Genomic DNA, 57671 nt, shown 5'->3' on the forward strand with positions numbered 1-57671 from the left:
TTGCGCGCCTAAAGCAATATTAACCTTACCCTTGTCTGGATTAATAGGCGACGTTTTGATTCTTATATTACCTTTATAGTCGCCAAAAGATGCGTCATTGGGAACTTTCACAATTACAATGATTGGAATTTGCTCTTTGCCGACTGGCAAAATAAAATTATTTCCCTTATCAACGGATATCCAGTCTTCGGCGCCCGGCACATTGATCGAAACTTCGGCATTTAAAGCTTCGGGCGCTTCACCTCTAATCAATAAGATGTCTGCTTTATAGGTGGAACCTCGAAGTAAGTTGTCATTATTAACATAAGGCGGGGCTATACCAAAACCAGCATGAACAACATTTACGTTAATCAATAAACACGAAATAACAAATGTTAGTAATAGTAATTTTTTAATCATGTTGCCGATAAATCCAGGATTAAACTAAACCAAAATTATTACCAGTCCACTGATTCGCCGGTTTTAGCAGTAATGGTATTACTACCGGTATATTCATCACTCGCCTGACCTGAAGGCACTCTTAATTTCCAATAAGTATTATCAGTAGCCGGAGTACCGGTAATCGTAGTTTTTGGGCAATTGTTTTCGGCTTCGGTCGGAGTATCAGATAAAGCTACGCCGCCACCGCTATCCCAGTCAAAATCTTGAGTAGTTAAATGATATTTTTGCTGACCAATGTCAATATCATCGCTGTCGGCACAGGTTGGATAATCGTTACAAAGCTTCGTGCCAGACAAATTTTCATCCAAACCAACGTTGCCAGTGGCTTCAATGGTAGTAGCTTGGCCGGCGCTAGTACCGCCAGGGGCCAAGGTTGAGTATCCAATCGTAGTGGTATGCAAATCCATGCTTAAAAACATGTCCATTTCATTACCATCATCGTCTTCAGTTAAGCTTGAGCTGGCTGAATTATCGTCGGTTGCCTGAACTGCTGCATACCATTCATCATTTGGATATTGGCTATCAGCCACGGTCGGGTCAACGTGATATTGCAACGGGAAAGTACAGCGCCATTCAATGGTTGAATCACCTGAGCCGCCGCAAGTGCCAACTTTAACACAACTTGGATTCCAAGAAGCATAAGCATCGGGATAACAATGGTTAGCATTATATTCACCGCTAATGTCGCAAGAAGTCGGACCCGGATTACTCGGAGCAGTTCCGCGGTAAATATTAACAATAGCTGAAGTAATTTCATCGCCAGAAGAAACGTTAAGGCAGCTGTTCATGTCGGTTACGACAAAGTTAACGTAAAAACCAGAAGTCTCAGCTTGCTCTGTTTTGGGAATTAAATTACCGCTACCATCACTGTCAGTTAATGCAATTGAAGAAGCGGTAATTGACGGCGAAACATTATTGACAACAAGGGTGGAATTAGTTCCTTGCGCGCCACCGGTTGAAGAAACAAATCCGTGATCGTCAACAATATAGCCATAAGAATCCCAATTTTTATCTTGAAAAATATTATCACTATCATCGTATTGACAACTCGGATTAGAAGCACCGGCTGAACTGTGGCACCACTCTCCCCCATTACAAGTTGCCGGCGCAGTAAAAGAATTTGTTTTACAAACATATAGCGTAACCGTGCTACTGGTGTCAGAATCGCTGGCCGTGGTAGAAAAAGTTACCACACCGTCGGGATTAATCGGCGAGTTATCGCTAAACAAACTAAACGACGGATCATGATTGGTGTCAAACGGCGAACCAGAATTGCCAGTTCCTTGATTACCAGTGGCCGTACAACCGGTCGCATCGCAACCATAAGCGTACCAAATATTAGAACTACCATCGCTATCTTGGGTAGTATAAGCGCAAGAATTCTGCGTGCCAGAATTGACAGCGCTAACCGAAACGCACCAACGGTCAGAAGCGCCGCCATCACAATCAGTGCCAGAGGTGCCGTCGGTTTTACAGACTAATAATTTCCATTGATCACTATTGCCATCAGTAGCCGTACCATAAAAAGTAACGGTTGAGCCTTCGTTGGTTGGCGAACTGGAATAGGAAGCCGGATTTTCGCACGGATACGAGCCGCCACAGGTGGCGTCAGAGGTAAAGGCCGGAAGAGCATTACCGATATATTTACCAATCACTACGTCGGTATAAGGAGGTAAATTTTTGTTTGTTCCATCCTGAATAGTAACAGTTACTGAATGGCTGTGAGAAGTAATACCGGATGCTCCAGAACCTGTTGCGGTGGTCTCGGTATTAGTGCCAGAAGTTGTAATAATTTGACTATGAGAATGGATAGTGCTTCCAGTGCTATTATTACCATAAGTGCCTGTTACTTTAATATATTTAGTAGCAAAATCATCACTCCCGTCAGATTTAATGTCCCATTCTAAGCCAGGATCGCCATCAAACATCACAATCATTCCTGTAACCAAAGGACCATTACTACTTGTTTTTTGTCCTAAATAAACATTTTGTGATAATGGCTCAATGTTTGGTGTGTCGGTTGTATACACGCTAAGAGTGTGGGTATGAGTATCGGTAGAAATTAATGATCCATTTTGATTAGCTTTTATAAAACCGCCGACGGCCTCGAGGGTGCCAGAGATAAGGTGACCTGTTGGGCTACCTGAGGCATGGGTGTTGCTGCCAGCAGACCCGCCGGGCGTAGTATTACCGCGAATAAAATAAGTGCCAAAAGTGGAGGAATAATCGCTCCAACCAGCTGGCGGGGCAGCGTCAAAAATAGTAATGGTATTTTGCGGAATAGCTGTCGAACCACTAGGAATACCGCCAGCCGAAAGTTTGATCACACAAAGATCCTTGTATAAGGGCAAACTATTAGAAACATTAACACTGTTTATTGTAACGCTGTGAGTATGATTATAATCAGGATAAGAACCTCCACCACCAGATTTAGTCGTAGAGTTGTTTGATTTATCTGAAGTGGCGGTGGCCGAATGAGTATGATCCGCCGAACCACCCTCATTGGACCCATAGGTTTCATCACCGCGCGGAAAAGTTGCCGTAAAAGATCCGTCACTCACCAAGGTCCAGCCAGATGGCGGCGCGCCAGCGCCAGAACAACTGCCGCCGCTACCAGCCCAGAAAAGAAGCATATTAGTCGCGTCAGCCGCGATTTGCCACTTTCTAGTTTCAGAAAAAACTAAATTATTACGATCATAAATTTTTAAAGGCCCTAATAAATAAAACTGCGGGCTAATTTTCGGCGCCTGATATTCATAAAAAAGATTGATGGTTTCGTTGGCCGCTATTTTTTTTGACCAAATAATATTTTTAAATCCGTTATTAAATTCAACGTCCATCCCCTCTTGCCCGGTAATCACAAAGTCTTCTGGAACCTGTTCAATAATATTTCCATTAAAATCACTTTTGGCGGTAAGATTAAGGTGCATGACATAAGTGGAATAAAAAGGATTGATTCTGATCGCTCCGACTCTTTCTACCTTAAAGGCCGAAGAATTTTTAACTTCAAAAGTATCGTTGATTTCATAGCCATTATCGAGGTTAACCAATTTCATCTTATATTCACCAGAGCTTTTGGTCGAATAATAGGTAAAATAATCAGGATAATCGGTTACGTTATTAGGACCGCACGTATCGCTATATTGAATTGAGTCGTCTTCGGTAGTAAAAGTTTGCGTGTTTAATTGTGGATCTTGAATTTCTAAGCGCAAATGACCATTGCAAATCGTCCGGCCAGAGTCGGTCAAAACAGCCATTTGCAAATAGGCCTTTTCGTTCGACATATAGATTGACTGATCACTATTGATTGCCAGTACGCCCCACCGAAAATCTATTTCTTTTTGGACAATCTGTCCTTGCTCATTAAGTTGGACAAACAATTTATATAAGCCGGGCTTAAAATTATTTTGTTCACTTTTTAAAACAATGATTTTATTATTATTAACTGTGACGCGATTTTTTTCTTCATGATGGTCCGGATCAATTAAAATTGTCTTTACTTTATCTTGGCCAAAGAGCCCTTTTATTTTATCGAGGATATTTTCTTCGCTAATGCCGGATAAAGTAAATTCCGGATTTTCATTGGCTAAAAAGTTTTTATTGCCCGTTATGCTGATATCAATTTTTGGCGCGATGTCATAATTTAGTTCTAACCAAGCTGAATCAATAAAAATTTTATCTTGAGGCTCTCCTGAATCAGTGGGGTATAAATAAATAAATCTTATTTTAAAATCTTGAAGAAACTGAAAATCGCTTGCCGCCGGCAAAGCATAAAGAAAATAGCCACCATTAGTGGCGTTGGAAATTTCTTGATTTGATTCTAAATTTAATTTACCTGCATTCTGCCATGAATTTTGGTAAAAATAATCAATTTGTATTTGTCCGATATTGGTTGTTTTACCAGCAAAAGAAAACCTTAATTGAAGATTGTTTAGGATTTTATTGGCAAATTGATTGCCTAAATCAAAATTTGATAGTTCTAGGGTTTTTTCTCCGTTTAAAATCGGAGATGTTTCTTCGAGCACCGGCGGTGCTTCCACTACTTCATCTATTATCGGCGAAGTAGAACTGACATTAGCCGGCGTAGATGTGCTGTTCTCGCCAACTATAATTAAATTTTCAGCAATTGGTAGTACTGAATCTGGGATATTAGATTCTTCGGCCACCACAGATGACGGTCTGAAGAAACTAAATAATTTTTTAAAAATCATAGTCAACGGCTGAACATCTGAAGAATCAACGGCATTCGGAGAATTAACCACAAACGGTGAAGCGGAGTTTTCGTTATTAAAATTTTCTAAAGTGGCGACCCCATCCAGATCCTGATTTACCGCCGCTTCTTTATTCTGCCAATCTCCATTAAATGACGAAGGAAAAATATTAATAACATTGCCGAGATTAGAAGTTTTAGAATAACAACTCGCCCATCCGCACAGGACTATGGCGCTAATAATAAATATTTTTAAATAATGCTTTTTAATTATCGACATAATTTATCGTATTCTGACTTTTACTTGGGAAAAATGATTTTGTTGTTCAAGTTATTATTAACTGATTTATTTAATTTTATAAATCTTTTGTTTAAGAATAAAATTATAACCACCAAGATAGCTATTAAACAAATTAAGAATAAAATAATTGACCAAACAGCCGCTTCGGGAAGAACCACCCAGCTGCCTATTTGTATGCCTGTACGAAAAACCCTAAAATCAACCTTGTTGGTAGGTGGACTTTTTTGCTCATTTAAAGACGCGATGGCCATGGCAGTATAATTGCCAACTGGCAACATTTCTTTATAAACCAAAGTCCAATCTCCCGAATCGCCAGTATGAGTTGTGGCGGTAAATTGTTTGCCAGTTTCGTGATTAAAAAATAATGTGACTTCTGTTTGCGGAATACTAGTGCCTTCAAAAACCAAAGTATCAGGATAAGAAGAAAAAAGTATTGCCTTGGTATAGCGAACTATTTTAGGCGCCGGTAAAGCGTTAATAATAAAGTTTTCTATTTTCTCGGCGCAGTTTAAGGCTTGATCGCATAATCTAATAGTAGCAATGTGGCTTCCTGAGTTTTGCGGTGGAACCTTATATTCCTGAACATTACTTGATTTAACAAAATCACCACTATCAATTTTTACTTCCAAGGAGCCGATTCCAGACAACTGATCCTGACCAGTAACCTTAATGGTTGGGTCTGGCTGATAATATTCTCGTTGGGGCAAAAACTCAACACTTAAAATAACCGGCAAACCAGTATCGACTTGAACTTTATAGTGAAAAACCTTAGACCATTGGCCGTTTAATTTTGATTTTATGTGAAAATACCAAACGTCATCTTTGATATCCTTATAGGAAACGGATGTGCTCAAGCCTTCGCCGGTATTATCTGGCGTGGTCTCGCTATTTTTATCTAAAACATAACTGAAATCTGTAATTCCCTGTTGCCATACCCAGCTGAGCGACAAATTTTTAAGATTATACCATTTTTGTTGATCTGGGTGCGTCGTAGAAGAAATTTTTAATTGCAAACCAGCCGGAGGAGTAATATTTTTTTCGGGAACCGGCTTGGGCAAACCAGAATCATATATGGTCAAATTAGCGCTCCCGCTACTAGACAAAATATTAGTTCCTTCCCCGTCGTTGGCTAAAACTTGAGCAGATGAAATTCTTAAATATGCAGAACCGGCCGTCTTGGCTCTGAAGTTAATGGTCAAAACTCTGCCGGTGCCTGTATAGCCAGGATTTGGTATGCCGCCAGAAAACGAGACTGTATCGGTAGAATTTGAAAACTTCGGTTCATCAAACCAAAAAGAAACGATACTGCCGTCCTTAGAAATTGATGTTACTTCTAAATTGTTGGAAAAATTCAAATCGCCCTGAACTAAATTAATCGCTTGTGTCTTACTCTCTACGGCCAATCTTATAGAAAATGTTTTTCCAATTTCATAAGACCCGCTGGCTGGAGTAAAATATAATTTTGCCTGTGGTCCTTGAGCGTTAGCAATGATAAACGCACCAAAAATAAATATAGATGCGCCAAAAAGAAACGCTATTTTATACGTTTTCCGGGAAAAACACTGTATAATATTCATCATTAATATTATAACACTATCTATGTTTAAGGGTCAAGCAATTCTCTTCTTCTCTGTGATATAAAAGCCCAAATATTTCCCAAGCATCAGTCTGGTTATGGCCTCGGTGGCTGGAATCGAGCCAAATATCAACATAGTAATAGGAAATAATAGCCACTGTAAAATCATAAATAAATATTTATATGATTTATGATGCGACGGCCGCGGCGGCAAAAGAATAGTGCTAAAAACAGCCGACGTAATCATGCCGACCAAGGCAACATTCATCAGCCACTCTAAAATAAACGGAGCATTTAAGACGATGCTGTCAGAAATATTATGCAACTTGGCCACCCAAATCGGTAGGGACCCCAACATTAAAATTAAAATCGAAACCGTGGCCCAAGAAATTGACCCTTCAAACTGACTAAAGAAAGGTAAAATCTTTTTTTGCCACGGCATTTTTTTGTTTTTACCAAAATTTTCTATCATCCATGGAACATTTTCTATCCCATATCCCCAACGTCTCATTTGTTTGTATTGGCTAACCATGGATTTCCAAAAACTTCCACTATAAACCGTATCCATCGAAACCGGCATGTACAAAGGAACAACTTTATAATTACCATTATAATAATTTAAACACATCAAAGAAGTTCTTGAATCTTCGCTGACCATATCCTTGGGCCAAAAGCCAACATCAACCAGCGCTTTAAACGGCATACTGTGAGATGCAAAAGTAAAATTGATATTTGGTTTTGCTAATTCAGTAAAAAGCCAAAAGGTCGTTCCGCGCGCTACCACCCTGGTTAATGCCGGTGAATCCCAGATATTGTTATTATAAATAGCGATAGGCTGATAACTGGTGTGCGTCGGATCTGGATCGGTCAAATACCGATAAGTTAAATAACTAAAATATTCTTTGTGCACTGATGTGTCAACGTCAAAACAGGAAACGATAATATTCTCATATGGAATTCCAATTTCATCAATTATTTTTTTAACCTGATGACCGGCCCAATTAGTATTCGAACCCTTGCCCGGTATTTCATCGGGCAAGTCTTTTGGATGTGTAGTAATCAATAATTTAAAAAACTTATCGCCATATTTTTCGCCAATAGCCTTGGCTACCGGTTCGAAAATATGTTTTTTCCTTTCTTCGCCGGTTAAAACGACTATGAATTTTTCCTTAGGATAATTAGTCTTTAAGAGTGATTCAAAGCCTTGTTTAACCACATCAAGACCTTCAACACTAGATGGCAGCATTATCAAATGATAAATCTTCTCCCAACCGGGCAATTCCAGGGTTAATTTATCAAACCAATTTATCTTAGTGGTTATTTTAAATCGATGCCAAGAAATTAATAAGAATATCAACAAATATATAATCCTTAAAACCCAATATAAATCATAAATAATAATCCAATATATTGCCCAGATGGGCTTTACAAATGAAAGAATAATGGCTCCCAAGAAAATAAACCAAATAACAAAGCCGGGGATCATTTCGTAAAATCTATATCGAGCTGTTTTCATTTTAGGGATTTTAATAAATTATTTAATGACATTGAATTAACGACGTCTTTTTTCTCTATCCAGCCGCGGCGCGCTATGGCTACGCCAAATTTTATGTTTTGTAATTCAGATATATAATGCGAATCAGTAGAGATGGCAAATTTAACGCCAAAGCTTTTGGCCGTGCGAGCGTTTACATCGTTTAAATCTAACCTATTCCACTGTGAATTAATTTCTAAAATAGTTTTATTTTTTTTCGCTTCACGATAAATTTCTTCCAAATCTACATTAATCGGTTCGCGCCGATTAATTAACCTCGTGGTAGGATGAGCAATAATATCGACGTTAACGTTTCTGACAGCATTAACAATTCTCTTCGTCATTTCCGCCCTTGGTTGTTTAAAATAACTGTGCACCGAAGCCACAACTACGTCTAGCATAGACAAAACCTTATCAGGCAAACTCAATGATCCATCTTTGTGAATGTCAATTTCAATTCCCGATAAAATTTTAAAATCTTTGAGAGACTTATTCGCTTTTTTTATTTCTTTCAATTGCTTTATCACTCTGTCTGCCGTTAAACCGTGCGTAATGCCTATGGTCGCATCATGATCGGTGATGGCAATATATTTATAACCAAATTTTTTGGCCGCTTGCGCCATCTCTAAAATAGTTTGCGCTCCCTCTGACCAAATTGAATGAACATGTAAATCTCCTTTAATATCTTTTTGAGTTATTAATTTTGGCAAAGCGCTTTTTCTGGCCGCTTCGATTTCACCGGTATTTTCCCTTATTTCCGGAGGAATCCAGGGTAAATCAATGGCCTTAAAAACATCCATTTCTTCGCGACCGCCAATTTTTCGCCCCCCGCGTTTATAAATTCCATATTCGTTAATTTTTAAGCCCTTACTAATACCAATTTTTCTAGTAGCAATATTATGAGCTTTTGAACCGGTAAAATAATATAATGCCGCGCCGAACGAATCTGGCTCGACCACCCTAAGGTCTGCTTCCAATCCTCTCTTTAAAAAAACATTGGCCTTGGTTGGTCCGGAAGAGAGAATGTTTTTGACTTCCGGCAATTGGCAAAAGAAGTTGATGGCCTGCTGTGGCCTTTTGCTGGTAGCCAAAAAATCTAAATCGCCCACCGTTTCTTTGCTGCGCCGAAAACTGCCGGCGATTTCTGCCCTATCGATAATGTAATTTTTTTTAAGTTCATGAAGTATTTTTTGAACTAAATCATCAACTTGGCCTAAGGGTAATCGCTGGGAAAATTTTTCATACAGACCCAAGCCCTCTTTTATATTATTGACTGTTTTCTCGCCCCAGCCCCTTTGGCTTTCCAATTTATGACTATTTAATAACTTTTTAAGGTCAGATATAGATTTAACTTTGAATTTTTTATAAATGAATTTTACTTTTTTGGGGCCAAGTCCGTTTATTCGCAACAGCTCAACTAAACCGCGCGGCAGGCTGTTTATAATTCTATCCAGTTCCACTGAATGGCCTTTTGTAATTAAATCTTTAATATGTTGAGCGATTTTTTCGCCGATCCCGGGAATTTCTTTTAATTTATCGTCTTGATAAATATCTTTGATGTCTTGTGGTAAAGATTCGATAGATAAAGCAGCTTGCCGATAAGCATTAGCTCTAAAAGGATTAGCGTTTTTTAATTCTAAAACGTCGGCAATTTCATTAAAAATTTTTGCTATTTCAATATTGTCCATAGTAATACGTTCTATTATACATAGAAACTACTTATATAACAAGTTTGTTTTAATTATAATTCATCATTATTAAGCATTTCTTGAAGATGCGAGAGGTTGACAAAAATTAATAAAATGATAATATATATTTATCTGGAGGTTGAAGAATGAACAGAAAGATGAGTCCCTTGGAGTTTCTCGCGGAGATTCTTGACACCATCAGAAACGTGATCGTTTTGGCTATAACAGCAGCTGGACTACTCTTCAATGTGGGCTGTTAGTCCAGGCCAAAGGGCGGGTGTTCTCAACCCGCCCTGTTGTTTTATCTAAATATAAAAAGGCCTCTTCGTATGGCCTCTTTATATAGAAACAACTTACTTAGATGTATGCTCTATTTTTAATTTTCTTTTAACCACCGCCTGCGCCGCGGCAATTCTGGCAATCGGTACGCGATATGGAGAACAGCTGACATAATTCATACCTGCTTCATAACAAAACCCTATGCTAGCTGAATCGCCCCCATGCTCGCCACAAATTCCAATTTTTAAACCTTTCTTTACGCTTCGTCCCTTATTAATGCCAATTTTTACCAATTGCCCTATTCCCTCCTGATCTAAAGATTGAAACGGATCGGCTGCAATAATTTTTTTATTTAAATAAACCTTTATAAACTTACCTGAATCGTCGCGTGAAAAACCCATCCCCATTTGCGTTAAATCATTAGTACCAAAAGAGAAAAAATCCGCTTCTTGGGCAATTTGATCGGCTGTTACCGCGGCTCGCGGGACTTCAATCATGGTGCCAACCAAATATTCAATCTTAGTTTTATATTGCTTCATAACTTCGGCGGCGATTTTTTTAACCACGTCTTTTTGATTTTTAAGCTCGTTAACATTACCGACCAATGGAATCATTATTTCCGGAACAACCTTAATATTTTCTTTTTTTAATTCACAGGCTGCAGAAATAATAGCCCGAACTTGCATCTCGGTAATTTCCGGGTAGGTGATGCCGAGCCGGCAGCCGCGATGACCAAGCATCGGATTAAATTCGTGAAGCTCTTGCGCCTTTGCCCAAATCTTTTCTTCGGAAATTTTTATTTTTTCCGATAACTCTTTGGCTTCTTTTTGATCCTTTGGCAAAAATTCATGAAGCGGCGGATCAAGGGTGCGAACCGTCACCGGATAACCTCTCATCTCTTTGAATAATTCCTTGAAATCTTCTTTTTGAAATGGCAATAATTTATTTAAAGCCGCTCGTCTGGTTTCTTCGGTATCGGCAATAATCATCTCCTGTATGTACGGCAGTCTATCTTTGTCAAAAAACATATGTTCGGTTCGGCAGAGCCCAATGCCTTCAGCGCCAAATATTCGCGCCATTTTAGCATCGCGCGGCATATCGGCATTGGCTCGTACCTTTAATTGCTTAATTTCATCAACCCATTTCATTAATTGACCAAATTCTCCGCTTAAAGTTGGTTGCACAGTAGCCACTTTTCCCAAAATAATTTGACCGGTATTGCCATCAAGCGTCAGCCAATCACCTTCATTAACGATATTTTTACCTAAATGAAATTTTTTATTTTTTTCATCGACTTTCAGTTCTTCACAACCCACCACGCAACAACGGCCCATGCCCCTGGCCACTACGGCCGCATGACTGGTCATACCGCCTCTGGCGGTTAACACTCCTTGCGCCACTTCCATACCGTGAATATCATCGGGGCAAGTTTCGGTACGCACCAAAATTACCGGTTTATCTACGCCTAAGGCTGTTGCCTCTTCGGAACTAAACACAACATGACCGACTGCCGCCCCTGGTGAAGCCGGCAAACCTCGTCCAATAGCTTGCGATTTAATTTTTGGATCTAAGATTGGATGTAATAATTGATTAATTTGCTCCGGCTCAACGCGTAAAATAGCCACCTCTTTGGAAATCATTTTTTCTTTTACCATATCAACGGCATTTTTTATGGCCGCTCGCGCTGTTCTTTTACCAGTACGAGTTTGTAGAATATACAGTTTATTTTTTTCTACCGTAAATTCAAAGTCCTGCACGTCTTTATAATGTTTTTCTAAACGCTTAGTAATTGTTTTTAGTTGCCTATATACCAGCGGCATATCTTTGGCTAAACTGGCGATTGGCTGTGGCGTTCTAACTCCCGCCACCACATCTTCGCCCTGGGCATTAATTAAATATTCTCCATAAAATTGATTTTCGCCCGTAGCCGGATTTCTTGTAAAACCGACGCCGGTTGCGCAATCGTTGCCCATATTTCCAAAAACCATAACCTGAATATTAACGGCCGTTCCTAAATCATCGGATATTTTATTTAAACGGCGATAAGTCTGCGCCCGAGGATTGTTCCAACTTTTAAATACGGCATCGCGCGCCATTTTTAATTGCTGATACGCATCGACCGGTAAATCATGTTTAGTAATTTCTCTGATTAATTTTTTATACTGACTGATTATCTCTTTTAAATCATCTTCCCTTAAATCAAAGTCGTATTTAATATTCCTTTTTTCTTTTATTTCTGTAAGGATTTCTTCGAATTGTTCTTTGGCTATTCCCAAAACCACATTACCGAACATTTGAATAAACCGGCGATAAGTATCATAAACAAATCGAGGATTTTTCGTGGTTTTGATTAGATTTACCACATTCTCATCATTCAAACCCAAATTCAAAATCGTATCCATCATGCCGGGCATAGAAAATCTAGCGCCACTGCGGACTGAAACCAATAACGGGTTTTTACTATCGCCTAATTTTTTATTAACGCTTTTTTCTATTTTTTTAAGCGCAGATTTTATTTGTTTGTCCAGTTCAGATGGTAATTTATTATTATGATCATAAAAATAATTACAAACCTCGGTAGTAATCGTAAAACCAGGCGGCACCGGTACTCCAGCCTTGGCCATATCAGCTAACCCCGCGCCCTTGCCTCCCAACGTGTCTTTCATTGTTATATTACCTTCAGTTTCACGATCGCCAAAATAATAAACCAATTTCTGCGTTCTTTTTTTTGCCATTTTATAATATATTACTTAATTAATTTCTATAATTTTACTTTTAGTTTTATGACCGATTGCAATAGATATCCTTGATGCTGGAATTTTAAAATATTCGCTTAATAATTTTATAACCGCTTGATTGGCTTTGCCTTGTTTAGCCGGCGCATTGGTAAAAACCACATATTCGCATTCGCCTATTTTCATAACTTCATTTTTTTTCACGCCGGGCTTAACTTTTACCAGTATTTTCATAATCCTAATAAAATAAAAATATATTTTAGTATATATTCCATACTTGTCAATATAATTTTAGAAACGCGCCTCCATTCTTAGTGGCGTTTGCTTCGCGGCCGAAATTGTGGATGATGTTTGTGCCTCCTTTCATGATGACCATTACCATTGTCGCCAGCAATCGTGACCCACCAGATTTTACACTCAGCGCAGCTTCGTGTAATTACAACCTGGTGATTAACACGAACTACCGATTGACACTCGACTCCCGTGTTGAAGCAACGCGGGCAAAGCTTACTGTCTCTTCTGCCGGCATTGGCATATCCCTTATTCGGGAGTCCTGTATGCGTACACACCACTTCTGCAATATCTATGTAGAGTGTAGCCATAGTTATTTTATATTATATAAAATAAAAAATGTCAACAAATACTTGTTAACATTTAAGGTTAAAATAAATATATATTAATCAGTGATATTTATTTGAAATCTTATCAATCAATCGCGTCGTGGAATAGGTTGATTTTTTAATCTCCGAAAATTTTAAAAGCTTCCAAGGACCACGGCCATATTCTTTCGGGCTTTTAGCTTCATCGACGGTCATGGCCACATAATCCGGTTTTAAAAATCTTAATAGCGCCACTGATTCGGCTTTTGAATTTGATTTATCGGCAAAAGTATAATCAACGCCCTTTATACTATCAATCACTAATGTTCTGTCTTTTTGATTATTAATTGGCCTGCTTGATCCTTTTTTAAACTTGGTAAGCTTATCAGATTGCGTTAAAATAATTATTACCTCGGCTCTCTTTCTCAACATCTTAATTAAATATAGATAACCCGGATGCACGATATCAAAGACGCCCTTCTTTATCAAAACCTTTTGGCCGCGAGATTGGTAACGACTAATAATCTTTTTTAATTTTGATTTATTATTGATAATCATTTATTTAGTATAGCATTCTTTGACAAATTTGTAAAAAGCGCTAAAGTATAAATCTATGATCGCTACTCTTATAACTTTTTTAGCCAATATCATTATCCAGGTCATTAGCTCAATCGGTTATGCCGGCATATATTTATTAATGCTGCTCGAAAGCTGCGGATTTTTAATTCCTTCCGAAATAATTATGCCCTTCTCGGGGTTTTTAGTGGCGACGGGGAAATTAAATTTTTGGTTAGTTATTTTTTTGGGAACATTGGGCAATCTTTCCGGTTCGCTTCTCGCCTACTGGATTAGTATTAAGGGTGGACGGCCCTTAGTTGAAAAATTTGGTAAATATATATTAATTTCAAAACACGACCTAGATGTAGCTGACAATTGGTTTAAAAAACGCGGCAAATTAACCGTCTTTATAGGCCGCTGCCTGCCGATTGTTAGAACATACATCTCTTTTCCTGCCGGAGTGGCAAAAATGAATGTTTTTCAGTTTTCGTTCTATACCTTTATCGGCGCAGCTTTATGGTCAATTTTATTTACTTGGTTAGGCGTTAAATTGCAAAATAATTGGGAATTAATTAACGTAAAGCTACATGAGTTTAATCTGATTATTGCGATTTTGGTAGTGCTTTTTATCGCCCTTTATATTTGGCGGCACATCAAACATAATAAATCTTAATAATAAAAAAATATGGACTGAAATTAGTCCATATTTTTATTTTACCTTAAATTTTTTATAGATTCAAAATAAAGATCGCGAAGATTGTGGCGATTAAAATGCGATATATTCCGAAAGCTATAAAATTATTTTTTTGAATAAAACTTAATAAAAACTTTATACTGACAACGGCCACGACAAACGAAACAATAAAGCCTATTAATAAATACCAGATTTGATCGACCAAAAACGCATTCGCGCTTTTATACAGATCCAGGCCTGTCGCAGCCAGCATGGTCGGCACAGCCAATAAAAACGAAAATTCGACAATGGTTTTTCGTTTTAATCCCATGCCTAGGCCGCCGATAATTGTCGCGGCAGAACGGGAAACGCCGGGGATAATAGCGATTGATTGGCAAATACCCAAGGCTATCGCCTGCTTATTAGAAATTTTTTCAATATCTTCAGTCGCTCCTTGTTTTTCGCGATACAAAAATTCGAAAATGATAATAAATATACCACCAATAAAGAGCGCTAAAACAACTACCAAATTATTGCCTAATAAAAATTGCTTAACGATCTTATAAAAAATTAAGCCGATAATCGCCGTGGGAATAAAAGCGATAATGATTTTTTTGAGTACCTGCCAGTTTAATAAAAATTTCTTCCAATACAGCACGACTACGGCCAAAATTGCTCCCAATTGAATGATAATTTCAAAGCTTTTAATGAAATCTGGCTGGCTAATTTTTAAGATATATGAAGCTAAAATCAAATGACCGGTTGATGAAATCGGCAAAAATTCAGTTAGACCTTCAATAAGACCCAAAATGATTGAATGAAATAAATTCATATATAATTAGGTTATCGAGATTATTAAAATTGTCAACTAATATTGACATAAGCGCATAAAATAATATAATTAATATGCCGTATCATTCACCGCAAGCAAGAAAAGGAGCAATGATGTCTGTAACGGCCAAGGCGACCGTTTTTAAGCGCAGAGATACGTCGGTTATGACCGGCTGGCCAACTCGCGTCGTGAGACTTAAGGAGGACGAAACGCCACACGACCAGTCCCTGCACTTGGCGCATATCTGCGAATGCGACGCAGATGACCAGGCCAGAAAAGACGTTCTCTCCTTCTGGCTGCCCGAAAAATCCCTAAGAGAACACTACGAACCCGTGGAGGTGTAAATGCGACCCAGCAACAAGGGCCCTGACCGATAAGTCAGGGCCCCTTATTTTTATTCTCTTATAAATTAAGTCTACTTAGTAAATAATTTTACCAACCAGCCAAATAAGCTAAATTTATTTTCTTGAGTTTTAACAAAATTATTAAGTTGCGTTTGTTCTTGCTCTAAAGTATTAATCTGCTCCTGAATGGTTGTTTTAGTAGCGGTTGAATTAGTACTGTCTATTAGTCTATTTAGTTGATCTAACCTATTTCTAGTCTGAACAATATCACTCCTTAAGGCGCCAAGATTTTTATAATCACTACCGATTAAAAATGTTTTTATTTTATTCCTATCTTGAATTTTCTTAATAGTCGCAGCAGTAGAAGTGACTGAATCGCTTTGCTGCTGTGCGATAATCCTAACCTGCTGACCAATTCCCCCGTTTCTATCGGCGGTTTGTAAAAGATTTTGGACAAAATTTGCCACTGCGCTTCTGTGGGCTTCGGCCGTAATTTGCCCATTGTTTACCACAGGCACAGTCGGAGTGGCTGAGGTTGTCGGGATGGCGCTTCCTGAATTATTAAAAGTCTTTGGATTAATTTTACCCGCGTTATTATTCTGATTTTGCGATACGGCAAAACTTATATTAGATACCGAGAAGAAAACAAAAAACGCCGCTAAAATTAATAGAATCGGTAGTTTTCTTACTTTATTCATATGATTTTTATTACAAATTAACTATATATATTATATAATAAAAATAAATACAATGTAAGATATCAAAAGTGGATAAAATTTCATTGATTTTTAAATAATTTATCCCTCCCAGGCAGGGGGATGCTTTCTTACATTCCCGCCTTCATTTTTAATTGCTATGTTGACAAAAGGGTAAAAATATGCTATATTTATATCATAACCAAGGAGGCCTATAAATGTTCGGATTCGGAAGCATCGGCGAATTGCTCAATGACCCCGCTGGTCCGATCTACTGCGGATTCATCCTGCTGGGTATAACGGTGATACTGGCAATCCCGGGACTGTTCATAGCGGCAATGCTGGACACAAGACGGGCGAAGAAAGAAGAAGAGGCAAAGGGTAGAGCCTCTTAAACCAACCACGGAGGACTTGTTCTAGGTCCACCTCAACAGGTCGGTTCTGTAAAGGAGCCACTCGTAGGTGGGCCTTTGCTTTTATACAAAAAGACGAGATTGTTCTCGCCTTGTTTTTTATATAAAAAGACGAGTGTTCTTGCTCGTCTTTTTATATCTTTAAAATCTCTCTATTAATCTGCCTTATTCTCTGTTGTTATTAATGCTACTTTTGGGCTTGAACCATACTTATTATCGCCAGGTTGACTATTTTTTAAAGCAAAGATAGCTAAAATAATAGCTCCGATAAAAGGAATCAAGCCAAGAAGCAGCCACCAACCGCTAAAATTAATATCATGAAGCCTGCGCGCACCCACCGCTAAACTCGGCGTTAACACTGCTAAACCATACAAAAGATTAATTATTCTATCTTTATCGCCTATTATAGCTGCGATGATGCCGAGCAAAACACCGATAATAAAATTCCACAGAACAAAATTCCAATACTCCTTTCTGCTCGCGCGACCGCTAAAACCCAGATAATTCCTAATGACCATTAGGTAATATTTCATAAATTTTTATTTTTACAGATTAAGATATTTTATTATTTTCTAAAACCATGAATAATGTTTTGCCAAACGGGAGCTAGTCGAGTATTCACAAAACCCGTAACAGTAATATTGCCAATAATTGGTTGTGCTACTGAACCTATGCTGGCGACACCAAATTTACGTAAGAAAGAACTCCAAAGAGAACCAGAGCTGCCGGTCAAACCAGAAATGGGCAATGGCGTAATTTCTGTTGGCGGGGTTGATGGTAAAGGAACAATCTCCTCTGGTATGGTCGGGGTCGGAGTCGGAACTGGCGCTGGGGTTGGAATAACTGGCGGAATAATTACGGGTTGAATAATTTCTTCACCTAAAGTAGTAAAACAATATTCTGGGCTAACAGTTATGGGACTGCGAGAAACAACTCTATAACAATAAACAGTTGAAGGTAATAAATTATATAATGACACTGAATGGAAAAGAACAGCCGGACTAACATTATATTCAGGGGTGGCGTAGACATACCCAAGTTTTGGCGGATTATCTGAAACCTGACTTAAATCAAGAAGATGTGGCTCATTCTCTTGAGAATAAATAATATAGCTTGTTGCCAAAAGATTAGTATACCAAGTAAACGCAGCACTACTTTCTGAACGTGAAACTAGTTTTTCATTATAAATTACTAGTGGCACACCACCACCACCTCCTCCTCCACCTCCTCCGCAAGATTGTGTATTACAAACTAGACTTGAATCACCTTCGCAATTTTTTCCGCCATTAGCCGGCGCAGGATTAGTGCAAGTTCTTGTTTTGGTCCCACCACCGCAACTTACAGAACAAGCACTCCAATCCGACCAACCGCCATCTATTGGCGTGGGCGGCGGAGCTGCCTGGATATCGTTATTAGTAATGGTACAACTTTTGTTGTCACCGATAGCTAAAGTAATAACACCATCAGCATCACAATCTCCGCTAAAAGTTGCCGTATAACCACTCGGGCCTTGTTCAGAAACAAGGTAAGTCCCTACTGGAAAATTATTTGTTTCACCGCTAACAACCTGAGTTTCGCCAACATAAAGAGAAAAGTCGCTAACTTGAGAGGTACCGCCATCGTCATTAATAACCACCTTGGTAACCGTAAGCGCAGCGCAGTCTGGCGAATATGGAGTAATTTTTATTGGTTCATCAGTAAACTTAAATGTAAAAACAGATTTATCTACATGTCTCTCGGCAAAAAATATTTGAATAAGATGAGGGCCAGCGGTTAAATGTACAAATCCGTATTTATGTGTTTCACTATGAACCCCTCCGTTATCTATAGCCAAGACTCCGTCTATATAAACCCAAGAGTCATCATCAGAACCTAAATCATAATAATAGTCAGCTTCTGTTTCGATAGAGGCTACACCAGCCCAAGTCACTCCTAAATGAAAATCATGGCCGTAATAAATTTCTTCTGCTGCCATATCGAAAGGAAAAAAGTTTTTACCAAAATCTACCGAGCTGTCTATTCTTGAAAATCTAAAATAAGATTGATCATACCAATCAGCAGTCCACGGATCCACATAACTCAACGGATCGCCATGCGTCCGGTCGGGCCATTTAGAAGGAGGCAAATTCATGTCCTTGTGGTGAATAGAATAATTAAAATACTCGCCATACCAACCGCTACCAACTATATCTGGACAAGTTAATTGTTCTAATTCACACGTAGCAGAACATCCATCTCCGTTAATATTATTATGGTCATCGCATTCTTCGCCATCATCTTTTACTCCGTCACCACACGTAGACAAAACAGGAGCCAAAGATAATGGAGCTAAAAATAAATTTATTGGACTATCGTCATTAGTAATAGTACAAACCTTTGATTCGCCTGCTTTTAATAATATATTGCCATTTGAGTCGCAATCACCGCTAAAAGTTGCCGTATAACCGCTCGGGCCTTGTTCAGAAACAAGGTAAGTCCCTACTGGAAAATTATTTGTTTCACCGCTAACAACCTGGGTTTCGCCAACATAAAGAGAAAAGTCATCAACCTGAGAAACGCCGCCATCGTCATTAATAACCACTTTTACGATTTTGATTGAAGCTAATTCATTATCAGAATTATTAGGAGCCGATAAAATAACGTCCGTGGATGTAGTAGATGCATTGGAGCTAAAGATATCGGCTAATAATTCTTCGGCTGAAACATAATCAAAAGACATAACCGACGATATCATTATCATTAAACTAATCAGAAAAACTTTACCCTTGTGTTTGTGATTAATGAGTTTTAATAGAATGTTTTTCATAAAAACGTTTTTATTTTACTTGTTTAGATATTAAGATTAAATGCTTAAATTATTTTTTGTATAAATAAAAGATGACCCTAAATAATAAAAGGCTCATTTATTTCTCGGTTCCAAATTATAGTGCAACACCGTCCAGCCTCCGTTTCGATTATAAAAAACCAGGACAAGCGCTGCCTTTTTGTCTACATTTTGTCAGCATTCAAAGCGCTATCTACTGTCATATTTTAAATATTATTAAAATATGATTAACAGAGTATAAAACGCTTCTATTGCTTATAATACAAGAGGACGCTTTAGAGGTCCTCCTGTATATTAAATATATAATTATATCATTAATTGTCAAGGCAGGTTTATCCACAAACACAAATATATGCATTAAAATAAGAGCATTTGCGCATCTATTCAATAATTTACTCTTGACAAAATTATAAAATATGCTAATCTATATTCATTGATCGAGGGTCTAAAAAGGAGCTACATGAAGAAGCTGAAGCCCGATCTTACGTTGATGCACACCCTGTACTGCGCGAGCGGCGACTGATCGCGGACCCGGGCCGGCCCGAACCGGTCGATCCATGGAGGAATAATGAGCGGATTCGTCTAAGAACCAGCCAGGTGCGGGTAAAACCCGCACTAGTCCCACAATTAGGGGATGGTTCGAACCGGCGAATACATCCCTGAAGGAGCGTCCTGTGGCGCTCCTTTTCTTTTATATTATAGCGTGGCTTGACAAAAAACGAAAAAATAAATAATATAAATATGGAGAGTTTATTCTCTTTTTCGCAAAGCACGCAAAACACTGGAGGAACCATGGCAGAAGCAACGATGAGGGTCAACCGCCCATCGCGGTATCAAGACATCGCCGGGATAGCAATCACTATCCTGATTATGATCTTGGTGGCCTCTCCCGGTCTATACCCGATGATCAAGGGAGGACTGGTGATGAGCGCCAAGACCTCGGGATGGTTGACTACCACAATTCTTGTCGCGTCCGTGATCGTAGGTGTGATAGCGATGTTTGTCCTGGCCGAATGGGATGCCCGTTCCAACAGATTCCCTTTCGCCGCCTGGAAGGTCATCCTCTGTACCTACCTCCTCAACTTCATCGTCTCGCTCACTCTCACCTTTGCCGCCGCAAGATCACCGGCTCACATCGTCTGCGCAATCGTCGGTGGTCTCTACGTCGGCGTCGTCGCCTTCGTAATGCTGTGTCTGTGGGCTATAGGCAGCACCGAGGCGGAGCTCTAGTACGCCCTCGGAGAACAAAATAAGTAGGGCTCGCAGAAAGCAAAACCAAATGGGTTTCGCCTACTCGCGAGCCCATTTGATTATTATAAAAAGACGAGATTACTCTCGCTTTCTTTTTTTTTGTTTTTTTGGGGGGCCCGCCTGTTGACGGACGCAACTAAACTATTACCAAAATAAACATTAATAATTATTTAAAGTTATGATTTTATTCCTTTTTGCCTTCTTAGTTCTTCTGTTTCGTCTAAAATTATTTTTCTGATACGTATGTTCTTTGGCGTTACTTCTACTAATTCATCATCACCAATATACTCCAGGGCATCTTCAAGGTCCATTATTTGCGGAGCGTTAAAATGTTCAGCCGTGCCTTCGCCTCGGGAACGCATATTACTAAGCCTCTTCTCTTTACAAACATTAACTCTCATATCTTGAGTGCGACTATTTTGGCCAACCACTTCTCCTTTATAAACCTTTTCACCTGGGCCATAAAATAAAATACCGCGACCCTGAGCAATTAATAAACCATACAAACAAGTAATTCCCGATTCATGAGCAACTAATGAACCATGATTTCGTTCAATCTTCTTGTCAGTCTTTGGCCGATAACCATCAAAAAGAGTGTTCATAATGCCCAGGCCTCGAGTATCTGTTAAAAACCCGCTTCTGAATCCAAAGAGTCCGGCGGTAGGAACGGTAAACTCAAGATTGGTAATACCGTCTTCTGTTTTCATTTTTAAAAGTTGGCCCTGAACATTGCCAAGTTTTTGAATAATAATACCGGCATATTGTTCCGGCACATCGATAAAAATCAATTCCCATGGTTCCATCTTCTGACCATTAATTTCTTTTTCAATCACCTGGGGACGCGAAACCTGAAATTCATATCCTTCACGTCTCATTCTTTCAATTAAAATAGCCAAATGTAATTCTCCTCGTCCAGACACAATCCATTCGCCGGTTTGACTATCTTCAACTCTCAAGGCCATATCTGTTTCAAGCTCTTTGTAAAGACGTTCTCTGATTTGACGAGAGGTGCTAAATTGCCCTTCTTTGCCGGCAAAAGGAGAAGAATTAATAGAAAAAATCATTTTAACCGTAGGTTCGTCAATTTTTAAAACCGGTAAGGCGGTCGGATTATTAACGTCACTAATTGTTTCACCAATATTGATATCTGAAATCCCGGCTATAGCAACAAGATCTCCGGCCTCGACTTTATCAACCTCTACTCTCTCTAGTCCCGAGAAATTCATTAAGCTGGTAAGACGGCAATTTTTAATTTCACCCGTGCGATTAATGTGGGACACTTCTTGGCCGGCCCTTAAAGTGCCGTTTTGCAACCGACCAATGGCAATACGGCCCTTAAAATTATCATAAGTAGTGGTTGTTACTAACATTTGCAGGGTCGCTTGCGAATCAGATTTTGGCGCCGGAATATATTTTTCAATAGCTTCAAAAATGGGAATAATATCTGTCATTTTATCCAAATTTGCTTGCGTTCCTGCTTTACCTAATTTTGAAGAAGCATAAACTACCGGGAATTCAGCGGTTTCATCGTCAGCCCCAAGTTCTAAAAATAAATCAAAGGTTTTATCTAAAACAAAATTTGGCCGAGCATCTGGTTTGTCGATTTTATTAATGACCACAATTATTTTATGTTTTGTCTCCAGTGCCTTTTTTAAAACAAATCTTGTCTGTGGCATCGGACCTTCCTTAGCGTCAACTAGCAAAAGGCATCCATCGGCCATTTTTAAAACACGCTCAACTTCTCCCCCGAAGTCAGCATGACCGGGAGTGTCGATAATCTTTATCTTCAGATCATGCCACTCTACTGAAGCATTTTTGGAAAAAATAGTAATCCCTCTTTCTCTTTCTAATTCATTACTATCCATAATACAAATATTTTGCGCGACTTCTTTTTTTAAGTGAGTTTGCGATTGTCTAAGTAAAGCATCCACGAGCGTTGTTTTGCCGTGGTCTACGTGAGCAATGATAGCGACGTTTCTAATTTGTTTCATATTTTATTTCGCAGCTATAAAATAAAAATCTTCCTGTCCATCAAGAAGATTATTATTCTTCCAGAAATAGCCTTAATTATTTTAGCTTTTATTATTCTAACAAAAATAGTAAAAATTGTCAACCGTCATCTTGACAAAAGCGCAAAATGTGATAAAATGTAAATATTGAACTCAGGAGGCTTTATGACAAAGATCAGGACTGCAAACTGGATGCTCTGGATAGGATGTACGGCCCTTGTTGTAGGGGTCATCCTCTGCTTCTACACACACCTAAGCTGGTGGAAGGTGACGATGACTGGGATTGGGGCTGCGTCTTTACTGACGTCCATCTCCCTCGACCCCAGGGTAGCCTTCCCTTTCTTGGGATAGGCTCACCAAGAGTCTCCAGCAAATGGGACTCGACGTGAGCCTTTTGCTTTTACAAAAAAAGACGAGATTACTCTCGCCTCTTTTTATCTTGAGGAGGCGGCTCCACTAGTTGACGGATGCAGGGACGCCCGTTTATCGCCGCAGACAGATTATAACCGGGATTATAATATTATTTCTCTAACATTTCTTTTAATTTGTCTATAACGGCATGTTTCCAAAAACGCATTGCATACCAACCAATTAATGGTTTAGCGAAAATGCGGAGAATAAAACTTTTTAACTCAATATTATAGGTATAATTAATTTTCGTCCCCCCTGTAATTTCTTCCATTAAAAATTCTTCATGACCAGAAGTGCCAATGCCACTTTTATTGTCCGAAACATATCCAAGGGGCGGATGCAGTTGGGTGTCCATCTGTGCTGAAATAGTTCGGCCAAATGTTTTAGCTTTAATCTCCATAATGAGATGATTACCCTCTCGCTTAATAACGCGAATGGATTCGGCTACCGCTGGAAAATATTTGGGCATATTTTCAAAGTCGCTCATTATTCTATAAATTTCTTCTCGAGAAGCTTTTATAATCCAAGAGGCTTTTAAAATAATTGTTTTCATATAATTATTATATTATAAAAAGAGTCCTTTATCAAGGCTCTTTTTATGTTGAAGTCACCCATCAGATAATTTATAATCCTTGCTTAGTTCCCTTGGCCCTCTTAATCAGCTGTTCCCTTAATTCTTCAGCAACTTGAATCTTAAGACCAAAAAATCTACCTTCGCTCATGTTTCTGTTATTACCATAAGTAGAATAGCCGGCTGTTTGAACCTGTAAATCGCTTAGCCCTAACATTCTGCCAAGCAAACCCCGATAAATATCAATATTTTGTATTCTTTCATAGGGAATCGAAGTATATTTTTTCCAAATAACCCCTTTTTCAACTTTAATAGCGTCATCAGTAAGTTCATAGCGCCAAGAACGATAAAACAATTTCGACCATACAAAACACCAAATAAGACCAACAACAATAACAGCCACTGCCCAAAAAACAAAAGAAGCCAATGAAGTCCATTCCGTTATAATTAGTTTAAGTAAGGCAATGCACAATATTACTAACAGAATAAGAAACCGAGAAATGCCCCTGAAGAAAAATAACCAAACCGCCTTAGGGTCTAATTGTTGCATAATGATAAATAAAATTTATTATTAATAAAACCTTAATTCCCAATATACAATAAAATAGTAATAAGTCAAGGTGCGGATGCAAGGACGCCTGCCCACTAGCAGGCAGATTAGAACCTAAGAATTGACAAGCTGGAATATAGACTTACTTTTTTAATGATATTTTTATCTGAAATGAGCCACAGACGTTTGTCTATGGCTCATCTTCTGTTTCCTCTGTGTGGTCCACTATTGGGAAAACGCTCAGGATCATCACGCTTAGGACTTTTCTCGGCAACATTAGCGTCACCATCTCGCCCATTGTTTTGCCTAACAGTTGTTGAGCCAACGGAGAATCAACCGAGGCAAAACAAATCTCTCTTCCTTTAGATTCCCGATAGCGTGGGTTAAAAACCAGATCGGCGGCTCCTACGATCCCGTAAACATCCATCTCTTGAGTGTCGATGTCCAGCGTTTTGGCGCACATTCCTGGCCTGACTGTTGGAAGAACTCCGCTTTCGGGCGGCAGGTCTTCGATGAACTTAGGATCGTGCAGAAATTGCCGAACCGTTGCCAGGTTCTGCATCCGGCTCTTTTGCTGCCGCAGCAGGTTCAACCAATCAGGATTGTCGTGCCAACCACCACCAGTCTCGTACGATCTCCCAACCTGTCCCGATACTCGCTCTAACTCCTTCATTAGACTTGCGTGTTCTTTTTGAAGGAGCATAAGCGTTTCTCGAAACATTATGTTTTCCATTAGACCTCCTTTCTAGACTATAGTAGCTCTCTCTAACACTATTAATATATCATTTTTTTACTTTTTGTCAAGTAAACAATTTTTAAAGGAATTAATCCTCTGTTTGGGCTTTTATTTTTTTTAAAAAAAATATCGTCGCGACATAAACGACAGTTAAACTTCACTCTATTATTTTAAATAATCAAATAACGATCAAATCTTCATTTTTAATTATTTTTTTTAATTCTAATAATTTATTAACAACATCAGGAATGGTGGAAATTTTTGGCTCGAATTGAGTCAATTTATTAATCGCTACCCATTGATATTCACTATATTCATCGCTTAATATAATTTCTCCTTCAATATGGCGGGCATAAAAATGTGGCAAAATCATAGAATCACCGCTTTTCTTTAAGTAAATATGATTAATCGTGAAAATGGGATAAATTTCTATTTTAAATCCTCCTCCGACCTCTTCGTTTTTTTCCCTTTGCAAACCGGCGATAAAAGATTTATCTGGAGTTTCCATTTTACCGCCTATAAAAGAGTATACCCCATCATAATCATTCTCTCCCTTTCTCTTGCATAGTAAAACACTTGTCATATCCTTGGAGAAGACTACTGTTTTCTGGCAATATTGAAAATTATATTTTTCCATGAACTAAGGCTTAATTATTGAATTTTTATTGGTTGCCCGTTTCGAGACTTATCTCTATAGATCGTAATACCTTTTAAATTTAAATCAATGGCCATTAATAAAATATTTTTTATTTCATCTACCGTGGTATCTTCGGAAACATTCACGGTTTTAGAAATTGATTCATCTACAAATTCCTGTATGGCTGATATTATTAACAACTGATCCTTCGGTGAGATCCTTAACATGTCACGAAAGAATGGTTCTATGGATTGAGAAGCCTTGATAATAAGGCACGACCGGCCGGTAGGAGGCAAAGAAACAGTGGCGCAATTTCTAATCCCGTGCTCCCTAATCTCTGCATCAAGAGCCAACCAACTGTCTCTAGAAACAGTTTCGGTTTCTTGACGAGAATATCTTCTAATAATACTATCATCTCCGACATACCTGGATTTTTCAAAATCACCAAAAGCCCCGCGCTCTAAAGCTAATTCTGATGATGTTTTTTTTGAAATATAATTTATAAAACTAAAAATATTTCTAGCCAACTCTATAGCCTCAGGACTAGCATAATCAATTTTTAACTTGGCTAATAAATCTGCAAAGCCGCAAACCCCGAGGCCAATTTTCCTTTTTTTCTTTGCTATGTCCCTACTTGCATCACTTTCATATCGTGAAATATTATATTCAACAGTATCGTCAAGGAATCTCACCACCAATTCAATCGCTTGTTTTAGTCCATCATAATCAATTGAACCATCATTAACAAATTGACCAAGATTAATATAGGAAAACTGGCATGTTTCTCCTTCGGCCAAGCCTACTTCTCCGCATGGTGCTAGTGATTTATATGCTCCGGCACTTGGCACCTGATTATCCCTATTCAATCGATCAACAAAAGACAATCCTGGCTCACCGCTAGTATATATAGATCTTGCCATCTGATCTATTATCTCCGTTGAAGAAACGGTGCGGCCATCCTTTGAAATAATTGGTTCGCCGTTTTTAATTTTATGAGCGCTGTCCTCGTCAACATTCACTGAAAAATTAAATATCCAAGGACGATTTTTATGAGCATTCTTAATCTGAATAAAATCGGTTATTCTTGGATGAGTAATAGCTAAGGACCCCATATTCCCAACTGGTCTAAGCTGCTTATCACTTGCCTGTCCTTCGATTGCTATATTATTTAAATATTCAATAATTGGAGTTGGATCCTCAATATCATCAAAATTAAAACCCGTACCCATTCCACTATTATGTAAATTGTCTACAACCCTTTTAACCCTAGATAAATCGCCCCCAAGGTCAACTGACGGAACAATGCAAGCCGATAACGGCTCGTTTTTCATTCTTCCAGCATTCATTAAAATAGGCGTGCTGGGAATAAATTTTTTGTCTTTTAAAAGCTGAAAGATTTGGGCCTTAAACCGATCGACGCGCTCCTGATCCGAATAAATCGTTTCGACTTCTGCCACGGCATCTACCACTCGCTGGAAAATTCTCAAAATATTTTCGCCTTTTTCGGCAATACCGAATTTATACAAAGCCTCTTCGCTAATAAATCCTTCTGTTTCTTCTGAATGTTTTGGATTACTTGCTTCAAAGTGTTCTAGTGTCATTTGGTTAATGAAATTATTATAAAATAAAGTATTTAATTTTTTATATTTTGGGGTGGCTCCGCCATTCGCCAATCGGCGAAGGCAGATGCAAGAATGTTAGAACCTATTTTGTTTTTTCCTTACCCAATTAATAATAAATAAAACTCCTATAAAGAATGCCGGACCAGCAACCATTAAAATCCAAGATACCATATACCACTGAAATGAATCTTTTAATATATTAACCAATATTAATATAACATATAATATACCGGCCATAATAAAGACAATTCCGCTAATGATCTCTCGTTTCCAAAATGTTATCAAAATAATTAATAGAATAAATACCGGGATATTATGTATAAATAATCCTATAATTATTTGCCAAAAACTTAATTCGGGAGAAATAATATCAAGCGAAAATAAGGTTAAAAAAAAGATAAATATTATTGATAAAATTCTTGGCGCCCAATATATAAATTTATTTATTTTTTGATTCATAAACTAATTATAATCAGAAAAATTTTTAAAGCAAGAGGCCAAAAACCCTTATACAGAAAGATTAGGGCCGGTCTTGCACCATAAGCCAAAAAAATTCCCGGAAAATAAATTATAAACCACCTTAGACCATAGTATTTATGTTTGCATACTATAAGATTGCCCCCGCATTCTCCTTTATCTATAACCTCAACAGAATATCCGTCTGATATTAAACTAATTTATATGTTTTTTTATGTTTAACAATAAAATAGTATTTTACTATTTCAATTAACAAAACATTTATTAGTCCCAGTCCCCCTATAATTATCCATGGGGATGCTGGCAAGGCAACTGTGCCCAATAATCGATTTAAAAATGGTAAATATACTGCTAATAACAAACCCAGAATACTCAAAAACCACGCACCAACTAAAAACTTATTATTCAGCAGATTAATATTCCACAAATTTTTTCTTAAACTCTTACAGCAAAAAACATACAACATAGAATCCACGGCAAGGGAGGCAAATATAATTGTTCTTACATATTCTATATTATGATTATTATTCCAGAGCCAAAAAAACAATCCTAAAAGTATAAAATCAGTTAATAAACCTATAACAAAAATAATTATCTTCATTTCTTTTGTTAATAGGGGGGTATTTTTACTTTGTGGTTTTTGTTTCATTAAATCTTTTTCTTTCGGCTCAAATGCTAGGGCAATATTGGGAAGCCCATCTTCTAGTAAATTGATCCATAAAATCTGAACAGCTGTCACTGGCAGAGGAAGACCCAACATTATACTAACCCCTATTAAAACTATCTCGGTAGAACTATCTGATAAGAGATATGTAATTACCTTTCTTATATTATCTAAGATTGATCTACCCTCTTCTACCGCTGATACAATAACAGAAAAATCATCTGTTAGAAGAACCATATCTGAAACCTCTTTTGCGACTTCTGTTCCAGACCCCAAAGCAACTCCTATATTAGCTTGTTTTAGCGCCGGAGTATCATTAATTCCATCGCCTGTCATGGCAACCACCTCTCCTACGGCCTGCCAGGCTTTTATAATTCTTAGCTTATGTTTAGGTTCAACTCGTGCATAAATATCTATATCTTTAAATCTAGAATTAAATTTCTCCTCTGACATTTTGTCTAAATCTCTACCCTCTAAAATATTTTTGTCTTTTATATTTAATCCCAATTTATTTGCAACCGACTTTGCGGTTAATTTATGATCTCCGGTAACAATAATAGCCCGCATTCCTGCCTGATAACATTTTTGTATAGCCTGTTTTGCTGATTTGCGAACTGGATCTTCTAAAAAAATAAATCCTGCAAAAATTAAATCATGTAGAGATTCGTCAGGATTTAAGTGCTGACTTTGTATGTTTTTATAGGCTGTGCCTAAAACTCTATACCCATCGGTAGTTAATTTTTCGTACTTTTTGTTTAAAAAATCCCTTAGCTCCCTATTTATTTCAATTTTCTTGTTTTTTGAATATAAATATTTTGATTTCTCTAAAATTACCTCCGGAGCACCTTTCATATAAATAATATTTTCATTATTATTGGTAGATGATTTTCTTAGTGTGGTAGAATATTTATATTCAGAACTAAATGAAATCTGATCAATTTGCGGTTCTAATTCTTCTAATTTATTTTTAATGAAATCATATTTAGCCCCCTCTAAAATTATTGATTTTTCCGTAGACATTCCTGTAATTTTCCAATTTTCTGGTTTATCTTCTGGATTTTCGATAAAAGACTCACTACATAAAATAGCTATTTTAATAACTAAACTTTCATCTTCTGGACTACTTTCAGCGTATGTGTAAACTCCCGCTACACTCATTTTTCCTTCTGTTAATGTGCCTGTTTTATCGGTTGCAATTATTGATGTACTACCAAGCGTCTCAGCTGCAGACAATTTTCTTACTAAACCATTTTTTTTAAAAATTTTCTGCATACCAATAGCTAAAATAACTGTCATTGCTACTGGTAGGCCCTCAGGAATAGATGCCACGGCCACAGCAACAGCTGTAACAAAAATTTCAAAAAAATTTCTACCGACTAAAATACCCTCAATAAAAACAGCAAAACAAATTAATAATATTATGAGTCCAATAATTTTAGAAAAATTAGCTAATTTTTTTTGATAAGGTGTTGCATCTTCTTTTGCGCCCCTAACCAAGCTAGTAATCTTGCCAATTTCTGTTTTTATTCCACTGCTTGTGACAATAAACTTAGCACGACCATCTTCAACAACGGTGCCCATATAAACCATATTATCTCTATCCGCAAGTGAAATGCCCTCCTCTAAAATTTTATTATCTTTTGATGCTGATAACCATTCTCCGGTTAAAGTCGATTCATTAACTTTTAAATTATTTACATCTATCAATCTGCCATCCGCTGGTACCTTGTCCCCGGGCCTTAATAAAACGATATCCCCAGGAACAAGTTCTTCTGCTAAAACCTCTTTCTCTCTTCCATCTCTTAAAACAATGGTCTTTATACTTAAAACATTTTTTAGTTTTCTAAGAGCTTTTGACGACTTGCTTTCCTGTATATAACCCACAAATGTATTTATAAATACAGCGAAAAAAATCACCCCGGAATCAGTATATTCTTTCAATAATAAAGTTATTATTCCGGCTAATAGTAGGATGTAAATTAAGGGGCTCTTCAATTGCTCTAAAAAAATTATCAACTGAGATAGTGGTTTTTCTTGAGGAAGTTTGTTCTTACCAAATTTTTTTTGGTTAATCTCTACTTGATCCATCGATAAACCATTTTTCAAATCAGAATAAAAGTGTTTTATTACTTCATTTATAGAAATGGCGTGCCAAATAATTTTACTATTTAATTCTTTTAATATACTGCTCATTTTAAAAAATTGAAATTATAAATTAAATGACTTATATGTAAACACAAACTATTATATATTGTATCATGAAGAGTTAAATTTATTAAAATTATAATTATTTCGGATATTATTATTCTATCACCATACTTTTATTTCTGGCGGAATTACTTACGATATATGACAAAAAATTTAAGGTTATCATTTTCATCAACTATATCAAATAATTCTTCGTTCATAGATTATTTTTTAAAATTTAACTTCTTGACCGTCTCCGATAAACCCACAAATACCGTCTTCGCAAAACATGCCCTGTCCATCTCGTAATATATGCAATGGATGTTTGAGGTTTTTTAAGTTTCGCCTCACTGATTCTTCTTTATCATCATTATAATGAACCTTTAGAACAAAGGGCACATAATTTAAGGCAGTATAATCAGTTATTCCAAATTTATCTTTACCGTCTTGATTCCAATTGGCTACCTCGATGGTTGGACACATAATATAAGACCCGCAACTTGTGCCAACATAAACTCTACCTTCATCAAGTAGCTCTTTAAGAATATCGGCAAAACCGGTTTCTCTTATCGCTTTTAATAAATAGAAAGTATTACCGGCTTCAATGTAAACGACATTTTTATCTTTAAAAAAATCTTTTATTTCCTGCTTGGTTTTCCCTTCTATATCAAAATCTTCGATATTATAGCCATTTTCTTTTATCGTCTCTGTTATTTTCTTGAAAAAATCTATATGAGTACGAGACACTTTATAGGCAGTTATAATATGACCGATTTTCATCTCACTCTTTGAAATGCCAGTTAAATTAAAACCGTACTTAAGAATAAATGTATAATCTGATCCAAGTATTAATTTCATATTTTAATTATAAATAAAAATTGCCCAAATGGCAATAGTTATATAAAAACGGTCTGGGGTCACTCCGCCAGTTGGCGGATGCAAGAATGTTAGAACCTGTTGCTACCCTACCCCTTAACTCGAGATGTGTTTTTCTGGAAGACTGAGACGATTTTCGAACTTTTAGGTTAGCTTAATTTAATTACCTTTAATTCTAAAAATCGCTCTTTTTAAAGAACGACTTTTAGAATAATTATTATTGGTAATAATTAATTAAACAATTTCAATAACCAACCAAATAGGCTAAATTTTCCTTCTTGTGCCTTTATAAAATTTTCAATTTTTGTCTGTTCCTGCTCTAATATTTTAATTTGACTCTGGATTTCTGTTTGATCGCCTTCGTTTTGATTATTTTCCATTAACCTGTTTAATTGCTCTAACCTGTTTCTAGTTCTAACGGTTTCACTTCTTAAAGCACCGAGGTTTTTGTAATCAGAACCAAAAAGAAATGTTTTAATTTGACTTCTGGTCTGAATTTTTTCCATTGATTGAAGGGATTTTTCCGTTGATTGATTTTGTTCTTGAGCGATTACTCTAACTTGCTCTCCGATTCCCTCCTCTCTGTCAGCAACCCCTAAAAGACTTTGAACAAAATTTGTTACGGTGCTTTTGTGGGCTTGAACCGAAAGCTGTTCCTGTTGTTGAGCTTGTAATTGTTCCTGATTCTGTTCCTGATTCTGTTCCTGATTCTGTTCCTGCCCTACATTCATCTCTTGATTCTGTTCACGACTTTGTACTTGATTCATGTTTTGTGCTCTCGCATTAACGCTAAAAGCTAAAGAAAAGACAAGAACCATTGTTAAAATAACTACGAATAATTTAATTTTTTTGATATTTTCCATAGTTTTTTTAGTTTTAATAAATCGACCTTTCGTTTATTCTATCAAAAAACCGCCTAAATGGCAATAGTTATAATAAAAACTTCTGGGGTGGTCTATTAGACACTATTAGAACCTGTTTTGATAAAGAGAGATTTGGGTTTGTGAGAGAGTGGATTTAGATAAAATCTGCTTGGCTAAAGCCATTTCGCTACGTAAAATTACAATATTCTTTATTAACTATAATTTGGACTAAAAATAGATAATCAAAATTACTTATTTCTTATTCCCTTTAAAATTACAGCACTTAAGATAAAGGCAATGGTAAAAAATATCGCTCCGTAAAAACAAGGCGTCAAAAAGGGATTAACCAGACCCTGAACGCAGCCAGTAGTGCAGACTCGTTTGTTGAGCCAATTAACCAATTCAATCGTAAAGATAACCCAAGCGAATATGGTGCCGCCCAGCAAGATTATAAATTGGGTTAAAATAGTTTTTTTCATAATAATCTTTATTAATGTTAATCGTATTAAATCAGAAGAAAATTAAAAAAATATTTATTGATTCTTTTTTATTTTAATCGCTTTGCCTTCAACCAAAGCCTCGGCAATTTTTTGTCTAGCTGATGTTAGAATTCTTTGTAATGTGCTTTGGGAAATCTTCATTTTCTTCGCCGCCTCTGTTTGCTCAAAATTTTTAGAATCACACAGTCTAATTGCTTCTAATTCATCAGCCTTCAATTCAACCTCTTCTAACATTGAAAGAGGAACGGCTCTTGGCTTAAAGTAAACTACGTTTGGATTGAATTTTATTAATCTTGATATTTGTGGTCTTGTCATATTCTATATTTTATGTTAATCTTTTTTTGGAAGAAGGCCCCCGGCCCCTTATTGCAAAGAGGCCGGTTCCCGGTGCCTTCTTTTATTTTTGCTGGTCTTTCAGGGCAGCTTTTTCTTCACGAATTGCCGCCAGCTTTTCTTCAAGATTTTTTTCTTCTTTTTCTAAAGCAGCTAGTTCATTTTTAGGAGAGATAAATCTTCTAAAACCGAAGCTATAGCCATAGCCGCATCCGCATCCGCAACCACGGCCCCGCCTCATTCCCATACCACCACCGCAAGGACCCATCCCTCGACCAGTACCAGCACCTTGTCCCATTGGACCAGTTCCATCTAATTTTGGCATAGTTTTAAAGTTAGTTGTTGATAATGGCAGAGTGACCTTTATTATCCCTGCCTATTATGAATATATATTCAAAACTATCTTTTGTCAAATTATACCTGTGGATAAGTTAAAATAAAAAAATCGCCTAATTAGCAACACTTTTTAGACTCAAGTCTTCTCTAGGTCCCTTATGCAAGGACGTTAGAACCCGGATATTGATAAATATGGCTAAAATGGGGGTCTTGACAAAAGGATAAAATGTGATATGATATAAGTACAGAATTCAATAGAGTCTTCTAATCCCTTGTCTCACGACAAGGATATTCTCAAGGAGGTAACTCATGAAAAAGCTGGCCCTGTTTGCAACGTATAGCGTTTTGACGTGGGGGTGCATTTTCGCCACGACCCACAAGCCCCTCCCTGGCCTCATCGGCATTCTGTTGTATGCAGTATTGGTTCTCTACTTCGATGTCGAGGACCGCAGATGGTGGGCTCGCAACCACAAACGGACACAGTCACCTGCACCCAACTTCGACGTCATCACGGGATATAGTTGGCTGATGGTAGGCGCAGTCTCTTTCTTGGTGAGCCTACCCTTCATGCCAAGCACCGCCACCATCTTCCATGTCTTCGCTCCTACGTTTGTAACGACCATCATCGCCGGAGCTATCAACACGCTGATGAGACTACACCAAAACAGCCACGACCAGAAAGTCGTCAGAGGCTAAGGCCTCGTTCCGACAAATAAGGGGACACGAACAGTAGCGTGACCCCTTTTCAGTTAACAAAAAAAGAGTAATCACTTACTCTCTTTTTATTTTAAGGAGGTCACCTATGCAAGGACGTTAGAACCTGTTGCGAAGTTGTTTAAGGTGAAAATTTAAAAACTTTCTTTGTTCCGAAATTATATTATTAGGCAACTTGTTAAAAATTGCTATTTTTGTAGCTTCTTTATTAAGTTTAAATTTTTCTGATTCGGGTTTACATAAAAGAGCTAAACCAATTGTTCGTCCATATCCCCGCTCTTTCCGTTCGCTAGGATATTCAATAAAGCCAATGCTTTTTATTATTTTAACCGAAACACCAATCTCTTCTTTAGAAATTCTAGTAGCCGCCCTTCTTATCGTTTCGTTATACAAAACCGTTCCCCCTGGAATATGCCATTGATTATACCAGTGCGGAAGGTCTCTTAGAGTTAAGACTATTCCTTTTTTTGTTTTAACAACAAGCTCAATGGTTAATCTTGGAACCTTGGAATATATTTGCTTAAATTCTTTTAAAGAAAATGGTTTTCCCATATCATTTATTCTATCAAAGAATTACCAAATGGCAATAGTTATAATAAACCGATCTGGGGTCCCTTATGCAACTATTTTACTTAGAACTAGCCCGTTTGATGACTGACATTATTTGAGCATTAATAACCCTAGGATTAAGAATTTTTCTTAAATTATTAATTTTTTTAGGTATTATTTGTTGACCACATAAAGACATTATTTTCTCAACCGTTTTTTTAGTATCATTAAAAGACACTATCAAATTTTCTAAACCCGCCATTTTAAAAACTTCAGCACAGCCCATGTTTTCACTAACAAGGGCAGGGACCCCCATACATGCAGCTTCTATTGGAACATTCCCAAAAGTTTCAAACGACGAAGGACAAACAATAAGTCCTTGTGATAAATAAAATTTTAAAAGTTTGTCGTGTGTCATAGGCATAAGTCTATTTATTTTATTTGGGAAATTTTTAATTTTTGCTCCTCCCGTAACAAATGAAGCTTTATGCCTCCACCCTTTTTTTAGCAATGTTTTATGAATATTAAAAAATTCCTTAAAATTTTTTATCTCATCCCATCTGCCAACGGCAGCAATACGCCGCTTCAAACCCTTAAAAGTTATTTTTCCTGCGGGAATATTAAATGGATTGGGTATTATAAAAGAATTTTTTATTTTTTTATTTATAATCTCTTTTTCAACCACATTCCTACATAAACGTGATGGAAAAATAAAATAATTAACTCTTTTCTGAAAAGATTTTTCTATTTGATTAAAAAATTTCTTTGCCTTTGGTTTTTCGTTCTTTGTTTCCTTTGAGTAGACCCCAGCATATCTTAAAACTATCGGGATTTTAAGCTCATAAGCAGCAATAGACATAAGCCAAGGTACATAATATGTTCCGTTTAAAAAAACTACTCTTGGCTTGTTCTTAATTAATATTGCCTTAATTATTTTAATAATAGGACGATATTTTTTTTCTAAATCCTTAAGAGATTTTGAAGAATAAATAGCTTTATATATTGAAATGTCATGAATGTTTATAATGTGATGATTAAACCAGGGCGAAGGAAGATGCTTAAAAATATCAGGGCCCAACACATATCTTCTATTATTTAACTCTAAACCAATAATTCCTTTACTTTTTCCATAAAGAAAATTTATAAAACTAATATTGGACCTCGTGATTCCGCCAAGGTATTCTCTTGTAACATTTGTTGCTATTGTCATATTTTTTAATTATACTAAAAAAGAACTTATTGTTAAGGCTCTTCTGGGGTCCCTTATGCAAGAACGTTAGAACCTGTTTGTCATAAAACTCAAAGGGCGGCAGATGCCGCCCCCGATAAAGTATTCTACTTAACCAAAAATTATAACATTTAAAATTATTCCAATAACCCCCATAATCATTTCACAAACACCCAGCCATCGATAAGTAATATAGGTAAGATTGGTAATTTCAGTTGCTATCCCGAATGATTGATTGCCTCGTTTAACCCATTTATTAACAAAAGATTCAAATTGAGATAAAATGCCAAAAACAAAAATAATTGTAAAAAACAAAAACAATAAATTTGAATAGAGAGTTTTCATAATAAAGTTTTTAATGTTTTAAAAGATTAACCTTAACCAATAAAGCTTATTATAACAAAAAATAATAGAATAACAATAGTCAAAAAGGGTTTATTCCTGGGGTGGCTAACGGGATTCGAACCCGTGCTAAAAGCTCCACAGGCTTCTGTGCTACCACTACACCATAGCCACCATATTATAAAATTATCCAACTATTTCTTTTACTTTTTGGACTAAATCTTTTTCTTTTACTTCAAATTGTTCGCGAGTTTTGATATTTTTTATTTGTATCACTCCCCTTTTCAATTCATCAGAACCAATAATGATAATCACCGGAAAATCCTGACAAACGCCATATGACAATTGCCCCTTAATGGTTTTCTCGTTGCCAAAATACATTTCCGAAGCAATGCTGTTTTTTCTTAAAAGAGTTAAAACCTTTTCCGCCTCTTGCCGCGCTGAAGGCTCAATGTCCAGAACCAAAACCTTAGAAACGGTTTTTGGCGATTCGATTAACTTCATTTCTTTTACAGCCACGAACAATCTATCAACACCAACCGAGGCGCCAGTCGCCGGAATGGAATTAGCCATAAAACGATTAACCAACCCGTCGTATCGGCCACCGGAAAAAACGCTGCCAAGCTGAATCATATCGGTCAAAATAGTCTCATATACCGGACCAGTATAATAACCAAGGCCGCGCGCGATAGACAAGTCAACCACCCATTTATCTTTTGGCACACCCAAAGCATCTAGATGACCGATTATTTCTTCTAATTCGGCTATGCCTTCCTGGGCAATGGCAGAATCTTTCATTAAAGATTTAATTTTAGCTAAAACATTACTTGAATCTTTATCATTAATGTCGATAATATTTTTAATCGCCTGGATTTGTTGGTCGTTTAAATTTAATTTTTTATCCTCATCTTCTTCTATTTCTTTACCGGATAATAATTTTTTAACATCGTCCCAACCGATTTTATCCACCTTGTCCAAGATACGGATAACTTCGGCATTTTTCTCTGCCTCATAGCCAGCGTATTCAGACAAACCGTTTAAAATTTTACGGTTATTTATTTGAATTAAAAAATTCTTAAAACCCAAATTACTCATTATTTCAGACATTAGGGCGATAATTTCCGCGTCAGCCATCATACTCTTGGTGCCGACAATATCAGCGTCAAACTGAACAAACTCTCTGAAGCGTCCTGCTTGCGGCCGTTCACCGCGCCAAACTTTGCCGATTTGATATCGCTTAAACGGCAAGCTGATTTGTTCTTGAGACGAGGCTACTACGCGCGCCAAAGGAACAGTCAAATCAAACCTTAAAGCTAATTTATCGTTGCTATCTTTTAATCCGGCACGATAAATTTGTTTTTTAAAATCTTCATCACCGCCAGTTAAAATTTCCTCTCGCTCTAAACAAGGAGTGTCCAACGGCAAAAAACCGAACTTCTGAAAGGTTTGTTCGATGATGTTAAGCATTTTTTGCCGAGCAATCATTTCTTGCGGCAAATAGTCGCGAAAACCGCTCGGCAATTCTGGATTGATATTGTTTTTGGCCATATATTTAGAGATTAAAATCTTAAATATTTATTCCAAATCTCATATAATTCTTTAGTGGCCACTAAATCTCCCGCGTTATATCGGGCTATATCTAAATATTTTTTATCTTGAAATAGTTTACCCACTTCGTGGCCGTTTATCTCGCCATCCTTCGGACTTTTTATACCAAAGGCTCTGGTCCATAAATGTAAGCTTCCTTTTTTCCTTACTGCGCCATAAAATGATAATTGATCATATAAATCGACATGCTTAATACCAAATTTTTGGCTTTCTAAATAACGATTGGGCATTAAATTAACCGTTGGCCTAATATTATTAATCGCCGAACGAATCATTAAAAACGGAGCATCAAAAGCGCGACCATTAAAACTCACGCATTCATCATAATTTTTAACCCCTGCCAAAACTTTTCCAACATTTCTTTTTCGGTCAATTGTTGAAATTTATACCCATTTTCTTCAAAATCTTTATTCTTCTGTCCTGGAGCTTGATAATACACAGCTCCTTGTTTTTTTTCATAGTCTAAAACACCTATAACTACAATCTGGCCAGTATACGGAGAAATACCAAGGCGATCTTTTACATTTTTAAGGGCATTCTGATATTCTTCTTCACCAGTATATTCTTGCTTGATCCATTCTGTTAATGCTTCTTGGGTTTTCTTATCCATCTCGTTGAAATCCTCGCCCACTGTCTCAATGTCAAAAATTAATTTAGCCATAAAGTTAAATTTGAATTAAAAATTTTTTTAATCGTTCAATATGGCTATTGGTACTTACTTCTAATGCGAGTAAAACCTGAATCAGTTCCGGTAAATCGCCCTGAAAAACTTCAAAAAATTTATTTTCAATCATTGATTCTTCCAAAGAGAGACTAAACTGGGCCTCTTCTTTTAAATTTAATCGCCTTGTTTCGGCAGAAGTTATTCTTGCTTTCACCGACTCGGCATAATTATCAATCGCCCATTTAGAAAAACGCCCTTCTTCAAATAATATTTTATCTTCATTAACTAAATTCAATAAATTTTTAATCCACTTGCCATGTTCTAATTCCTCTTGACTGATTTGCTGCCAAAAATCAGCAAATTGATTAAATTGATTAGAATAAAGATGATAAAGACGGCTCAAAGATTCTTCATTAGCGGCTAATGATTCAATTAAATTTTTTTGATAGGTAGTGACATTTGTCATAAAATTTATAAAACTGCTTATACTAAAATTATTATAAGATATTTTATTTTTAAAATCAAGTTTATTAAATACTATTCATATCGTAAGGCCTCGATCGGACTTTTTAGTGAAGCGCGACGGGCCGGGTAAAGTCCAAAAACTAAACCGATTAAACCGGCCACCCCAAGCCCCAAAATTATAGCCGAGAGCGATAAATTAAAAGCCCAATTAACTCCTAGAATTTTAGTCAAAATAACTGAAACCAATAATGAAAAGGTTGCGCCTAATAAGATTCCCGCCAAACCACCAACCGCGGTTAACATTACCGATTCTATCAAAAATTGAGATAAAATATTGCTGTCAGTAGCGCCCAGGGCCTTGCGTAGACCGATTTCTCGCGTTCGTTCTGTAACTGAAACCAACATGATGTTCATTATTCCAATTCCGCCGACTATAAGCGAAATGGCGGCGATTGAACCTAAAAATAAAGTTAAAACGTTAGTAATGGTGCTAACCATCGAAGTAATCTCGGCTTGGGTTTGAAGATAAAAATCATCTTTGGCAGGATCGGTAATTCCGTGCGAATTACGTAAAGTAATATTAATATCTTTGACGGCCTGGGGAATGTTTTGTTCAGAATCAACCTGAACTACAATATGGTGAAAATATTTCGCACCAAAAATATATTGTTGAGCGGTAGTATGTGGCATGGCCACAGTTTCATCAAAATTAATAAAAGAAAGCTGGCCTTTTTTCGGCAAAATGCCAATAACCCGAAAATTTCTGCCCTTAATGCGAATTTGCTGACCAAGGGCTGGGGTAGAGCCGAATAACTTCTCTTCAACCTTACTGCCAATCACCACGACACTATTTCTCCCGCGAACATCGTCATCAGTAAAAAAATTACCTAAAGATGGCTGAATGTCGTAAATTTTAGAAATTAATTGAGTCGCGCCAATAATGGTTAGGCGATAATTTTGGTTCTCACGCGAAGCCGTAGCCACGCCCACAACAATTGGCATCGTATCAACTGCATCCGGTACATTTGATTTTTTTGATAAAAGGATCAAATCTCTGTCGGTCAAAGATTGATTAGACAAACTATCCAAAATGCTTGGATCGGTTAAACCCTTGGGTTGTCTGCCCGGAGAAATAATAATAGATTTGGAGCCCAACCCTTGAATCTGACTCAAAATTAAACCTTCTGCGCCTTTGCCCAGCGACATAACCATAATGATTGACAAAATGCCGATGGTAATGCCCAGGATAGTCAAAAGCGAGCGCGATTTGTGCGCCCTCATGGCTCGTAGGGCTGACTGAAAACCGTATTTTACTTTCATAATTATTGACAACCAAGTGAACAAAGAAAAAATAATTATTTTTCTCTTCCAAAACGAGCACCGGCCCGCCCAGACTCGGCGAGGCTGGCAACACGGGGTTTAGGCCCTTTATTTATGGAATCCATCTACAGCGCGCAAGCGATGATCAACTAGCTTGTCACTATCAATCAGCCCGTCTTTCATGTGTATAATTCGTTGAGCGTGCTGCGCCGTATAGGTTTCGTGAGTAATTAAAATAATAGTATGTTCTTTTTCGTCATTAAGTTTTTGTAAAAAATTCATGATAATTTGTCCCGACTTAGAATCCAGGTTGCCAGTCGGTTCGTCGGCAAAAATAACTTGAGGGTTATTGACCAAAGCTCGAGCAATGGCCACGCGCTGTTTTTCGCCACCCGATAATTGTGAGGTCTCATAATTCAAACGATGGCTTAAATCAACGGCAGTAATAGCCTCTTTGGCTAGCTTGTCCCACTCTGATTCTTTTGCGTCTGAATATAATAGCGGCAGCTTAACGTTTTCTAAAACGGTCATTCGCGGTAATAAATTAAAAGATTGAAAAACAAATCCCATCTTGCGATTACGAACATGAGCAAGCTCGTCGCCCGAATAATCATCAATGGTTTTACCGTCAAAAAGATATTGACCGCCGCTCTGGCGATCAAGAAAACCTAACATATGCAACAGGGTCGATTTCCCCGAACCTGACGGCCCCATAATAGCCACGAATTCACCGGCTTTAACAGCAAACGAAACTCCGCATAAGGCAGGAGTTTCTGTTTGGCCATCAACGTATATTTTTTTTAAATTTTTAATCTCGATTAGCTCCATATCTTCATTGATTAATTATTTTATCGCCTTCTTTTAAACCGTTAATAACTTCTATATTGCCGTCTGAACCGCGCAATCCTAGCTCCACCTTTACTTCTTGTAATTGTTTGTCATCGGTCCCTGAAATTTGAACAAATTTTTGCCCATCTTTGGTGATAACAGCTCTTTGTGGAATGTATAAAATATTATCTCTCTTGTCGGTAGTAATATCGATGTTGGCGGTCATACCCGGCCTAATCCGCTCGTCGTCTCGGGTGAACTGTAAAGTAGTTTTATAAGTAGCCACGCCGTCAATAATAATTTCAGCTGGATCAATTTTTACCACTGCGGCGTCAAAGACATTTTCACTGCCATAAGCATCGAGCGTTATTTTGGCGGCATTGCCCACTTTAAGATTGGCAATATCAACTTCGGCAATATTGGTTTCGATTTCGAATTTCGCGTCAGAAATAACCGAAGCTACGTTAACGTTTGCCGACACTATCTCGCCTACTTTAGTATCTAATTGACTGACGACTCCTTTGATTGGTGAACGTAAAATCGTTTTGTCTAATTGCGCTTGCGCCGCATCAACGTTAGCTTGAGCCTGTTTAACCAACGCCCGCCCGGCGGCAATTTGCTCCTGGGTTGAACCGGCTAAAATTAAATTTAATTGATTCTGATAAGATTCAACGGTTAATTTTTGCGAAGCGATTAAATCCTGGCGAGTATTAATGCTGGTCATGGCCGTATTAATATTAGTTCTTGCCGTGGCTACGCTAGTTTTATAAGCATCAAGGTTTGTTTGTGATAAATTAACCGCGCCGTTTAGGGTCGTGTAGAGATTGTTTAAAAAAATCCTGACAACATCTAAATGACGTTCTGCATTCATCATTTCTTGATCTATGGCTGAATAATCGGCACCCAAAAAGCTAATTTCTGATTTAAAATTTCCCAATTCGGTTTCTATTGCCAAGCGTTGATTTTTCACGTCTGTTTCTGTCTGCGATTCAGTAGTAACAAACGTCAATTGCGGATTTGATGCCGGATTGCTAAATAGAGAATTTTGCTTATTAACCGCATCATCTGCTTTATTGTAAGCATCATTTAAAATATCGATAACGCCATTATAATCATTAGTTAAATCTTGCTGGCTCTTCTTGAGGTCTGTTTGTCTGATGGAAATGTCTTCTGGCCGGCTGCCCCGAAGTAAAGCGTCGAGCTGAGCCTGATAATTAGCCAAGCCGGCTTGCGCCTGTTCTAATTGAGCGACCAAATCAGCATTATTTAACACCATTAAAGTTTGCCCTTCAAATACCGTATCGCCCACTTTGACATTAACACGGATAACCTTGCCGCTTCTTTCAAAGGCTAAATCAATATCTTCGGCCGGATTAACACGACCCGTTGAGCTAACCTCTTGAACAACCGTGCCGCGCGCTACGGTCGAAACAACGACCGTGGTTTTATTTTTCTTCCCACCAGAAATAATCAAAATTAAAATTAATAATAAAATTCCAACAATAATAAAAAAAACTGGCTTTTTAAAAAATTTCTTCATATAAATTATTCTATTTTATTAATTCATCTTTATCTAGATATGGCTGTATTTCGTCCAAAAAACGAAGCGCTTTTTCTTTAACTTCGGGATCTGTTTTTTTAGTTGGTAACCCAAATTCCAAAATTTGCGTAGTAAGCTGACTAATAAAAATTCTCAAAAGGTTTATTTCGCTATGACCGGTCGAATCTCCGCTCGTATCAAATGTTTTAATATAAGCCTCTAAATCTTCGGGGCCAATTGCTAAATAAAAAACTGGAATCTTTCTTTCTTCGCCCTTTGCAACCGGCCTATTTTGCCCCGTGCTGTGATCAATGCCTAAGCTATATTTTAATTTTGCTGCGCCAAATTCATTAAGTTGTTCAGACCTTGTTTTTTTTGTATTAATGTCCTTTCCTATTCTACCATTGGGATTATCGCAAAAATCATCAATAGCACAGACCACTTCTCCGGTTTTCTTATTCAATATAACGTTATCAATGTTATTAAAAATATCATCATACTCCGAAGATCTAACGACAATAAACTTATTTCCCATATGTTTCTGAAAGACTGCTGTCTTTAGCAACTCTAGTCTTTCGCCCTGCAAAATTCTTTTATTTACATCTGATCCCCATTTTGCTTTTTGCTCGTCTACTCTTCTATTATCTACGGCTATTTCGTCGGCAGTATAAACCGAAGAATAACTCATCGGATTAAGACGGCCTGTTTCGGGGTCTATTAACACTCCGTCTTTTTCTATTTCAACGGCGCTACGTCTAATAAACTCCTCTATTTTTTTAATGGAAACCGTTAGTTCTCCCTCTCTTTTTACCTCGTTTAAAGATCTTTCTTGGGTTCTACGCATCCTTGGATCCATGTGTCTATCACTAAAAAATCCTTGCATCATGCGGTCCATATTTATATAAAATTAATTATTAATAACTATTATTATAACATATTTCTATATAAAAACAAGATTAAAGACAAAAAACGAAGGGCCTGACTGCATAGTCAGGCCCCTGGACATGGAAAGGGGTCAAACGCCGAGTTCTCGTTGCTTCCACCAGAAAGACGAATGGAGGCCTAAAGAAGCCTTTGCCCTATCGCTTTCGAGTTGCACTGACTCGTTTACGAGAACCTGTGTGCCCGGTCAACGAGTAAACCAAGCTTAAGCGCGCAACCCCAAATATAAGCCGATGGCTAAGGATCGCTCCGTGGACCGGTTGGGAACCAGCCGCGCAAAGAAAAGGAGCGAACTCAAATCAGATGCTGACACGCAAGGACTTTCGTTTGTCTACTATATGAAGTTAACGGAGGCACTTCACCCGCCCCGTTATAGCTCAGTTGGTTAGACCTTGCGGTAAACACCGGAGGAAGGTTTGGGTATGAGTTGAGTCTTACCTCTCACCATCGGCGAAAACCTCCAAATGGCGCCAGAATTGAAACAGTGACAAGGGCGGACGCGATAGTGGTGAAATATCGATAGCTACGAAGCAGTAAGCCGCCACGTACGCCGCTCATTTCTGGCTTATTTAATATAACATTTTATAAATTAAAGTCCAGTGGAAAATAAAAAACTTTCGAGGCCTAACGGCCTCGAAAGAAAATATATATTTTTTTATTACTTTCTATTAAATAGAAGCTTATTTGTTTACGGCCTGATTTTGCGGCATTCTAAATAATAACGCTTTTCATCTGCTTCGCCGAGAGAAAAAGTTTTGCGCGGCAAAGCGCCGTCTAAAATAACCGTCTTAAATAAATCATGTTTATCCATGACCGGCAAATAAAAACCTAAATTTCCGCTCTTTCGCCCAAGCTTGGCCACGGCTTTGTCGCCATGCACATAATCAATTTTTGTTTCTTTATGTTTGACTAAATATTCATCCAAGAATGATTGCAGCGTCCCGACTTCAAGATTTAATTTAGGATTTTTTATTTGCAAAACGCCAAATTTTTTACCACTAACGAATTTTATCAGGTGTTCGCTCCCCTTCTTCGCTTTCCTTGTCGCCTGTTCAGCCGCTTTATCGGTTTTAAATAATTTATAATCCAGGGTTGATTTTTGCTTTTTGTAATAGTAGTCCATTTCTTTTAATAATCGTTCAAGGTTTACATTAAAGAGAACACGATGAATTGGTTCGAAAATTAAACCAGTATCGTGAATATTCAATACTTCAACTAAAGCATATCTGGCAGGATGGTTAACCAATTTAGATTTTGGCAAACGTTTCTTAAATAATTCCCAAGTAGCCTTGGCCGTGGCCAGAGAATGATTACCATCTCCGGCGGCAAAAAGCACTATTGGTTCGTTTTTTACGCCATACTTTCGGCTAAAAGACCTTTTATCGGCTAATTTTTCCAGATTCTTAATAGTTTTTTCTATTATTTTTTCGTCATTTATCTTATAGCCCCTAAGGTGTCCTCCGCTAAACATTAAATTAAAATCATAAATCTTATTCCTATGCTTCAGGTTTTTAAATAGTGGTTCGACGACGGTTTTCTTGGGGTCATCGATTAAAATCAGGATATGCGGCAATTCTATCAGCGCTTCTTTACGAATGGCAATTCGCGGCGGCAAACGATTTAAAACCGTGCCTTCGGTGCAACGAATTAAACTCTTGGCGCCCTTATGATAATTATAATTCTCTAAATCAAGAGCCATAATCAAACCTTTGCGCGATTTTACCTCGTTAGTCTTGCGGTCAACTAAGACAAAACATTTTTCCGGTGTTAATACGGTCTGTAAATATTTTTTCATCTGCGCTTTTATGCGCTTAATTCTTTCTTGCTTACCTGGCGCCTCCAAGTATACTTCCGGAAAAATGATATTTAAAGTCGAAGGATTTGACCCGACTATTTTTTTAACCTTTTGCCAATATTCCGGTTCGGAAGTATATTGATCGCAGGCCACGACCGACCACTTGCGCAAATCAACATTTTTAGGCAACAGGATTTCTGGAACAAGAACGCCGATTTTGTTTTTCATTTTTTAAATCTAAATTAATTATTAACGAACTACTGTTAAATTATTAAAAAATATTATTATCTGAATGGTGATTGTCGGGGTGATCATTCGTCGTATCGCTTTCTCCCCAGGTAGAAGAAATTTTTTCGGCAATTAATTCATATGTCTTGATTTCTTCCTCTGATGCGGCTTGTACGATCATGTTGGTTAATTTGTGGCGGACAAAGGCTTGCGGACGCTGCATATCTGGATCGTAATCTTTAAAATCACATATTTCAGTTATGATGTCTATGAATGCTTGTTTTTTACTATTATCAATATTTGAATCTTGCACAAATTTAATCAACCCTCCCTTCAATTCTCTTACCCTGTCCATGAATTGTTCGTTCGGATTCTTTGGCGCCTCAGCTGACGGTATAACTTCGCCAATACCCGGTATTTTTTCAATCATTTTTTATAAGCGTTAACAAAGGTCAACTTGATATTGTAGTTTAAGCTTATTAATAATACATTAATACTATAACAAATCTAACCGATAATATAAGACTTAAGCTGTTGATTAACTTTATGAGAGATAAAAAACTGGCTCATTATAAGGGTCAGTTTTTGAGTATATATCGTAATCTATTTCTAAATCTGGGTCAAGTCGCCATTAAGCACTACGTCAACCATGGCCTTAATTTCATCAACGTAAGAAACGTTTTCCGGAATCGGGTTTAATAAAAACACTTTCTTATTATTGACGTAAGCAAAGCCGATTTCCATTAAAGTATTGCCGCCGATATAATTTTTAATACCGTTTTTATCAAAGTTACAAACTAAAAGTGCGTCACCCGATAAAATTATATCATACCAGGCCTTAATGTAATTATATTTTCTTTTTATCTCTGCATGCTCGCGACCGTCATCGCACAGAAGTTCCGGTGCATCGCCGCGAACAATACCAAAAACATCGCTATGCATTAATGGCTCATGGCCCATGGCTTTAAGCTTATTATAAACCTCAACCAACTTGTTAGCGCAAGCCATGCTGCCATTCACGGTTATTTTCATGGGGTATAATATTTAGTTTTTTAAAAAAATATTCCCAAACATTTTGTAAATTTAATTTTCCCATTTCTTCTAAAGTATACCAGCCAATCGATTTTGTTTCTATTTTATTTTGCATTACCTCTCCTTCTGTGTCGCATTCATATACGCGCCAATAATGAACTTCTATTCCTTTACTACAGGTATCCCAATCTAATTCTTCTTCCAATAATAATTTGTAATTTTTTACTTTTAATCCGCTTTCTTCCTCAACTTCACGAACCAAAGATTGTTCTGGCGTTTCGCCTTGATCAACATGGCCGGCCACGCAGGCAAAACCAAACGGAGTTTTCATGCGATCGATTAACAAAAACTTTCCGCCTCGTTTAATCAAAGCACCAACTGAATAATGCTTGGACTTACCGTTGGCCGCTGTGTCTAAAATTGGACTAGACATAAACTTATTTAATTTTAAGCGAAGAAACCATTAGTTCGATGGGTTGATTAATGGTTATGGTACGGTCGAGATTTCTACATTCGGTTTCAAATTGTGTTTCGCAATATGCCCCGCAACTACCATCGCCACAACCAAGATGAGACCAAACCACAAAATATAAAACATAAAATTTTTGGTGCTTCTGGGCCACGTAGCAATAAGTATTATATAACGAACCAGCGCCAGCATCCGAACCCTTCCAAAATTGATAACTGATTTTATTAATAGTCACGTCTTGTTCGACGCTGCCGGTCGGAAGCTCCGGACAACCGATCTTTAAGGCGTCTTGGCTGCTTTGGACGATTGTTAATTTTGGCGGCCAGGATTGCGCTCGCCAAACATTAGCGCCAAAAGTAGCTGGATAGCGAAAAGTAGTGCCGTTAATGTTGTCGAGATATGTCAGCCAATCACTGGGAATTTTATAGGCTGGATTATTTGGTTGGTAATTAACGATAAATTTAGTCGCCAATAAGAGCAAAATGGCGAAAACAATAACAATGATAATCCAAATGATTCTTTTTTTCATAAAATTAAATTTATATATTAAAATTATATCTTGATATAATTTTACTGTCAATATATTAAAATATCTTTAAAAAATAAAGGCGGCGCTTGCGCACCGCCTCGGTTACTGACACCTTCCTGCCTACTGCCTTGTCTTGGCCATGGCCTCCATCAGTCGAGGCCACTCTGCCTTCGGTTTCAAGATCACGTTGCCGGCTGCGATGTCAGCCGCAACTGCCGGATCGTCCTGCTTCCACTGCTCGGTTGGCTTATTGACCAGAGCCACAACCGGCCTCTTTTCCCATTCCATTTTACCGGAACGGTTCAAGAAACAACCAACCCCAACCAGTCTTGCGCCGGTAGTCCCAATCGCAGCAGCGGCCTGACCGGTAGTAGAGTAGTTATTGCAGACATCTTCCACCAACAGGCATGGCGCATCGCGACCGATGTCATGACGCGACAGAACCAGTTCGGACTGCTCGCGGCTCGTACCGGTAGCCAAGGCCGTCACCCTCTTCTCCAGGAAGGCAAACCGCTTACGCAGCGCCATCGCTACCAAAGCGGCCAATACGATACCTCCCATAGGTGCACCAATGACGACGTCGAATTGCGAATCGAAATCGCCATGACGCAACTCAAAGCCCAGTCTCTCGGCTTCTTGTCGAAGAACGTTGGGGTCTTGCTCGAGTGTAGCAACGTTGAAGTAAACGTCGCCGACATACTGCAGTTTCTGCCCATCAGATCCCTCGTAACGGCCAGCATAACCGACTAGAGGTCCGAGACGCTTGCCGGTTATGGGGTCTCTTGGACAGGCATAGTAGCCACCCGCGGCATGAAGTATATCTAGCGGATCACTTGCCGGACCTATTTCTTCCATTTCATTCACCTCCTTTCATTGGTGAGTTTGGAGTTATACGTGCTCGTCGCCAGCGGGAAAAGGAATGTCGCCGCCAGCCGCCCTGATCTGATCGCGTAGCTTCTCGGCTTCTGCGGCCGGATCGCTGGCGAAGATGATGCCGGACGATGAGTTGATGGTGATGGAACCGGGTCCTGCGAAAGCAGCCTTGACCGTCTCTTCGACGAATCCCTTCTGCGTTCCGATGCCCGGAATGAGCATCCACATCTCGTTGCCCACGATCTCCCTACATCTTGAAAGGTGCCAGAAGTAGACCTTGGACTCGTCGCTCGGATCCTTGTGAGCCGCGCCCATGACTACGCCGGCATTCTCGATGACCCCCAGCTCTTTCGACCACTGAAGCAGATTCTGGACCATGAACTCCCAGAAACGCAGACCGCTCTCCATCTTCGCATCCTAGATAACCCAGGCTTCTTTGTTGCTGGTCCGACCGAGGCCGACTAGTGCTCGACCCGGACGCTTTTCGTCGATCAGCGACATGAGCGTATCCTTGCCCATGTATCCGACGAAGTTCATCCCATCGGCGTTTTCGAGGCCGAGGTGAGTATTGCCGTAGAGCCTCTGAGTACGATCGATGTCGCCCCTCTTGCAGTCAACCATCACCGGAATGTCCGGATGATTCGCGTGGATGTAGCCGATGAGCATCTTGAGAACCCCAAGCCCATCGGGAATTGCCTCCCAGTGAGCGTGCTGGAACTTGAACATCGACGCAGCGTGTTCGGTATCATCGATGACGCCCATCATCCACAGATAGAGAGCGACATGCACAGCACATCCCATCTCCAGGAACCTGGACGGCATCCTCTCGATCAGCGGATCGAGGCCGACACAGACGAGGGAGTTTGCCCTCTTCTGCCTTTCTGTTAGCTTCTTGCGGAACCGTCTGTCTTCTGCCATTACGAACTCCTTTGTGTTTGGTGTTTTTCCTAAAGAACAAGAGGCTAAGCCCTCCTAGCAGCTTTGCCCCCTCTATAATTACATTATCCTGCTTTTTCTAGTTTTGTCAATAATAAAAAATACCCCTATATTAAAAAGGTATTTTAAAGTTTAATTTATAATAGATCCTTGACTCTCTCGAAATCATTTCTGAATCCTTCACAAAACTTATCATGATTTTCTTTCGTCCCCTGTTCTATCTCGTTAAATGTCATTCTGCTATAAGAAACCAATTCATGATTAAGCTTCGGTTCCTGGTCTGTCTCGGCTAAAAATACGCCGCAAAAAATCTTAAACCTTTTTCCATTATATTCATTCTCTTGATAAAACTTATCGAGCATTTTTAGCTCGCAGTCGATGCCCAATTCTTCCATTAATTCTCTTTTTGCCGCGGTTTCATAATCTTCACCGGCATCAACGTTGCCAAAGGCAGATAAATCGTATTTATCGGCGTCTAGTTTTTTATGAGAAGCGCGCTTGCTGACTACAAATCTGTTGTTCGAATCGCGCACAAAAATAGCCACAACTCGGGAAATAAAATTAAGTTCTGGCTTTTTACTTTTTAATTCCTTGCCGATCACCTCGTCGTTTTCATCCACTACGTCTACATAATGATCTGCCATAATTGTTGAAAATTAAAATTCTTTACTCATATAATACCAATCGTGATTATAATAATAATCTAATAACACTGCATCTTTCTTATATCCGCTCTTTTCATAAAACCTAATCGTATCTACGAAGACTGACGGTACTTTAATTACTGATTTCTTACAATTATTGTCGTTCGCCCATTTTTCAATATATTTAAGCAAATTAGTGCCAATACCCTTACCGGTTAATTCGTTTTTGACCAGGATATCTCTTATTTCGACCACGCCCCCTCTAAGTTCAACTTTAGCATAAGCTGATAAATTTTTATCAACATAAACTCCAAAGAAAAATGTTTCCTTTGGAGGCAAAAGATTATATTTTTTATTTATGACTTCCCATTCTTTGTCGAAAAATTCTTTAATTTCCGTTGCATTAATTTGCTGTATTCGAATATCCATTTCAATTAAATAAATTTATATCATTGGCAAAACTGCGAGGCTTGGATTCCCGGCCCAAGGCCGATCGGAGTCTAATCTGGGAGACCTGGATTCGAACCAGGATAGACAGATCCAGAGTCTGCCGTCCTACCGTTAGACGATCTCCCAGATTAGACTCCGCTATACAATATTCTAACATTCTTAAGAATGTTAGAATATTATTTTATGAAAAAAATAAAGTTTATGAGCAAATTTTAATAACAGCCAGTTCTAGCGGCAGCTGAGGAATCTTGGCGTATGATAATTCTTGCTGCACGGAAATAAATTGTTCAATCATCAATATCAAAGCGTTCTGCTCAAATTTATTCGCAAAATCTCTTACTTTTTCTTGAACCTCATTGTCTAAATATTGTAAAATCCTTTCTTGATCAGCACCAACTTTAACTAATAAAACTTTTCGCAAAAATTCTATCAAATCCTTGGTAAATTGTTCTAAATCAACGCCCTCTTCAAGTAATTTATTTATCAATCCTATCGCCTCTTTCTTATCTTTAGAGGCCAGTAATTTAACAAAATTAACTATTAGATTCAACTTAGTCGAAGGAATGACGAGTGACGCTTCTTCCATAGTAATTTCTTGGTCGTCAAATGTAAAAATCTGCGATAGCAAACTTTCGGCATCGCGCACACTGCCTTCAGAACGTTGGGCAATAATTTTTAAAACTTCTGACTCTATTTTAACCTTTTCACTTTTAGCGATTTTAGCCAAACGTTCGACAATTTTATCTAAATCAACCTTGGTTAAATCAAATCTCTGGCAGCGCGAAATAATCGTATCTGGAACTTTATGGATTTCGGTCGTGGCTAAGATGAAAATAATATATGACGGCGGCTCTTCCAGCGTCTTCAAGAGCGCGTTAAAGGCCGCGGTCGAAAGCATGTGAACTTCGTCGATGATAAAAATTTTATATTTTCCTCTCGATGGCGGCACGCGCGTGCCGGCGATAATGTTCTCGCGAACATTGTCCACGCCTGTTTGCGAAGCGGCATCCATTTCAATTAAATCAAAAAATTTACCCTGCATTAATTCCAAACAATTGGAACATTTATTGCATGGCTCACTCTCGCCTTTCTTGCGATTCTCACAATTAACCGCTTTGGCCACTAAGCGCGCCAAGGTTGTTTTACCTAAACCTCGAGGACCGGTTAAAAGATAAGCATGAGCTAAGCGTTCTTGCTTAATCTCATTTTCCAAAGTTCTAATAACGTGTTCTTGGCCAATAACCTCGCTAAAGTTTTGTGGACGATATTTACGATAAATTACCATAGTATAGAAAATAGAAGTTAGAAAACAGAAAATAGAATAATGCCGTTAATCACCAGTCACCAATGCCCAATTTCCAAAATAATTTATAAAAATTCTTAAAAAAAATTATTCGCAATTCGTTTAAAACTAGTAATTATTAGGAAAGGCATCAGTCACCGCTGCAGTTGGTACAATTACTGCAAAATGCTTTTGATTGATATCGACGACAAAGAGCGCAAACTTCGCAAGATTGAAGAGCGCGTTTATAAACACGGACTTCATCTTCTAGACCGTTGGAGTAATAACCACCTGAGTACGTTCCTATATTAGTGCTACTGCCGGTTATTAATGATCCTGAAACATTTTGCTGTGTTGTTTGCGAAGCATCAATATAGGCAGTCAATTTTGAACCGTTATAAGTAAAGCTTAAAAAATGCCAATTACCATCTGTCAAACCAGATCCCGAATTAAATACTTGTCTACTCATCGTATTAGTAGTTACGCCGGTTCTAATCTGACCGCCAGAATCAGGAACGCTATTTTCGATTTGTGTACCTTGCATAAAAATAATATGATAACCACTTGCCGGGACTCCTAATCTTTTAAACCAACCAATCACAGATACATATTCAGGTGGGTTTACCGGATTAACCTTTACATAATTGCTTGTTCCATTAAAACTTAAACAATTGCCAGAGATACAATTTGATGTTTGCCAAGTCGGACCAGCTGCCGGGCAAGTACTAGCATCACACAATTGTCCGTTATTGGCATAGGCAGATGAATCATTAGCATCAGTTCCGCTGCCTTCATTAAAGTGCCAATCACCCACAATTGAGGTGTCTTGGTATTGCTGTTGGTTGGTCATAATCTGATTTAAGGTCGTATTGGTCAAAGAGATTTGACTGGTTTGAGCTCCGGCAGATTTGTAGATCTCATAGTAGCTTGAAGCAGTGCCGTTGTCGCTTGAGGCAGAAGCGGTATCTCGTTCCAGATAGACAGCTAACTTGTAATTGATGCCAGTTGAATCAGAAATATAGTAATAGCAGTATTTGGAAGAATTGGGGTCAGTGGGCAAAGAAGAAAGATAGGTGGAATTAATCAGAGCAGTAATTAAAGGATTGTAAGGGTCTGAAGTACAACCTCCTGAAGCCCAAATGGGATAAACCCCATTAGTATTAAGATAAAGATCAAGTGTTTTAGAGAATTGGTTTAAGTCCCCTATTCTTCGCACATCCCTGGCTTTGGCCGAAGCTGTAGAAACAGAGGTTAAGGCAATAGCTGAGAGAAGACCGATAATGGCGACTACGACCAGGAGTTCGATCAAGGTGAAGCTTCTGCGAGAACGGCTAGACATAAAATTAAATTATGAACAAAATATCATATAATAATATTTATATCACATATAGGTAGACTGGTTTGTCTTGCGGCGTGGGCCGAATAATTTTTATCGGCGTCAGAGCTTTAATTTGAAAACAAATAGAGACAACGCGTGTACCGGGCTTTAAATTAGATAATAATTTTGGTCCTAAACGATCCATCAAAGCCGGCATTAAAAAAAGCGCTACGGCGGTCGCGTCAGAATAATCGGCTTTTAAAATATCGCCACATCTAACTTGCGCTAATTTATCTAAACCTAAAAATTTAATTCGCCAATTAGCGTAGATACACAACCACCAAACCAATTCAATGCCTCTTGCTTTAACGTGATATTTTTTAGCCGCTTCAATGGTTATTCGTCCGTCTCCACAGCCTAAATCGTAAAAAATATCATTTGGCTGAAGTTCCAGCGCTTCAAGAGCTCGATCAATGTATTTTTTCATCAGCGGTATCCAAGGTGTGGCAAAACTAAGCCCAAGAAATAATAAAGAAAAAAATACAAAGGCTAGGAATAAAATTATTATCAGTAGAATCGTTAAAAAAATAAGCATAGATTAAAGCGTCGAAGTTGGAGTAGAAGCAGGACCGTAATTAGGCGTAGTTGGTTTTTTGTCTAATTCAATTGCTTTGGCTCTTTCTAAAATTTCGCTCTCAACAACCGCTTTGGGTCGGCCGTATTTTAAGTGCGACATTTCTTTTACTAACTTCGCCACTTCTTCGTTCCCTTTGCGCGGCGGCATGCCCAACATATTAAACGGCCTGACTGCTTCTTTATCAACCAGTAATTTCACGTAAGCGTTAAATCGCTCAACATTAATTAAATCATATTCATTTAAAACGGGCGCAAATTGTTTAACCAAAACTTGCGCATCTTCAATGCCGATATTAAAAGCTATCATCGTGCCTACCGTGCCCAGCACCGCGTCGCGAATTGAAGTGTCGTTATTTTTTGTCAGCTGCCCCATATATTGATGGGCAATGGTCAGATCAAGTTTATATTTTCTCGCTTCGGACAAAATCACGCCAATCGTATCAGTGATAAAATTCTGGAACTCATCAATGTATAAATAAAAATCTCGGCGATTTTCTTCGGTGGTATCAGCGCGTGAAAACGCGGCCATAGTAATTTTACCAACGATAACTAAGCCCAAAAGATATGCATTCAGATCTCCCACCAAGCCTTTTGGCAAGGTTACCAGCACGATTTTGCCTTCGTCCATGGCCTTGCGGAAATTAAAAGCACTGGCCTGCTGGCCGATAATCGGCCGCATAATATCGTTAGAAATAAATTGATTCAACTTTGAAGTGATATAAGGAGTCATGTTGGAAAGAGCTGCTTCACCGCCAGCCTTCTCGGCTTCTTTAATCCAGAAATCGCGCACTACCGGATTGGTACAATGTTTTAATTTAAAATGGCGGAATTCAGGGTCGGCCATTACTTTGGGAATTTCCATTAGCGTCGAACCGGATTCGGGATGTTCCATAATCAACAGCATGGCGTTACGCATATATTGTTCGAACATCGGGCCACCGGTTTGGCGCAAATCATAAAGCTTATCCATTATCTTAATCATTTCGTTAATCACAAAAGTTTTTTGTTCCGGATATTTTGAATCGTATTCAAGTAGATTCAAGCCCATCGGCCTATCAATATTGGCCGGATTAAAATAAATTACGTCCTCAGCTCGCTCTTTGGGAACGTTAGCTAAAATATTTTCCACTAAATCGCCATTCGGATCAATAACGCAAACGCCCTCGCCGTTTTCGATATCTTGAATGGCCATATTGGAGATCAGGACGGATTTACCCACGCCGGTTTTACCGATTAGATATACATGTCGGCGGCGATCGTCGCGTTTAATGCGGATAATTTTTTCTTCTCCGCGATAAATGTTTTTGCCTAAAATAATTCCTTCGGTCGGAATATTAACCGGCGCCGGAGCCTTCTTGGCTAAGAGCCACTGAATATTCGGCACTTCGGTAATTGATAAAGGAAAATGAAACAAACTGGTCAACTCTTCAGTATTTAAAACAAAACCGGTAGACGGAATAAAATCGCGATAAATAAAATTACGAACTACGTTAGCCGAGGCGCTGGTTGGCACGGCCTTAAAACCATTGCCATATTCATAACCGGTATACTGAGCAAAAGAATTTAAAATATTTTGCAAAGACATTTTAGCCGCATTTTTGTCCTGGCTGGCCACGACTATTCTAATATTAATATCAAGTCCTGCTTTCGAACTTTTTGCCTCTAAACCTTTGATTATCTCTTGCTCCATTGGTGAAAGCTGATGTGGCTTATTTATATCTTTTAACTGGTCTTTTTTGTTATCGGTGGCATAAAAACTTTTCACGAATTTCCAAACGCCGCCCTTTTTCTTGCTCATCACTTCGCTCAACTTTTTTCCTTGCTGCATTTCAGTCGCAATCTTGGCGCCGACGCGATGCCACTCGGCATTAGCCGAACGCGCGACTATCTGAATAGCTGCCGAGCTGCCCTGCGGAATCTTTGATAAAGAAGTTAAAATGCCATTTAATGGATCATTTTCTAGCTGTTGGTAAGTTTTAATGGGAAAGGCCCATTTATTACGAAGTTTGAGGTAGGCCGACTCGATTTGGGATTTAGAATCAAAAAGATTATAATCTTCAACTGTTTCGATTTGGGCGGCCGGATGTTGAGCATGAATTTGCTGTTCAACAAATTGCCTTAAAGATTTTGGCATCACGACGTAAAAACGGATCACGCCATCCTTGTTGATTACTATTTCAAAACTAATATGATCGTTACGGCCCAAAAAATTTACCTTCAAACCGTGTTGAGCTTTTAATCCGCCGATATTAGCAAAAAAACCTTCCATCGGCGATAGCAAATCCTTGATTTGCTTTTGTTGTTTATTGTCGTCGCCACTCGATTCTTTGGGCACGGTGATTAATAAAACCACTTTGTCAAAAGCAGTCGAAAAACGGGCTATATTTTTTAAATAATTTTTTAATACAGCGAAAATAATTAAAAATAAAATAATAATTCCGATAAAAATTAAAAAATAAATGAAAAATCCGCCACTAAGCAATCCTATTCCTGCTTGTTGGGCGGTATTGAGATCTAAACTTGGCACTTGAAGATCATTCATAAAATATAAAAAATAAAACCTAAAAGATAAAAAATATAAATGCCAATGCGCCGATTAAAAATTAAATCACAAGCACAAAATTACAAATCAAAATTTAAAAATTTAAATTCTAGATTATATTTTCCTGTCTACCGCCTGCCTAACGGTAGTCAGGGCGGGCAGGTAGATTCTACTTTCTTTTCTTTTCCGCTAAAGCTAAAATTTTGTCTGTTCTGATTTTTGATTCCTGCTCTAAAAAAAATCTATTAACTCCGGGAAGAATTTTCAACCAATTATAAATCAATTCTAAAATTTTCTTGACCGTAAATTTTGTTTGCGAAATAAGTTGTTCTATTTTCGTAGCTGTTTCCTCCCCCTTCTTTCTAAACTGCTCCTGTAAGGCGGCTGACAAATTTTTATAAACCGGCTCTAAATCCTCGGACAGAATGTTCTCAATCTCTTTTAACGTTTCACTTTTAGCTAAAACAACTGTCGGCACTTTTTTGCTTTTAACGGATGGTCTAACTGTTTTTGCCTGTGGTTGGATCTCGCCTGATTTTTCAACCGGTAAAGTTTCCGCCTGCTCTAATTTTTGCGCTTCGATTTCCGGAGTAATAGGCTGTTCAACCGTCGCTTTTTCGGTCGATGGCGCTATTTTTGGCTCTAACTCTTGGGGTGAATTTAACTCAGCCATAAAGGTAATAATAAATATTATGCGTTAATTATATACGAATAAAGAGAAATAGCAAGAAAATATATAGCGCGTAAGGGAATCGAACCCTTGTTATATGGTTGAGAACCATATGTCCTAGCCACTAGACGAACGCGCCCCATTATAGATTTTCGTCTTGCAACTTTTCAAATAAATCTTTCTGCTTTTTATTTAAATTCTTGGGGACTTTTATCTCCACTTCAACAATCTGATCACCACGGCCATGGCCCTTTAAAAACGGCACACCCTTACCTGATAATTTAAATTCCTGTCCCGAATAAGTGCCGGCCGGAATTTTAAGAACCACTTCACCGTCAATGG

Annotated in this window: 57 protein-coding genes and 3 tRNA genes (1 of these 60 only partly in view); 5 read left to right on the forward strand and 55 right to left on the reverse strand. The window is 38.1% G+C overall.

The genetic code is table 11. From position 1 onward, the window contains the following. From PHV78_03610 to PHV78_03645, 8 genes are all read right to left on the reverse strand, one after another. A partial coding sequence (locus PHV78_03610) for a hypothetical protein (GenBank protein MDD5396311.1) occupies positions 1–399 on the reverse strand: 399 nt, incomplete at its 3' end. Positions 400–437: 38 nt separating this feature from the next. Then, the gene (locus PHV78_03615; protein ID MDD5396312.1) at positions 438–4931 is read right to left on the reverse strand and encodes a hypothetical protein; all 4494 of its coding nucleotides are present in this window, start codon (positions 4929–4931) and stop codon (positions 438–440) included. Positions 4932–4951: 20 nt separating this feature from the next. After that, positions 4952–6529 carry a cohesin domain-containing protein gene (locus tag PHV78_03620; GenBank protein MDD5396313.1) on the reverse strand — a complete coding sequence of 526 codons (1578 nt, stop codon included), beginning with the start codon at positions 6527–6529 and terminating at the stop codon, positions 4952–4954. Positions 6530–6562: 33 nt separating this feature from the next. Then, complete coding sequence (locus PHV78_03625; protein MDD5396314.1) at positions 6563–8044, reverse strand: glycosyltransferase family 2 protein; 1482 nt, start codon at positions 8042–8044, stop codon at positions 6563–6565. Beyond that, entirely contained in the window at positions 8041–9750 is a 1710-nt protein-coding gene (gene polX / locus PHV78_03630; protein ID MDD5396315.1) for a DNA polymerase/3'-5' exonuclease PolX, read from the reverse strand. Before polX ends, PHV78_03625 begins: the two co-directional genes overlap by 4 nt. Positions 9751–10103: 353 nt before the next feature. After that, the gene (ppdK, locus tag PHV78_03635; GenBank protein ID MDD5396316.1) at positions 10104–12764 is read right to left on the reverse strand and encodes a pyruvate, phosphate dikinase; all 2661 of its coding nucleotides are present in this window, start codon (positions 12762–12764) and stop codon (positions 10104–10106) included. Between the two features lie 15 nt (positions 12765–12779). Continuing rightward, complete coding sequence (locus tag PHV78_03640; protein MDD5396317.1) at positions 12780–12998, reverse strand: DUF167 domain-containing protein; 219 nt, start codon at positions 12996–12998, stop codon at positions 12780–12782. A 446-nt stretch (positions 12999–13444) separates the two neighbouring features. Continuing rightward, entirely contained in the window at positions 13445–13921 is a 477-nt protein-coding gene (locus tag PHV78_03645) for a hypothetical protein (protein MDD5396318.1), read from the reverse strand. A 55-nt stretch (positions 13922–13976) separates the two neighbouring features. Here PHV78_03645 and PHV78_03650 point away from each other — a divergent pair, with 55 nt between their 5' ends. Continuing rightward, positions 13977–14594 (forward strand): DedA family protein, encoded by a 618-nt coding sequence (locus PHV78_03650; GenBank protein ID MDD5396319.1) that lies wholly within the window; start codon positions 13977–13979, stop codon positions 14592–14594. 55 nt (positions 14595–14649) lie between these two features. Here PHV78_03650 and PHV78_03655 read toward each other — a convergent pair whose 3' ends face one another. Continuing rightward, a complete protein-coding gene (locus PHV78_03655) occupies positions 14650–15426 on the reverse strand; it encodes an undecaprenyl-diphosphate phosphatase (protein ID MDD5396320.1) in 777 nt (258 codons plus the stop codon). 74 nt (positions 15427–15500) lie between these two features. Between PHV78_03655 and PHV78_03660 the strand changes: the two genes are divergently transcribed. Next, positions 15501–15770, forward strand: a complete 270-nt coding sequence (locus tag PHV78_03660) for a hypothetical protein (GenBank protein MDD5396321.1) — start codon at positions 15501–15503, stop codon at positions 15768–15770. Positions 15771–15841: 71 nt separating this feature from the next. Here PHV78_03660 and PHV78_03665 read toward each other — a convergent pair whose 3' ends face one another. After that, a complete protein-coding gene (locus PHV78_03665; protein MDD5396322.1) occupies positions 15842–16468 on the reverse strand; it encodes a hypothetical protein in 627 nt (208 codons plus the stop codon). Positions 16469–16683: 215 nt separating this feature from the next. On the opposite strand from PHV78_03665, the gene PHV78_03670 reads away from it, so the two are divergent. Beyond that, entirely contained in the window at positions 16684–16860 is a 177-nt protein-coding gene (locus PHV78_03670) for a hypothetical protein (protein ID MDD5396323.1), read from the forward strand. A gap of 173 nt (positions 16861–17033) precedes the next feature. Here PHV78_03670 and PHV78_03675 read toward each other — a convergent pair whose 3' ends face one another. Both PHV78_03675 and PHV78_03680 read right to left on the reverse strand, forming a co-directional pair. Then, on the reverse strand, positions 17034–17411 hold the full coding sequence (locus PHV78_03675; GenBank protein ID MDD5396324.1) for a DUF805 domain-containing protein: 378 nt from the start codon (positions 17409–17411) through the stop codon (positions 17034–17036). A gap of 32 nt (positions 17412–17443) precedes the next feature. Then, entirely contained in the window at positions 17444–19684 is a 2241-nt protein-coding gene (locus PHV78_03680) for a hypothetical protein (GenBank protein ID MDD5396325.1), read from the reverse strand. Positions 19685–20494: 810 nt separating this feature from the next. On the opposite strand from PHV78_03680, the gene PHV78_03685 reads away from it, so the two are divergent. Next, positions 20495–20932: a hypothetical protein gene (locus PHV78_03685; protein ID MDD5396326.1), complete on the forward strand. Its 438-nt coding sequence runs from the start codon at positions 20495–20497 to the stop codon at positions 20930–20932. 197 nt (positions 20933–21129) lie between these two features. Here the strand turns inward: PHV78_03685 and typA are convergent, their stop codons facing one another. The 13 genes from typA to PHV78_03750 form a co-directional block, all read right to left on the reverse strand. After that, positions 21130–22944 (reverse strand): translational GTPase TypA, encoded by a 1815-nt coding sequence (typA, locus tag PHV78_03690; GenBank protein MDD5396327.1) that lies wholly within the window; start codon positions 22942–22944, stop codon positions 21130–21132. Between the two features lie 538 nt (positions 22945–23482). Next, entirely contained in the window at positions 23483–23926 is a 444-nt protein-coding gene (locus PHV78_03695) for an SRPBCC family protein (protein MDD5396328.1), read from the reverse strand. A gap of 70 nt (positions 23927–23996) precedes the next feature. Beyond that, on the reverse strand, positions 23997–24494 hold the full coding sequence (locus tag PHV78_03700; GenBank protein MDD5396329.1) for a PH domain-containing protein: 498 nt from the start codon (positions 24492–24494) through the stop codon (positions 23997–23999). Positions 24495–24684: 190 nt separating this feature from the next. Next, a complete protein-coding gene (locus tag PHV78_03705; GenBank protein ID MDD5396330.1) occupies positions 24685–25227 on the reverse strand; it encodes a GreA/GreB family elongation factor in 543 nt (180 codons plus the stop codon). 181 nt (positions 25228–25408) lie between these two features. Next, on the reverse strand, positions 25409–25867 hold the full coding sequence (locus tag PHV78_03710; protein MDD5396331.1) for an NUDIX hydrolase: 459 nt from the start codon (positions 25865–25867) through the stop codon (positions 25409–25411). A gap of 14 nt (positions 25868–25881) precedes the next feature. Next, complete coding sequence (locus PHV78_03715; protein ID MDD5396332.1) at positions 25882–27540, reverse strand: ribonucleotide reductase N-terminal alpha domain-containing protein; 1659 nt, start codon at positions 27538–27540, stop codon at positions 25882–25884. 24 nt (positions 27541–27564) lie between these two features. After that, complete coding sequence (locus PHV78_03720; protein ID MDD5396333.1) at positions 27565–27948, reverse strand: hypothetical protein; 384 nt, start codon at positions 27946–27948, stop codon at positions 27565–27567. A gap of 208 nt (positions 27949–28156) precedes the next feature. Next, positions 28157–30823, reverse strand: a complete 2667-nt coding sequence (locus PHV78_03725) for an HAD-IC family P-type ATPase (protein MDD5396334.1) — start codon at positions 30821–30823, stop codon at positions 28157–28159. A 225-nt stretch (positions 30824–31048) separates the two neighbouring features. After that, the gene (locus tag PHV78_03730; protein ID MDD5396335.1) at positions 31049–31675 is read right to left on the reverse strand and encodes a Type 1 glutamine amidotransferase-like domain-containing protein; all 627 of its coding nucleotides are present in this window, start codon (positions 31673–31675) and stop codon (positions 31049–31051) included. 248 nt (positions 31676–31923) lie between these two features. Continuing rightward, the gene (locus tag PHV78_03735) at positions 31924–32556 is read right to left on the reverse strand and encodes a hypothetical protein (protein ID MDD5396336.1); all 633 of its coding nucleotides are present in this window, start codon (positions 32554–32556) and stop codon (positions 31924–31926) included. 248 nt (positions 32557–32804) lie between these two features. After that, positions 32805–33035 (reverse strand): hypothetical protein, encoded by a 231-nt coding sequence (locus tag PHV78_03740; protein MDD5396337.1) that lies wholly within the window; start codon positions 33033–33035, stop codon positions 32805–32807. Positions 33036–33089: 54 nt separating this feature from the next. After that, a complete protein-coding gene (locus PHV78_03745) occupies positions 33090–33371 on the reverse strand; it encodes a DUF134 domain-containing protein (protein MDD5396338.1) in 282 nt (93 codons plus the stop codon). 82 nt (positions 33372–33453) lie between these two features. Then, entirely contained in the window at positions 33454–33714 is a 261-nt protein-coding gene (locus PHV78_03750; protein MDD5396339.1) for a DUF5320 family protein, read from the reverse strand. A gap of 320 nt (positions 33715–34034) precedes the next feature. Here PHV78_03750 and PHV78_03755 point away from each other — a divergent pair, with 320 nt between their 5' ends. Beyond that, positions 34035–34421 (forward strand): hypothetical protein, encoded by a 387-nt coding sequence (locus PHV78_03755; GenBank protein MDD5396340.1) that lies wholly within the window; start codon positions 34035–34037, stop codon positions 34419–34421. Between the two features lie 117 nt (positions 34422–34538). Here PHV78_03755 and PHV78_03760 read toward each other — a convergent pair whose 3' ends face one another. The 30 genes from PHV78_03760 to dnaJ form a co-directional block, all read right to left on the reverse strand. Then, positions 34539–34991: an NUDIX domain-containing protein gene (locus PHV78_03760; GenBank protein ID MDD5396341.1), complete on the reverse strand. Its 453-nt coding sequence runs from the start codon at positions 34989–34991 to the stop codon at positions 34539–34541. Positions 34992–35067: 76 nt separating this feature from the next. Continuing rightward, positions 35068–36198, reverse strand: coding sequence for a glycosyltransferase (locus PHV78_03765; protein ID MDD5396342.1), 1131 nt, complete (start codon positions 36196–36198; stop codon positions 35068–35070). A 129-nt stretch (positions 36199–36327) separates the two neighbouring features. Beyond that, positions 36328–36561: a hypothetical protein gene (locus PHV78_03770; protein ID MDD5396343.1), complete on the reverse strand. Its 234-nt coding sequence runs from the start codon at positions 36559–36561 to the stop codon at positions 36328–36330. A gap of 97 nt (positions 36562–36658) precedes the next feature. Continuing rightward, positions 36659–36732, reverse strand: a tRNA-His gene (locus PHV78_03775). Positions 36733–36744: 12 nt separating this feature from the next. After that, positions 36745–38106 (reverse strand): histidine--tRNA ligase, encoded by a 1362-nt coding sequence (gene hisS, locus PHV78_03780; GenBank protein MDD5396344.1) that lies wholly within the window; start codon positions 38104–38106, stop codon positions 36745–36747. Between the two features lie 11 nt (positions 38107–38117). Beyond that, positions 38118–38510, reverse strand: coding sequence for a ribonuclease H-like domain-containing protein (locus PHV78_03785; GenBank protein ID MDD5396345.1), 393 nt, complete (start codon positions 38508–38510; stop codon positions 38118–38120). Continuing rightward, entirely contained in the window at positions 38477–38827 is a 351-nt protein-coding gene (locus tag PHV78_03790) for a hypothetical protein (GenBank protein MDD5396346.1), read from the reverse strand. Before PHV78_03790 ends, PHV78_03785 begins: the two co-directional genes overlap by 34 nt. 4 nt (positions 38828–38831) lie before the next feature. Continuing rightward, complete coding sequence (locus PHV78_03795) at positions 38832–39296, reverse strand: hypothetical protein (protein MDD5396347.1); 465 nt, start codon at positions 39294–39296, stop codon at positions 38832–38834. 71 nt (positions 39297–39367) lie between these two features. Next, positions 39368–40615, reverse strand: coding sequence for an ABC transporter permease (locus tag PHV78_03800; GenBank protein ID MDD5396348.1), 1248 nt, complete (start codon positions 40613–40615; stop codon positions 39368–39370). A gap of 108 nt (positions 40616–40723) precedes the next feature. After that, positions 40724–41443 carry an ABC transporter ATP-binding protein gene (locus tag PHV78_03805; protein ID MDD5396349.1) on the reverse strand — a complete coding sequence of 240 codons (720 nt, stop codon included), beginning with the start codon at positions 41441–41443 and terminating at the stop codon, positions 40724–40726. A 4-nt stretch (positions 41444–41447) separates the two neighbouring features. Next, positions 41448–42983 carry an efflux RND transporter periplasmic adaptor subunit gene (locus PHV78_03810; protein MDD5396350.1) on the reverse strand — a complete coding sequence of 512 codons (1536 nt, stop codon included), beginning with the start codon at positions 42981–42983 and terminating at the stop codon, positions 41448–41450. Between the two features lie 10 nt (positions 42984–42993). After that, on the reverse strand, positions 42994–43878 hold the full coding sequence (locus PHV78_03815) for a hypothetical protein (protein ID MDD5396351.1): 885 nt from the start codon (positions 43876–43878) through the stop codon (positions 42994–42996). A 735-nt stretch (positions 43879–44613) separates the two neighbouring features. Beyond that, positions 44614–45948, reverse strand: coding sequence for a DUF1015 domain-containing protein (locus PHV78_03820; protein MDD5396352.1), 1335 nt, complete (start codon positions 45946–45948; stop codon positions 44614–44616). 43 nt (positions 45949–45991) lie between these two features. Then, complete coding sequence (locus tag PHV78_03825) at positions 45992–46378, reverse strand: hypothetical protein (protein MDD5396353.1); 387 nt, start codon at positions 46376–46378, stop codon at positions 45992–45994. 179 nt (positions 46379–46557) lie between these two features. Further along, positions 46558–46956, reverse strand: a complete 399-nt coding sequence (locus PHV78_03830; GenBank protein MDD5396354.1) for a hypothetical protein — start codon at positions 46954–46956, stop codon at positions 46558–46560. Further along, positions 46943–47413: an NUDIX domain-containing protein gene (locus tag PHV78_03835; GenBank protein MDD5396355.1), complete on the reverse strand. Its 471-nt coding sequence runs from the start codon at positions 47411–47413 to the stop codon at positions 46943–46945. Before PHV78_03835 ends, PHV78_03830 begins: the two co-directional genes overlap by 14 nt. Before the next feature lie 4 nt (positions 47414–47417). Beyond that, positions 47418–47978: a hypothetical protein gene (locus PHV78_03840; GenBank protein ID MDD5396356.1), complete on the reverse strand. Its 561-nt coding sequence runs from the start codon at positions 47976–47978 to the stop codon at positions 47418–47420. Between the two features lie 120 nt (positions 47979–48098). Then, positions 48099–48833, reverse strand: a complete 735-nt coding sequence (locus tag PHV78_03845) for a phosphoribosyltransferase family protein (protein ID MDD5396357.1) — start codon at positions 48831–48833, stop codon at positions 48099–48101. A 33-nt stretch (positions 48834–48866) separates the two neighbouring features. Beyond that, complete coding sequence (locus tag PHV78_03850; GenBank protein ID MDD5396358.1) at positions 48867–49259, reverse strand: hypothetical protein; 393 nt, start codon at positions 49257–49259, stop codon at positions 48867–48869. A gap of 9 nt (positions 49260–49268) precedes the next feature. Then, a complete protein-coding gene (locus PHV78_03855; GenBank protein MDD5396359.1) occupies positions 49269–49769 on the reverse strand; it encodes an orotidine 5'-phosphate decarboxylase in 501 nt (166 codons plus the stop codon). 155 nt (positions 49770–49924) lie between these two features. Then, positions 49925–50431 carry an NUDIX domain-containing protein gene (locus PHV78_03860; GenBank protein ID MDD5396360.1) on the reverse strand — a complete coding sequence of 169 codons (507 nt, stop codon included), beginning with the start codon at positions 50429–50431 and terminating at the stop codon, positions 49925–49927. Between the two features lie 12 nt (positions 50432–50443). Beyond that, positions 50444–50860: a GNAT family N-acetyltransferase gene (locus tag PHV78_03865; protein ID MDD5396361.1), complete on the reverse strand. Its 417-nt coding sequence runs from the start codon at positions 50858–50860 to the stop codon at positions 50444–50446. Between the two features lie 76 nt (positions 50861–50936). After that, positions 50937–51007: transfer RNA gene (locus PHV78_03870), tRNA-Gln, on the reverse strand. Between the two features lie 73 nt (positions 51008–51080). Continuing rightward, positions 51081–52166, reverse strand: coding sequence for a DNA polymerase III subunit gamma/tau (gene dnaX / locus PHV78_03875; protein ID MDD5396362.1), 1086 nt, complete (start codon positions 52164–52166; stop codon positions 51081–51083). Positions 52167–52314: 148 nt separating this feature from the next. Then, complete coding sequence (locus PHV78_03880) at positions 52315–53502, reverse strand: prepilin-type N-terminal cleavage/methylation domain-containing protein (GenBank protein ID MDD5396363.1); 1188 nt, start codon at positions 53500–53502, stop codon at positions 52315–52317. A 37-nt stretch (positions 53503–53539) separates the two neighbouring features. After that, on the reverse strand, positions 53540–53968 hold the full coding sequence (locus PHV78_03885; GenBank protein ID MDD5396364.1) for a class I SAM-dependent methyltransferase: 429 nt from the start codon (positions 53966–53968) through the stop codon (positions 53540–53542). A gap of 111 nt (positions 53969–54079) precedes the next feature. Next, positions 54080–56659, reverse strand: a complete 2580-nt coding sequence (locus tag PHV78_03890; GenBank protein ID MDD5396365.1) for a type IV secretory system conjugative DNA transfer family protein — start codon at positions 56657–56659, stop codon at positions 54080–54082. Between the two features lie 169 nt (positions 56660–56828). Then, positions 56829–57332, reverse strand: coding sequence for a hypothetical protein (locus tag PHV78_03895; protein ID MDD5396366.1), 504 nt, complete (start codon positions 57330–57332; stop codon positions 56829–56831). A gap of 64 nt (positions 57333–57396) precedes the next feature. Next, positions 57397–57468 (reverse strand) — tRNA-Glu (locus PHV78_03900). Positions 57469–57471: 3 nt separating this feature from the next. Beyond that, positions 57472–57671, reverse strand: the end of a protein-coding gene (gene dnaJ, locus PHV78_03905) for a molecular chaperone DnaJ (GenBank protein ID MDD5396367.1). It continues 925 nt past the right edge of the window; only the last 200 of its 1125 coding nucleotides appear in the window; its start codon lies off the right edge, out of view; the stop codon is at positions 57472–57474.

It is taken from the genome of Patescibacteria group bacterium (assembly GCA_028715115.1).
Lineage (GTDB): Bacteria > Patescibacteriota > Patescibacteriia > UBA2591 > UBA4787 > JAQUSN01.

Bases quoted from the DNA above. Each gene is read 5' to 3' on its own strand.
- PHV78_03665 (MDD5396322.1), bottom strand. From the start codon at position 16,468: ATGAATAAAGTAAGAAAACTACCGATTCTATTAATTTTAGCGGCGTTT.
- PHV78_03770 (MDD5396343.1), bottom strand. From the start codon at position 36,561: ATGAAAACTCTCTATTCAAATTTATTGTTTTTGTTTTTTACAATTATT.
- PHV78_03855 (MDD5396359.1), bottom strand. From the start codon at position 49,769: ATGGCAGAAGACAGACGGTTCCGCAAGAAGCTAACAGAAAGGCAGAAG.
- PHV78_03615 (MDD5396312.1), bottom strand. From the start codon at position 4,931: ATGTCGATAATTAAAAAGCATTATTTAAAAATATTTATTATTAGCGCC.
- typA (MDD5396327.1), bottom strand. From the start codon at position 22,944: ATGAAACAAATTAGAAACGTCGCTATCATTGCTCACGTAGACCACGGC.
- PHV78_03795 (MDD5396347.1), bottom strand. From the start codon at position 39,296: ATGACAAATGTCACTACCTATCAAAAAAATTTAATTGAATCATTAGCC.
- PHV78_03750 (MDD5396339.1), bottom strand. From the start codon at position 33,714: ATGCCAAAATTAGATGGAACTGGTCCAATGGGACAAGGTGCTGGTACT.
- PHV78_03890 (MDD5396365.1), bottom strand. From the start codon at position 56,659: ATGAATGATCTTCAAGTGCCAAGTTTAGATCTCAATACCGCCCAACAA.
- PHV78_03815 (MDD5396351.1), bottom strand. From the start codon at position 43,878: ATGGACCGCATGATGCAAGGATTTTTTAGTGATAGACACATGGATCCA.
- PHV78_03790 (MDD5396346.1), bottom strand. From the start codon at position 38,827: ATGGCTAAATTAATTTTTGACATTGAGACAGTGGGCGAGGATTTCAAC.
- PHV78_03800 (MDD5396348.1), bottom strand. From the start codon at position 40,615: ATGAAAGTAAAATACGGTTTTCAGTCAGCCCTACGAGCCATGAGGGCG.
- polX (MDD5396315.1), bottom strand. From the start codon at position 9,750: ATGGACAATATTGAAATAGCAAAAATTTTTAATGAAATTGCCGACGTT.
- PHV78_03695 (MDD5396328.1), bottom strand. From the start codon at position 23,926: ATGAAAACAATTATTTTAAAAGCCTCTTGGATTATAAAAGCTTCTCGA.
- PHV78_03655 (MDD5396320.1), bottom strand. From the start codon at position 15,426: ATGAATTTATTTCATTCAATCATTTTGGGTCTTATTGAAGGTCTAACT.
- PHV78_03730 (MDD5396335.1), bottom strand. From the start codon at position 31,675: ATGAAATTAATACTTGGATCAGATTATACATTTATTCTTAAGTACGGT.
- PHV78_03830 (MDD5396354.1), bottom strand. From the start codon at position 46,956: ATGGCTTGCGCTAACAAGTTGGTTGAGGTTTATAATAAGCTTAAAGCC.
- PHV78_03745 (MDD5396338.1), bottom strand. From the start codon at position 33,371: ATGACAAGACCACAAATATCAAGATTAATAAAATTCAATCCAAACGTA.
- PHV78_03860 (MDD5396360.1), bottom strand. From the start codon at position 50,431: ATGGCAGATCATTATGTAGACGTAGTGGATGAAAACGACGAGGTGATC.
- PHV78_03805 (MDD5396349.1), bottom strand. From the start codon at position 41,443: ATGGAGCTAATCGAGATTAAAAATTTAAAAAAAATATACGTTGATGGC.
- PHV78_03755 (MDD5396340.1), top strand. From the start codon at position 34,035: ATGAAAAAGCTGGCCCTGTTTGCAACGTATAGCGTTTTGACGTGGGGG.
- PHV78_03835 (MDD5396355.1), bottom strand. From the start codon at position 47,413: ATGTCTAGTCCAATTTTAGACACAGCGGCCAACGGTAAGTCCAAGCAT.
- PHV78_03820 (MDD5396352.1), bottom strand. From the start codon at position 45,948: ATGAAAAACAAAATCGGCGTTCTTGTTCCAGAAATCCTGTTGCCTAAA.
- PHV78_03765 (MDD5396342.1), bottom strand. From the start codon at position 36,198: ATGACAATAGCAACAAATGTTACAAGAGAATACCTTGGCGGAATCACG.
- PHV78_03705 (MDD5396330.1), bottom strand. From the start codon at position 25,227: ATGGAAAACATAATGTTTCGAGAAACGCTTATGCTCCTTCAAAAAGAA.
- PHV78_03625 (MDD5396314.1), bottom strand. From the start codon at position 8,044: ATGAAAACAGCTCGATATAGATTTTACGAAATGATCCCCGGCTTTGTT.
- PHV78_03845 (MDD5396357.1), bottom strand. From the start codon at position 48,833: ATGGAAGAAATAGGTCCGGCAAGTGATCCGCTAGATATACTTCATGCC.
- PHV78_03645 (MDD5396318.1), bottom strand. From the start codon at position 13,921: ATGATTATCAATAATAAATCAAAATTAAAAAAGATTATTAGTCGTTAC.
- PHV78_03840 (MDD5396356.1), bottom strand. From the start codon at position 47,978: ATGAAAAAAAGAATCATTTGGATTATCATTGTTATTGTTTTCGCCATT.
- PHV78_03735 (MDD5396336.1), bottom strand. From the start codon at position 32,556: ATGGAAAATATCAAAAAAATTAAATTATTCGTAGTTATTTTAACAATG.
- PHV78_03650 (MDD5396319.1), top strand. From the start codon at position 13,977: ATGATCGCTACTCTTATAACTTTTTTAGCCAATATCATTATCCAGGTC.
- PHV78_03685 (MDD5396326.1), top strand. From the start codon at position 20,495: ATGGCAGAAGCAACGATGAGGGTCAACCGCCCATCGCGGTATCAAGAC.
- PHV78_03895 (MDD5396366.1), bottom strand. From the start codon at position 57,332: ATGGCTGAGTTAAATTCACCCCAAGAGTTAGAGCCAAAAATAGCGCCA.
- PHV78_03825 (MDD5396353.1), bottom strand. From the start codon at position 46,378: ATGATTGAAAAAATACCGGGTATTGGCGAAGTTATACCGTCAGCTGAG.
- PHV78_03720 (MDD5396333.1), bottom strand. From the start codon at position 27,948: ATGAATCAAAAAATAAATAAATTTATATATTGGGCGCCAAGAATTTTA.
- PHV78_03700 (MDD5396329.1), bottom strand. From the start codon at position 24,494: ATGCAACAATTAGACCCTAAGGCGGTTTGGTTATTTTTCTTCAGGGGC.
- PHV78_03760 (MDD5396341.1), bottom strand. From the start codon at position 34,991: ATGGGAAAACCATTTTCTTTAAAAGAATTTAAGCAAATATATTCCAAG.
- PHV78_03740 (MDD5396337.1), bottom strand. From the start codon at position 33,035: ATGAAAAAAACTATTTTAACCCAATTTATAATCTTGCTGGGCGGCACC.
- PHV78_03670 (MDD5396323.1), top strand. From the start codon at position 16,684: ATGTTCGGATTCGGAAGCATCGGCGAATTGCTCAATGACCCCGCTGGT.
- PHV78_03850 (MDD5396358.1), bottom strand. From the start codon at position 49,259: ATGGAGAGCGGTCTGCGTTTCTGGGAGTTCATGGTCCAGAATCTGCTT.
- PHV78_03640 (MDD5396317.1), bottom strand. From the start codon at position 12,998: ATGAAAATACTGGTAAAAGTTAAGCCCGGCGTGAAAAAAAATGAAGTT.
- dnaX (MDD5396362.1), bottom strand. From the start codon at position 52,166: ATGGTAATTTATCGTAAATATCGTCCACAAAACTTTAGCGAGGTTATT.
- PHV78_03680 (MDD5396325.1), bottom strand. From the start codon at position 19,684: ATGAAAAACATTCTATTAAAACTCATTAATCACAAACACAAGGGTAAA.
- PHV78_03660 (MDD5396321.1), top strand. From the start codon at position 15,501: ATGCCGTATCATTCACCGCAAGCAAGAAAAGGAGCAATGATGTCTGTA.
- PHV78_03810 (MDD5396350.1), bottom strand. From the start codon at position 42,983: ATGAAGAAATTTTTTAAAAAGCCAGTTTTTTTTATTATTGTTGGAATT.
- PHV78_03675 (MDD5396324.1), bottom strand. From the start codon at position 17,411: ATGAAATATTACCTAATGGTCATTAGGAATTATCTGGGTTTTAGCGGT.
- PHV78_03865 (MDD5396361.1), bottom strand. From the start codon at position 50,860: ATGGATATTCGAATACAGCAAATTAATGCAACGGAAATTAAAGAATTT.
- PHV78_03880 (MDD5396363.1), bottom strand. From the start codon at position 53,502: ATGTCTAGCCGTTCTCGCAGAAGCTTCACCTTGATCGAACTCCTGGTC.
- PHV78_03620 (MDD5396313.1), bottom strand. From the start codon at position 6,529: ATGAATATTATACAGTGTTTTTCCCGGAAAACGTATAAAATAGCGTTT.
- PHV78_03885 (MDD5396364.1), bottom strand. From the start codon at position 53,968: ATGAAAAAATACATTGATCGAGCTCTTGAAGCGCTGGAACTTCAGCCA.
- ppdK (MDD5396316.1), bottom strand. From the start codon at position 12,764: ATGGCAAAAAAAAGAACGCAGAAATTGGTTTATTATTTTGGCGATCGT.
- hisS (MDD5396344.1), bottom strand. From the start codon at position 38,106: ATGGCCAAAAACAATATCAATCCAGAATTGCCGAGCGGTTTTCGCGAC.
- PHV78_03725 (MDD5396334.1), bottom strand. From the start codon at position 30,823: ATGAGCAGTATATTAAAAGAATTAAATAGTAAAATTATTTGGCACGCC.
- PHV78_03710 (MDD5396331.1), bottom strand. From the start codon at position 25,867: ATGGAAAAATATAATTTTCAATATTGCCAGAAAACAGTAGTCTTCTCC.